Annotated in this window: 55 protein-coding genes (2 of these 55 running past the window's edge); 31 read left to right on the top strand and 24 right to left on the bottom strand. The window is 66.1% G+C overall.

Features of this window, described 5'->3' with window-relative positions; genetic code table 11:
• The 5 genes in view from AC5Y47_RS00510 to AC5Y47_RS00490 are tightly spaced (at most 35 nt apart) and all read right to left on the bottom strand, a layout consistent with a single transcriptional unit that may run on beyond the window.
• Nucleotides 1–1,003 carry the 5' portion of a class I adenylate-forming enzyme family protein gene (locus AC5Y47_RS00510; RefSeq protein WP_499940996.1) on the bottom strand. It extends 500 nt beyond the left edge of the window, so 1,003 of the gene's 1,503 nt are visible here — the first part of the coding sequence; the start codon lies at nucleotides 1,001–1,003; its stop codon lies beyond the left edge, outside the window.
• The gene (locus AC5Y47_RS00505) at nucleotides 993–2,435 is read right to left on the bottom strand and encodes an AMP-binding protein (protein ID WP_499940994.1); all 1,443 of its coding nucleotides are present in this window, start codon (nucleotides 2,433–2,435) and stop codon (nucleotides 993–995) included. The genes AC5Y47_RS00510 and AC5Y47_RS00505 overlap by 11 nt, the downstream gene beginning before the upstream one ends.
• Entirely contained in the window at nucleotides 2,435–3,220 is a 786-nt protein-coding gene (locus tag AC5Y47_RS00500) for an enoyl-CoA hydratase/isomerase family protein (RefSeq protein WP_499940993.1), read from the bottom strand. Before AC5Y47_RS00500 ends, AC5Y47_RS00505 begins: the two co-directional genes overlap by 1 nt.
• On the bottom strand, nucleotides 3,217–4,023 hold the full coding sequence (locus tag AC5Y47_RS00495; protein ID WP_499940991.1) for an enoyl-CoA hydratase/isomerase family protein: 807 nt from the start codon (nucleotides 4,021–4,023) through the stop codon (nucleotides 3,217–3,219). The genes AC5Y47_RS00500 and AC5Y47_RS00495 overlap by 4 nt, the downstream gene beginning before the upstream one ends.
• 35 nt (nucleotides 4,024–4,058) lie before the next feature.
• Nucleotides 4,059–4,880, bottom strand: coding sequence for an enoyl-CoA hydratase/isomerase family protein (locus AC5Y47_RS00490; RefSeq protein ID WP_499940989.1), 822 nt, complete (start codon nucleotides 4,878–4,880; stop codon nucleotides 4,059–4,061).
• Nucleotides 4,881–5,011: 131 nt separating this feature from the next.
• Here AC5Y47_RS00490 and AC5Y47_RS00485 point away from each other — a divergent pair, with 131 nt between their 5' ends.
• Both AC5Y47_RS00485 and AC5Y47_RS00480 read left to right on the top strand, forming a co-directional pair.
• Nucleotides 5,012–5,692 carry a hotdog family protein gene (locus AC5Y47_RS00485; protein ID WP_499940988.1) on the top strand — a complete coding sequence of 227 codons (681 nt, stop codon included), beginning with the start codon at nucleotides 5,012–5,014 and terminating at the stop codon, nucleotides 5,690–5,692.
• On the top strand, nucleotides 5,689–6,579 hold the full coding sequence (locus AC5Y47_RS00480) for an enoyl-CoA hydratase/isomerase family protein (RefSeq protein ID WP_499940986.1): 891 nt from the start codon (nucleotides 5,689–5,691) through the stop codon (nucleotides 6,577–6,579). Before AC5Y47_RS00485 ends, AC5Y47_RS00480 begins: the two co-directional genes overlap by 4 nt.
• On the opposite strand, the gene AC5Y47_RS00475 is transcribed toward AC5Y47_RS00480, so the two are convergent.
• Nucleotides 6,576–7,361, bottom strand: coding sequence for a TetR/AcrR family transcriptional regulator (locus tag AC5Y47_RS00475; protein WP_499940984.1), 786 nt, complete (start codon nucleotides 7,359–7,361; stop codon nucleotides 6,576–6,578). The genes AC5Y47_RS00480 and AC5Y47_RS00475 overlap by 4 nt on opposite strands.
• Before the next feature lie 231 nt (nucleotides 7,362–7,592).
• On the opposite strand from AC5Y47_RS00475, the gene AC5Y47_RS00470 reads away from it, so the two are divergent.
• Nucleotides 7,593–8,600, top strand: a complete 1,008-nt coding sequence (locus AC5Y47_RS00470; protein WP_499940982.1) for a dihydrodipicolinate synthase family protein — start codon at nucleotides 7,593–7,595, stop codon at nucleotides 8,598–8,600.
• A gap of 51 nt (nucleotides 8,601–8,651) precedes the next feature.
• On the opposite strand, the gene AC5Y47_RS00465 is transcribed toward AC5Y47_RS00470, so the two are convergent.
• Entirely contained in the window at nucleotides 8,652–9,866 is a 1,215-nt protein-coding gene (locus tag AC5Y47_RS00465) for a CaiB/BaiF CoA transferase family protein (RefSeq protein ID WP_499940980.1), read from the bottom strand.
• Between the two features lie 210 nt (nucleotides 9,867–10,076).
• Here AC5Y47_RS00465 and AC5Y47_RS00460 point away from each other — a divergent pair, with 210 nt between their 5' ends.
• From AC5Y47_RS00460 to AC5Y47_RS00420, 9 genes are all read left to right on the top strand, one after another.
• The gene (locus AC5Y47_RS00460) at nucleotides 10,077–11,414 is read left to right on the top strand and encodes a flavin-containing monooxygenase (RefSeq protein ID WP_499940978.1); all 1,338 of its coding nucleotides are present in this window, start codon (nucleotides 10,077–10,079) and stop codon (nucleotides 11,412–11,414) included.
• Complete coding sequence (locus AC5Y47_RS00455) at nucleotides 11,411–12,037, top strand: TetR/AcrR family transcriptional regulator (RefSeq protein WP_499940976.1); 627 nt, start codon at nucleotides 11,411–11,413, stop codon at nucleotides 12,035–12,037. The genes AC5Y47_RS00460 and AC5Y47_RS00455 overlap by 4 nt, the downstream gene beginning before the upstream one ends.
• Before the next feature lie 10 nt (nucleotides 12,038–12,047).
• Complete coding sequence (locus tag AC5Y47_RS00450) at nucleotides 12,048–12,983, top strand: alpha/beta hydrolase (RefSeq protein ID WP_499940974.1); 936 nt, start codon at nucleotides 12,048–12,050, stop codon at nucleotides 12,981–12,983.
• A gap of 121 nt (nucleotides 12,984–13,104) precedes the next feature.
• Nucleotides 13,105–13,959, top strand: coding sequence for an enoyl-CoA hydratase (locus AC5Y47_RS00445; RefSeq protein ID WP_499940972.1), 855 nt, complete (start codon nucleotides 13,105–13,107; stop codon nucleotides 13,957–13,959).
• A 13-nt stretch (nucleotides 13,960–13,972) separates the two neighbouring features.
• Nucleotides 13,973–15,184 (top strand): amidohydrolase family protein, encoded by a 1,212-nt coding sequence (locus tag AC5Y47_RS00440; RefSeq protein WP_499940971.1) that lies wholly within the window; start codon nucleotides 13,973–13,975, stop codon nucleotides 15,182–15,184.
• A gap of 8 nt (nucleotides 15,185–15,192) precedes the next feature.
• The gene (locus AC5Y47_RS00435) at nucleotides 15,193–16,818 is read left to right on the top strand and encodes an acyl-CoA synthetase (RefSeq protein ID WP_499940969.1); all 1,626 of its coding nucleotides are present in this window, start codon (nucleotides 15,193–15,195) and stop codon (nucleotides 16,816–16,818) included.
• The gene (locus AC5Y47_RS00430; RefSeq protein WP_499940967.1) at nucleotides 16,815–17,660 is read left to right on the top strand and encodes an amidohydrolase family protein; all 846 of its coding nucleotides are present in this window, start codon (nucleotides 16,815–16,817) and stop codon (nucleotides 17,658–17,660) included. Before AC5Y47_RS00435 ends, AC5Y47_RS00430 begins: the two co-directional genes overlap by 4 nt.
• A complete protein-coding gene (locus AC5Y47_RS00425) occupies nucleotides 17,647–18,684 on the top strand; it encodes an acyl-CoA dehydrogenase family protein (RefSeq protein WP_499940965.1) in 1,038 nt (345 codons plus the stop codon). The genes AC5Y47_RS00430 and AC5Y47_RS00425 overlap by 14 nt, the downstream gene beginning before the upstream one ends.
• Before the next feature lie 4 nt (nucleotides 18,685–18,688).
• A complete protein-coding gene (locus AC5Y47_RS00420; protein WP_499940963.1) occupies nucleotides 18,689–19,882 on the top strand; it encodes an acyl-CoA dehydrogenase family protein in 1,194 nt (397 codons plus the stop codon).
• On the opposite strand, the gene AC5Y47_RS00415 is transcribed toward AC5Y47_RS00420, so the two are convergent.
• Entirely contained in the window at nucleotides 19,879–20,127 is a 249-nt protein-coding gene (locus AC5Y47_RS00415; RefSeq protein ID WP_499940961.1) for a hypothetical protein, read from the bottom strand. The two genes, AC5Y47_RS00420 and AC5Y47_RS00415, sit on opposite strands and share 4 nt — an antisense overlap.
• Before the next feature lie 187 nt (nucleotides 20,128–20,314).
• On the opposite strand from AC5Y47_RS00415, the gene AC5Y47_RS00410 reads away from it, so the two are divergent.
• The gene (locus AC5Y47_RS00410) at nucleotides 20,315–21,067 is read left to right on the top strand and encodes a YoaK family protein (protein WP_499940959.1); all 753 of its coding nucleotides are present in this window, start codon (nucleotides 20,315–20,317) and stop codon (nucleotides 21,065–21,067) included.
• 48 nt (nucleotides 21,068–21,115) lie between these two features.
• Here the strand turns inward: AC5Y47_RS00410 and AC5Y47_RS00405 are convergent, their stop codons facing one another.
• On the bottom strand, nucleotides 21,116–22,261 hold the full coding sequence (locus tag AC5Y47_RS00405; RefSeq protein ID WP_499940957.1) for a thiolase family protein: 1,146 nt from the start codon (nucleotides 22,259–22,261) through the stop codon (nucleotides 21,116–21,118).
• Nucleotides 22,262–22,338: 77 nt separating this feature from the next.
• Here AC5Y47_RS00405 and AC5Y47_RS00400 point away from each other — a divergent pair, with 77 nt between their 5' ends.
• Both AC5Y47_RS00400 and AC5Y47_RS00395 read left to right on the top strand, forming a co-directional pair.
• Nucleotides 22,339–22,476 carry a hypothetical protein gene (locus tag AC5Y47_RS00400; protein ID WP_499940955.1) on the top strand — a complete coding sequence of 46 codons (138 nt, stop codon included), beginning with the start codon at nucleotides 22,339–22,341 and terminating at the stop codon, nucleotides 22,474–22,476.
• Entirely contained in the window at nucleotides 22,473–23,675 is a 1,203-nt protein-coding gene (locus AC5Y47_RS00395) for a cytochrome P450 (RefSeq protein ID WP_499940954.1), read from the top strand. Before AC5Y47_RS00400 ends, AC5Y47_RS00395 begins: the two co-directional genes overlap by 4 nt.
• Here AC5Y47_RS00395 and AC5Y47_RS00390 read toward each other — a convergent pair.
• A complete protein-coding gene (locus AC5Y47_RS00390) occupies nucleotides 23,672–24,061 on the bottom strand; it encodes a lipocalin-like domain-containing protein (protein WP_499940952.1) in 390 nt (129 codons plus the stop codon). The two genes, AC5Y47_RS00395 and AC5Y47_RS00390, sit on opposite strands and share 4 nt — an antisense overlap.
• Nucleotides 24,062–24,126: 65 nt before the next feature.
• Here AC5Y47_RS00390 and AC5Y47_RS00385 point away from each other — a divergent pair, with 65 nt between their 5' ends.
• A complete protein-coding gene (locus AC5Y47_RS00385; RefSeq protein WP_499941385.1) occupies nucleotides 24,127–25,179 on the top strand; it encodes an LLM class F420-dependent oxidoreductase in 1,053 nt (350 codons plus the stop codon).
• A complete protein-coding gene (locus AC5Y47_RS00380; RefSeq protein ID WP_499940950.1) occupies nucleotides 25,167–26,099 on the top strand; it encodes an SDR family oxidoreductase in 933 nt (310 codons plus the stop codon). The genes AC5Y47_RS00385 and AC5Y47_RS00380 overlap by 13 nt, the downstream gene beginning before the upstream one ends.
• On the opposite strand, the gene AC5Y47_RS00375 is transcribed toward AC5Y47_RS00380, so the two are convergent.
• Together AC5Y47_RS00375 and AC5Y47_RS00370 are read right to left on the bottom strand one after the other, a co-directional pair.
• The gene (locus tag AC5Y47_RS00375; protein WP_499940949.1) at nucleotides 26,081–27,727 is read right to left on the bottom strand and encodes an acyl-CoA synthetase; all 1,647 of its coding nucleotides are present in this window, start codon (nucleotides 27,725–27,727) and stop codon (nucleotides 26,081–26,083) included. The genes AC5Y47_RS00380 and AC5Y47_RS00375 overlap by 19 nt on opposite strands.
• A 78-nt stretch (nucleotides 27,728–27,805) precedes the next feature.
• The gene (locus AC5Y47_RS00370; RefSeq protein ID WP_499940947.1) at nucleotides 27,806–28,837 is read right to left on the bottom strand and encodes a Rieske 2Fe-2S domain-containing protein; all 1,032 of its coding nucleotides are present in this window, start codon (nucleotides 28,835–28,837) and stop codon (nucleotides 27,806–27,808) included.
• 93 nt (nucleotides 28,838–28,930) lie between these two features.
• On the opposite strand from AC5Y47_RS00370, the gene AC5Y47_RS00365 reads away from it, so the two are divergent.
• Genes AC5Y47_RS00365 through AC5Y47_RS00355 form a run of 3 tightly spaced genes read left to right on the top strand, consistent with a single transcriptional unit; the run spans nucleotide 28,931 to nucleotide 31,859 of the window.
• On the top strand, nucleotides 28,931–29,149 hold the full coding sequence (locus tag AC5Y47_RS00365) for a nuclear transport factor 2 family protein (RefSeq protein WP_499940945.1): 219 nt from the start codon (nucleotides 28,931–28,933) through the stop codon (nucleotides 29,147–29,149).
• 3 nt (nucleotides 29,150–29,152) lie between these two features.
• Complete coding sequence (locus AC5Y47_RS00360) at nucleotides 29,153–30,760, top strand: flavin-containing monooxygenase (RefSeq protein WP_499940943.1); 1,608 nt, start codon at nucleotides 29,153–29,155, stop codon at nucleotides 30,758–30,760.
• Nucleotides 30,761–30,770: 10 nt separating this feature from the next.
• The gene (locus tag AC5Y47_RS00355; RefSeq protein ID WP_499940941.1) at nucleotides 30,771–31,859 is read left to right on the top strand and encodes a PHB depolymerase family esterase; all 1,089 of its coding nucleotides are present in this window, start codon (nucleotides 30,771–30,773) and stop codon (nucleotides 31,857–31,859) included.
• A 126-nt stretch (nucleotides 31,860–31,985) separates the two neighbouring features.
• Here AC5Y47_RS00355 and AC5Y47_RS00350 read toward each other — a convergent pair whose 3' ends face one another.
• Nucleotides 31,986–33,482, bottom strand: a complete 1,497-nt coding sequence (locus AC5Y47_RS00350; protein WP_499940939.1) for an acyl-CoA carboxylase subunit beta — start codon at nucleotides 33,480–33,482, stop codon at nucleotides 31,986–31,988.
• Between the two features lie 72 nt (nucleotides 33,483–33,554).
• Between AC5Y47_RS00350 and AC5Y47_RS00345 the strand changes: the two genes are divergently transcribed.
• Together AC5Y47_RS00345 and AC5Y47_RS00340 are read left to right on the top strand one after the other, a co-directional pair.
• On the top strand, nucleotides 33,555–34,571 hold the full coding sequence (locus tag AC5Y47_RS00345) for an LLM class F420-dependent oxidoreductase (protein ID WP_499940937.1): 1,017 nt from the start codon (nucleotides 33,555–33,557) through the stop codon (nucleotides 34,569–34,571).
• A gap of 14 nt (nucleotides 34,572–34,585) precedes the next feature.
• The gene (locus tag AC5Y47_RS00340; RefSeq protein WP_499941383.1) at nucleotides 34,586–35,806 is read left to right on the top strand and encodes a cytochrome P450; all 1,221 of its coding nucleotides are present in this window, start codon (nucleotides 34,586–34,588) and stop codon (nucleotides 35,804–35,806) included.
• A gap of 1 nt (nucleotide 35,807) precedes the next feature.
• Here AC5Y47_RS00340 and AC5Y47_RS00335 read toward each other — a convergent pair whose 3' ends face one another.
• Nucleotides 35,808–36,200 (bottom strand): nuclear transport factor 2 family protein, encoded by a 393-nt coding sequence (locus AC5Y47_RS00335; RefSeq protein ID WP_499940935.1) that lies wholly within the window; start codon nucleotides 36,198–36,200, stop codon nucleotides 35,808–35,810.
• Between the two features lie 157 nt (nucleotides 36,201–36,357).
• Between AC5Y47_RS00335 and AC5Y47_RS00330 the strand changes: the two genes are divergently transcribed.
• Together AC5Y47_RS00330 and AC5Y47_RS00325 are read left to right on the top strand one after the other, a co-directional pair.
• Nucleotides 36,358–37,188, top strand: coding sequence for an SDR family NAD(P)-dependent oxidoreductase (locus tag AC5Y47_RS00330; protein ID WP_499940933.1), 831 nt, complete (start codon nucleotides 36,358–36,360; stop codon nucleotides 37,186–37,188).
• Entirely contained in the window at nucleotides 37,188–37,976 is a 789-nt protein-coding gene (locus AC5Y47_RS00325; RefSeq protein WP_499941381.1) for an SDR family NAD(P)-dependent oxidoreductase, read from the top strand. Before AC5Y47_RS00330 ends, AC5Y47_RS00325 begins: the two co-directional genes overlap by 1 nt.
• Nucleotides 37,977–38,051: 75 nt before the next feature.
• Here the strand turns inward: AC5Y47_RS00325 and AC5Y47_RS00320 are convergent, their stop codons facing one another.
• Together AC5Y47_RS00320 and AC5Y47_RS00315 are read right to left on the bottom strand one after the other, a co-directional pair.
• Entirely contained in the window at nucleotides 38,052–39,209 is a 1,158-nt protein-coding gene (locus AC5Y47_RS00320; protein WP_499940931.1) for a Zn-dependent alcohol dehydrogenase, read from the bottom strand.
• Entirely contained in the window at nucleotides 39,206–40,432 is a 1,227-nt protein-coding gene (locus tag AC5Y47_RS00315) for a cytochrome P450 (RefSeq protein WP_499940930.1), read from the bottom strand. Before AC5Y47_RS00315 ends, AC5Y47_RS00320 begins: the two co-directional genes overlap by 4 nt.
• 123 nt (nucleotides 40,433–40,555) lie before the next feature.
• On the opposite strand from AC5Y47_RS00315, the gene AC5Y47_RS00310 reads away from it, so the two are divergent.
• From AC5Y47_RS00310 to AC5Y47_RS00295, 4 genes are all read left to right on the top strand, one after another.
• Complete coding sequence (locus AC5Y47_RS00310; protein ID WP_499940928.1) at nucleotides 40,556–40,912, top strand: Rieske (2Fe-2S) protein; 357 nt, start codon at nucleotides 40,556–40,558, stop codon at nucleotides 40,910–40,912.
• Complete coding sequence (locus AC5Y47_RS00305; protein WP_499940927.1) at nucleotides 40,909–41,961, top strand: amidohydrolase family protein; 1,053 nt, start codon at nucleotides 40,909–40,911, stop codon at nucleotides 41,959–41,961. Before AC5Y47_RS00310 ends, AC5Y47_RS00305 begins: the two co-directional genes overlap by 4 nt.
• Nucleotides 41,958–43,124 (top strand): amidohydrolase family protein, encoded by a 1,167-nt coding sequence (locus AC5Y47_RS00300; RefSeq protein ID WP_499940926.1) that lies wholly within the window; start codon nucleotides 41,958–41,960, stop codon nucleotides 43,122–43,124. Before AC5Y47_RS00305 ends, AC5Y47_RS00300 begins: the two co-directional genes overlap by 4 nt.
• A gap of 105 nt (nucleotides 43,125–43,229) precedes the next feature.
• Complete coding sequence (locus tag AC5Y47_RS00295) at nucleotides 43,230–44,192, top strand: alpha/beta hydrolase (protein WP_499940924.1); 963 nt, start codon at nucleotides 43,230–43,232, stop codon at nucleotides 44,190–44,192.
• Nucleotides 44,193–44,300: 108 nt separating this feature from the next.
• Here AC5Y47_RS00295 and AC5Y47_RS00290 read toward each other — a convergent pair whose 3' ends face one another.
• Both AC5Y47_RS00290 and AC5Y47_RS00285 read right to left on the bottom strand, forming a co-directional pair.
• The gene (locus AC5Y47_RS00290; RefSeq protein ID WP_499941379.1) at nucleotides 44,301–44,885 is read right to left on the bottom strand and encodes an Rv1363c family protein; all 585 of its coding nucleotides are present in this window, start codon (nucleotides 44,883–44,885) and stop codon (nucleotides 44,301–44,303) included.
• Between the two features lie 524 nt (nucleotides 44,886–45,409).
• Entirely contained in the window at nucleotides 45,410–46,261 is an 852-nt protein-coding gene (locus AC5Y47_RS00285) for an Rv1363c family protein (protein ID WP_499940922.1), read from the bottom strand.
• 184 nt (nucleotides 46,262–46,445) lie between these two features.
• On the opposite strand from AC5Y47_RS00285, the gene AC5Y47_RS00280 reads away from it, so the two are divergent.
• Both AC5Y47_RS00280 and AC5Y47_RS00275 read left to right on the top strand, forming a co-directional pair.
• Entirely contained in the window at nucleotides 46,446–47,576 is a 1,131-nt protein-coding gene (locus AC5Y47_RS00280; protein WP_499940920.1) for an acyl-CoA dehydrogenase family protein, read from the top strand.
• On the top strand, nucleotides 47,573–48,808 hold the full coding sequence (locus AC5Y47_RS00275; RefSeq protein WP_499940918.1) for an acyl-CoA dehydrogenase family protein: 1,236 nt from the start codon (nucleotides 47,573–47,575) through the stop codon (nucleotides 48,806–48,808). Before AC5Y47_RS00280 ends, AC5Y47_RS00275 begins: the two co-directional genes overlap by 4 nt.
• A 3-nt stretch (nucleotides 48,809–48,811) precedes the next feature.
• On the opposite strand, the gene AC5Y47_RS00270 is transcribed toward AC5Y47_RS00275, so the two are convergent.
• The 4 genes from AC5Y47_RS00270 to AC5Y47_RS00255 all read right to left on the bottom strand — a co-directional run bounded on the left by AC5Y47_RS00270 (nucleotide 48,812) and on the right by AC5Y47_RS00255 (nucleotide 53,081).
• A complete protein-coding gene (locus AC5Y47_RS00270) occupies nucleotides 48,812–50,776 on the bottom strand; it encodes a SpoIIE family protein phosphatase (RefSeq protein ID WP_499940916.1) in 1,965 nt (654 codons plus the stop codon).
• Between the two features lie 128 nt (nucleotides 50,777–50,904).
• Nucleotides 50,905–51,330: an anti-sigma factor antagonist gene (locus AC5Y47_RS00265; protein ID WP_499940915.1), complete on the bottom strand. Its 426-nt coding sequence runs from the start codon at nucleotides 51,328–51,330 to the stop codon at nucleotides 50,905–50,907.
• 179 nt (nucleotides 51,331–51,509) lie between these two features.
• On the bottom strand, nucleotides 51,510–52,538 hold the full coding sequence (locus AC5Y47_RS00260) for a hotdog fold thioesterase (protein ID WP_499940914.1): 1,029 nt from the start codon (nucleotides 52,536–52,538) through the stop codon (nucleotides 51,510–51,512).
• A 225-nt stretch (nucleotides 52,539–52,763) separates the two neighbouring features.
• Complete coding sequence (locus tag AC5Y47_RS00255; RefSeq protein WP_499940912.1) at nucleotides 52,764–53,081, bottom strand: WhiB family transcriptional regulator; 318 nt, start codon at nucleotides 53,079–53,081, stop codon at nucleotides 52,764–52,766.
• Nucleotides 53,082–53,428: 347 nt separating this feature from the next.
• Here AC5Y47_RS00255 and AC5Y47_RS00250 point away from each other — a divergent pair, with 347 nt between their 5' ends.
• Entirely contained in the window at nucleotides 53,429–54,565 is a 1,137-nt protein-coding gene (locus tag AC5Y47_RS00250) for an FHA domain-containing protein (RefSeq protein WP_499940911.1), read from the top strand.
• 4 nt (nucleotides 54,566–54,569) lie between these two features.
• Here AC5Y47_RS00250 and AC5Y47_RS00245 read toward each other — a convergent pair whose 3' ends face one another.
• Entirely contained in the window at nucleotides 54,570–55,331 is a 762-nt protein-coding gene (locus AC5Y47_RS00245; protein WP_499940910.1) for a DUF5336 domain-containing protein, read from the bottom strand.
• An 89-nt stretch (nucleotides 55,332–55,420) separates the two neighbouring features.
• Nucleotides 55,421–55,578 carry the 3' portion of a type VII secretion protein EccE gene (eccE, locus tag AC5Y47_RS00240; protein WP_499940908.1) on the bottom strand. 1,552 nt of this gene lie beyond the right edge of the window, so only the last 158 of its 1,710 coding nucleotides appear in the window; its start codon lies beyond the right edge, outside the window; it ends in the stop codon at nucleotides 55,421–55,423.

Raw genomic sequence — 55,578 nt, 5'->3', positions numbered from 1 at the left:
GCGCCGGGCGGCCGTAGGAGCCGCGGCGGGCCTCGGGTTGCTCGGATTCGTCTTCGCTGATCAGCAGCACGCTGCCGGCTTCGGTCATCCCCAGCATGTTGTGCCGCAGTTCTGAGTCGGCGGGTCGGACCTCGGGCGCCATGATCGGATACAGGTTGCCCCGCCGCAACGACGACAGGTCACGGTGCGGGTAACTGGGATGCTGCGTCAGATGCATGATTCCGGTGACGAATCCGTTTGTGACGGTGGGCTTCTCGGACTCGAGCAGGTCCAGCGTCACGGCCGCGTCGGTGGCATTGGAGCACACCAGCGTGGACCCGGCCACCAACGTGGCCAGCAACCCGAACGCCAACCCACCTATCCAGAAGAACGGCGAGTTGCAGAACAGTTTGTCCGACCGCTCCAACCTGCGGATCTCGTTGAGGTTGCGCTGGTGTCCCAGCAACGCGGAGTGGGTGTGCACCACACCCTTGGCTGTGCTGGTGGAACCGGACGTGTAGACGATGGCCAGCACGTCGGAGCCCTCGACGTCGTCTTCCAGTGCGGTCAGCAGCGCGGGTTCGACGTTGTCGTCGGGCAGGCTATCCCAGTCGAACACGACGTGGCGCAACTGCGGCGCGGCCGCGGTCGCGCCGGTGAGCCTGTGTGCGTAGTCGTGGGAACGAAAAGAACGTGTACTCAACAGGATTGCGGTGTCGCTGGCAACCAGCTGCTCGAGCAACTCCGGCGCGGTGGCGAAAGTCGAGAAGGGCACGACCACCGCGCCGATTCGCGCGGCGGCCAGCATCGCGACGACGAACTCGGTGCCATTCGGATACAGCAGTCCGACATGGGTTCCCTTCCCGGCACCCAGGCCGATCAGCCCGCGCGCCAGGCCAGCCGAGCGAGCGTCGGCTTCGGCGTAACTGATCCGGTCGTCGTCGCACACCAGCAGCGGATGCTGTGCTCGCGCGCCGGCCTGTTCCCGCAATAGCGCAGGGACGGTGCGGCAGTCACCGGGCATGTTCGGCACTGAAGAAGGAGCGAACCGCGCCCAGATCGGCCTTACCGGACGGTGTGCGCGGTATCGCCTCGACGATCACGATCCGGGTGGGAATCTCGTAGCCCGCCAGCTGAGTTCGCAGATGGTCCACCAGTTGGTCGACGGTCACCGCTTCGCGCAACTCGACCATGGCCACCGGCGTCTCCCCGAGACGTTCCTCGACATGCCCGACCACGACGGCGCCCTCGACCGCCGGGTGCGCCTCCAGGGCGGTACGCACGTCGTCGGGCATGATCTTGAATCCGCCGCGGATGATCGCCTGGTCGGCGCGACCGAGGATCCAGACGAAGCCGTCGTCGTCGATGCGCGCCAGGTCGTTGGTCTGCATCCAGTCGGCCGCGGGCCCCAGCTGGGCTGGTTTGACCTCGAGCCGGCCGACTTGATCGGGTCCGAGCGGCGCGCCACCGTCGCCGGTCACCCGCAGTTGCGCACCGGGATTGGCCCGCCCGACGCTGCCCCGTTTGGCGGCCCAGAAGCGTTGGTGGTCGGCCAGCGTCCACCCCGCCACCCCGCCGCCGAATTCGGTTGCAGCATAAGAAGTCAGCACGGGGATGCCGAACTTCACGGTGAATGCGTCGGCATCGTCGGCCGATAACGGCGCGGTGCCGCAGGTGACGGCGCGGATGCCGTCGAGGTCGGTTCGCGTCAGATCCGAGTGCAGCACCGTGCGCAGCGCAGCGGGCACCAGCGACACCGCGCGGGGGCGGTGTCTGCGGACCGCGTCGGACCAGGTGTTCAACTCGAATCGTTCCAGCAGCACAAAGGGTCTCGCCTCGGCGACGCATTGCAGCACCCGGAACACCCCGCCGATGTGCACCAGCGGCGAGTTCACGATCGCCACCCCGCGCCGCAGCTCGGTGGGCGCGGGCGCCTGCCGGTACCCCGAACCCATCACACTGTGCGCCAGCATGTCGTAGCTGAGGTCGATGCGCTTAGGCGGCCCGGTGGTGCCACTGGTCAGCATCACCACCGCGACGTCGGCGCCGGCTTCATCGACGGCGGACCCGGATGGTTGCGCGCCGTCGTCGAGCGTGCCCGAGATCGCCACCGTGGCCGTCTCGGGCGCGACGAACGTCGCCAGGTCCTCGGGTTCACCGATCACCAACGGCAGTCGCAGCCCGGCGATGTCGGCCCTGGTGCGCTCGTCGCCGCGTGACGGGTTGATGGTGACGACGGTTCCCCCGCCCAGCAGTGCCCCGAGGAACGCCGACACGTGCCCCGGCCGATTGCGCAGCAGCATACCGACTTTGGAGTGGTGCGCGGCCAGCGGAGCGGTGCGTCGCGCGGCGTCGGCGATCTGTGCCCACGAGAACCATTGGCCGGCGTACTCGACGGCGTGCGCCCCCGGCTGCAGATCCAGTACGTCACCGATGCGCCGACTCAGAGCATGCATTACCGGACCTTGGGTTCCCCGGGCCTGGACGACTTCGGTTGTGCGGCAAGCTCGGCGGTGCCCAGCGGATTGCCCAGCCGGGTGTAGATGAGTCCCTGCTCCATCGCGGCCCGGTACGGTTTGTCCAGGGACTCCCAGATCGCCTTCACCGTACCCTGGGTCGCCGACGGCGGTTTGGCCGCTATCGTGGCCGCAATTTCGTGGGCGCGGTCCCACAGCCGTTCCGGGGCAACCACTTCCGACACCAGTCCGATGCGCAGCGCGGTGTCGGCACTGACCCGTTCGTCGTTGCCCATCAACGCGATCCGCAATGTCTCACCCAACCCGATGCGACGCATCAGTCCGATCGGCTCCAGCGCACAGACCAACCCGGCCGAGACGTGCGAGTCGAAGAACGTCGCGTCCGCCGCGCAGATCACCACGTCGGCCTCGTTCAGGAAGTAGTAGGCACCGGCGGTGCACATGCCCTGCACCGCACAGACCACCGGCTTCCACATCTTCTGCCATTTGGGGCTCAACAGTTCGCCGGGATCTTCGTGGTTCCAGACATTGTCGGGCTGGCCGTAGGGACTCTTGATGTCCAACCCGGCGCTGAACGCCCGCGTGCCGGCGGCGCGCAACACCACCGCGTGCACCGAGTCGTCGACTTTGACCCGGCGCCAGGCCTCGGCCATCTCCGCGCACATCGTCCGGTTGAACGCGTTGAGTTGTTGCGGCCGGTTCAGGGTGATGGTCGCGACGTGGTCGGTGGCGTCCACGTCGAGCAGGATCGTTTCGAAGGTCATCGACATTGCCAATCCGGCTTACGCTTCTCCACGAACGCCCGCGGCCCTTCCTGCGCATCCTCGGTGCGCAGCACCCGCTCGCGGAATGTCTCGGCGAGGATCTCGGCCTCGTGCAGCGGCACGTTGAGCCCCTTCAGAATGGCCAACCGGGTTCCCCGGACCGCAAGCGGCGCATTGGAATTCACGATGTCGGCGATCTCGCGGGCCCGGTCCAGAAGGTGGTCGTGCTCGACGACCTCGCTGACCAATCCGAGTTCGTAGGCGCGCTGGGCACTCATCCTTTCGTGCTTGCCCATCAACGCCATTCGCAGCGCGATCGATCGGGGCAGCACCCGCGACACCCGCACCATCTCCCGGCCGGCCACCAGCCCGATGCTCACATGCGGGTCGAAGAACGTCGCCCGGTCCGAAGCGATCACGATGTCGGACGTGGTGACCCAGTCCATGCCCGCACCGCAACACAGACCGTTGACAGCGGTCACCACCGGCTTGGCCATGGTGCGAAACGGTGGGGTGCCCTCCTGCGGTGCCTCCCACTGGTCATAGGTCGACAGGTAGGGCCGTTCGTAGATCACCTTGCCGTCTTCGGGAATGGCCTTGACGTCGGCTCCCGTGCAGAAGGCCCGTCCGGTGCCGGTGACGACGGTCAGCCACACCTTGTCGTCGTTCTCGGCCTCGTCGTAGGCGGCCCGCAGCTCGGTGATCATGTGCGGGCTGAGCGCATTGAGAGCCTCTGGGCGGTTCAGCGTGATGGTGGCGGTATGCCCGTCGACGTCGTAGCCGATGGTGTCGAATGCGGGCATCGAAGTTCCTTTGTCTCGGTGGATGATGTCGGTGCTCAGCGACCGTCGAAGTCCGGCGCACGCCGATCCCGGAAAGCCTGCAGGCCCTCCTTGAAATCTCTGGTGCGGCAGGCCAATTCGAGGTTATACAATTCCTGCGTCATGGACTCGGCCAGGGTCGCGCGCTGGCCGTGGTGCAATGCCTGTTTGGCCAAACCCATCGCCACCGTCGGACCTTTGGCGAGACGCGCCAGGAGTTGCGCGGCGGTGTCGTCGAGCTCGGCCGGGCTGACCGCCTGGTGGATCAAACCCCAGTCCGCCGCCTGGGCGCCGCTCACCTTTTCGTCCAGCAGCAACATCCGTTTCGCGCGTGCCAGGCCGACCAGGCGGGGCACCAGCCAGCTGGACCCCGAATCCGGGCTGAACCCGCGGTCCACGAACGGTTCCCAGAACGTGGCTCCGTGGGCGGCCACGGTGAAGTCTGCGGCCAGCGCGAGGTTGCACCCCATCCCAACCGCCCACCCGCGCACGCTGCAGACGACCGGCAACTGGATGGTGTGGATCAGTTCGATCACCCGGTGCGCCGCGTGCGGCACTCGTCGCACCAGGTCCCCGCTGCGCGGCCGTTGCCCGTCGGGCCGGTTGGCCGCCACCCAGTCCGAGCCGGCGCAGAAGTCGTCGCCGGCCCCGCGCAGGTGCACCGCACGTAACGAGTCGTCGGAGGCGGCATCGGTCAATGCATCGACGAGAGTCTCGATCATCAACGGGGTCAACGAATTACGCCGAGCCGGCCGGTCCAGGGTGATCTGCAGCGTCGCATCGGCACGGGAAAGCGCCACCGTACCTTGGGCGTCGGCCGCCTCGGCCTGGTGACTCACGCTGGAATCCGACCCTTCCCGTCCATACGGTTACCCATACAGTATGCAATACGATTGCTAACGTGTATAAGTTAGCAAGAAACCCTACCGGCCAAAACGGGGCCGGTGGAACCGGCGACAAAAGAGGAAACATGGCCGAGGGCACCAGCCCTGCGAGCACCGGAAACGCTAGATTCGGCGAGGCCCCCCTTGCCCAGACGATCGCCGCGGCCGCTGCCATGCGTCGGCTCAGTTCCCTGCTGCTCTCGTTGGAGAGCCCCCATCCGACCGTCGAGGCGATGTTGGCCAGATTCGCCGAATGGGAAACCGAGCTAGCCGCTGCCGCGCCCGCCGACAGCGCTCCGCGCATCGGTGTCGTCGAGAACGACCCGAGGCGGGTGTACCTGAACCACGCGACCGACATCGGTTCCTACAACCCGTGCTTCCCCGAGTACCGATTCGACGAACTGGATCCCGACGCCGCTGCCGGCCGGGTCACCTTCCCGTTGCTCTACGAAGGGCCGCCGGGGCTGGTGCACGGCGGCTTTCTGGGAGTGTTCTTCGACTGCGTGATACAGCACCACAACTGTGTCACCGGGCTGTCCGGCAAGACGCGATCGTTGGGCGTGACGTTCCGCCGTCCGACGCCGCTCTTGACGGAGCTGAGGTTCGAGATCGTTCGGTCGCAGGTGGAGCGGGGCATCACGTCGACGGCGCGGCTACTGCTCGACGAGGAAGTGCTGTGCATCGGTGAGGTGAACACGTTGGCTTCGCGCCCCGATCAACTTGCCACGACCCAATTCGGCAGGCGGAGAACGGAGACCGGCGCATGACCGACCCGAACGCATCCGACGACCGCGTGCTCTTCGAGGTCGACCCCGACCGCAGGATCGCCACGATCACGCTGAACAATCCGCGACAACGCAACTCCTATGACGCAGCGATGCGAAACGCGGTGTCGCGCTGTCTGGATCGTGTTGCCGACGACGACGACATCACGGTGGTCCTGCTGCGCGGGGCGGGTGGAGTGTTCAGCACCGGCGCGGACATGAACAACGCCTACGGCTGGTACGGCGAGTCCGGCGGGCAGCCCAATGCGAAGCGGCGCCCCAGTCAGCGTCGCCGACTCACGGTGGACCGCAAGTCATTCGGCTTCTACCACAACCTGATGGGTTTCCCGAAGGTGACGGTGGGGGAGATCGCGGGCTACGCCCTGGGCGGCGGTTTTGAGATGGCACTGATGACCGACATCTCAGTGATCGCCCGCGACACCAGAATCGGGATGCCGGCGACGCGATTCCTGGGACCCGCGTTGGGCAGCTTGCACCTGTTCTTCCATCGTCTGGGGCCGGTGCTGGCCCGACGGCTCCTGCTGACCGGTGACATCATCGATGCCGGCCAGCTGGAGCATCTCGGAATCTTCACCGACACATGCGATTCCGAGTCGGTGACGGCACGTGCGCGCTATTGGGCCGAGAAGGTCGCCAAGATGCCCGCCGACGGAGTGGTGATCGCCAAGGAAGCATTCCGTCTCGTCGAGCAGACCCAGGCGTATAACGGCGAGGAAGTCGCCAGCTATCTCTTTCACGCGTACGGCACCAACCTGCAGTTCGGGCCCGACGAATTCAATTTCGTCAAGACCCGCGCACAGCACGGCACCAAGGAAGCTTTCCGATTGCGCGACGAGCACTTTCACGTGCCCGAACCTGACGGGTCTTAACGGCTGGGGGTCGACTTGGTCCGTCGGGGGGCCGTCGACTTGGCGGCCTTGCGCGGCCTCGTCTTCCCGCTTTTCTCGATCAGCCGGCCGGCGTGGTCGAGGATGCAGTCGAGACCGTATTCGAAATTGGTCTCGTCCGGAGCCCCGATGCGGTGACCCTGCCCGGTGACCTGTGCGATCAGCGGGGTGGTTTGCGGATCGATACCCACGGCGTCCTCGATGGTGCGTGGCCCGCTGTCGGCCGACTGGTTCTTCTCGAAGAGGCGCTGTAGCACCACCGAACCTCGGACATGCAGGGAAATCGCGGAATAGGTGTCGAAGGCGTCTTCGGGTGACAACCCCGCCTCTACCAGATTGGAGATGGCGCGCTCCATTTCCTGGGCACCCATGCGCGCCGCCTTCGGGCTGAGCGCCGCCCGGATGAGAATCAGGTCGCACAGAATCGGGTTGCCCATGAACGTCTTACGCATCGAGCGGGCGTGATTGCGCAATGTCTCGCGCCAGTCGCTGGCTTCGACGTAGGGGGTGGAGAACACGTACTTGCCCAGGGCGCGGTCGGTCATCGCGTTGAGCAGATCGTCCTTCTTTCGGAAGTACCAGTAAATGCTGGTCACACCGACGCCCAAGTGTTTGCCCAGCAGCGGCATGCTCAGATTGTCGATCGACACCTGCTCGGCGAGTTCGAATGCACCGCTGATGATGTCGTCGGGATTGATGGAACCGCGTTCGCGTCGCTGACGCTTTTCAGCGGTTGCCTGCTTTGCCACCGCGGGCACCTCCATGACGATCTGTCCTGCGTGATCTACCAGCAGCTCTACCCTGAACTGCGACCCACAACCTTACCGGTAACCGTCGATTGAGCTCGTTTCAAGCGTCGTTACTTCTGTTACTGTAACCGCTATCGTAGGCATTTTGGTAGGGTGCGCGAGCAGACGCAAAAGCCCCCCGAAATGTGCCATTTCGGGGGCTTTTGCGTCTGCTCGCCACAAAAACTCGCCACGAAGGAGTGGGTCATGGCGACGGCTGCTGAAGCACGCACCTGGGCGCCCGAAGTTTTGCGGGGGATCGGCAACTCGCTGTACACCCCGTTCTGCGGCGAGGACGGCGACGACATCGACTGGGATGCCTATCGGACGCTGGTGCGTTACTGCGTCGCGGATCTCGGACACCCGATGTTGTGGTGTACCAGCGGAATCGCCGAGTTCTGGGCGTTGACCCTCACCGAACGCAAACGTTTGCTCGAGGTGGCCATCGAGGAGGCGCGGAATTTCAACCCGGACGTCGTCGTACAGGCCTGCACGGCGGCGATCACGGCCAAGGACTGTCTGGAGCTCACGCTGCACGCGCAGCAGGTGGGAGCCGACATCGCCTACATCCAGACGCCCATGATGGAAGTGCACGGCGGTGCGGGCGTACTCAAATTCTTCAAATACATCGCGGCGCGCACCGATATCGCGTTGGGCATGTTCAACTCTCCGTCCTCGGGATATGTGCTGACTCCGGCCGAAAGTGCGCGGATCTACGACGAAGTGCCGGCGGTCTGCGCCACCAAAGAAGGCGCGTTCCGGCCGGCGGCCAGCCGGCGACTGCATGACTTGGCCCCCGGTCTGGTGCTGTGGGAATGCGACAAGACCGTGTACCGCGCCGGCTGGTTGCGCGAGGGGATCGTGTGCCCGGCGCAGTTGGGTACTGCGGGCTATCTGTACGAAACTCCCTCGCGGCGAATATTTTCCGAGTACTGGGATCTGATCCAGAGTGGCAAACTGCTGGAAGCGATGGACTACGCTCGCGATTCCGGGTTGGACCAGTTTGAGCTGGACATAGCGTCCTGGTTTACCTGCTACCCGGGCCGCCCCGACTATTTCACCCACTGGGGTGGCGGGTTCAAGTACGCCGCCTTTCTGCTCGGGCTGCCGATCGGCGCCTACCCGCATTCCCGGCCGCCACAGGTCGAACTGCCGGAGGAAGCCAAGACCCAGATGCGGGCCGCCTACCGTCGCCTCGGACTCGTCGACCCATAGCCGTCGAAGTCGGACCTTTACCCGGGTTGCGCGGTCGCGGTGACCGCGAACTCAGGCTATGGCGCCCGAGTCCTTGAGTTCAGCGATGCGGTCCCAGTCCATGCCCAGCTCCATCAGGACGATCTCGGTGTGCTCGGAGGCTTGCGGTGCCCGCGTCGTCACCAATGGTTCGTGGTTGAACTGGATGGGTCCGCGGACCACCCTGAACGGTGCACCGCCGCCGGCGAGTTCGACTTCGGCGATCATGTCGTTGGCCAGGGCCTGCTCGTCACCGGCCAGATCGATGAAGCTCTGAAACGGTGCCCATTGTCCCTTCATCGTCTTGAGGTGCCGGCGCCAGTAGTCAAAAGGCTTGCCCGCGAACGCCTCCGCGATCAATTCCGCTGCCGCGTTGGCGTTCTGGATCAGCGGAAGCACCTCGGAGAAGCGCGGATCGTCGGCGGCCTCGGGAATGCCCAGATGTTCGAAGGTGTCACGGATCAAACCAGTCGGACTGATGATGCACAAGTTGATGGTGCCGCCGTCGGACGTCTGATAGTTGCCCATGAACGGATTCACCAGGAACGCCTCGGTGCCCGGCATGGGTGTGCGCATCGTCTCGCCGGCTTCCATGCCCTGCGTCATGCTTGCGCCCGCGGCCCACCACGCGGTGCTCAACAACGACACGTCGAGCTCCACCGCCTCACCGGTGCGCTCCCGATGCAGCAGCGCTGCCGAAATGCCGCCCGCGATGAACATGCCGCCGATCGAATCCCCGAACGCGGGAATCCCTTGCGACAGAGGCGCTCCCAACTCCTCTGGCGTCAACGCGTGACCGATGCCGCTGCGTGTCCAGAACACCGTCCCGTCGAATCCGCCGACGTCACGTTCGGGTCCTTTGTCGCCGTACGCCGTGCCGCGGGCGTAGACGATGTCCGGGTTCACCGCGCGGATGTGTTCCACGTCGAACTTGTTCTTCTGCCGCACCCTGGGCATGTAGTTGGTGAGGAAGACGTCGGAGGTCTTGGCCAGTTCGTAGATCACCTCCTGGCCACCGGGCGTCGACACGTCGATCCCGACACTGCGTTTACCCCGGTTGGGGTGCTCCATCAGTGGATGCCGTTCCGGGTCGACCTGAATGCCGCCCATGTTGATGAAGCCGCGTTGGGTGTCCCCGCGCAACGGGTGTTCGACCTTGATGACGTCCGCGCCCCAGTCGGCCAGGATGGCGCCCGCCGCCGGGACGAACGTGAACTGCGCGACCTCCAAGACCCGAAAGCCCTGCATCACTTTGATCATTGGCGACCAATCGGTGCTCGATGGTGGGTGAGTGGCGTCGAGAATCGCCCGGGGTCACCGGGCGTGCCACGTGAAAAAGCGTACTGCAATCCGGCACTGTTGAGACAACAGTAAACAGAACGGCGCCCGCCCGGTGAGCGGTTTGACGGTTGTCAGAATTCATTGACTCACGTCAAAAACCAGTGTTAGCCTCCGGCAATGCGCGCTTCGGCCAAGCGGCCCCGTACCGCGGTCATCGGTGCCGGTATCAGCGGCCTGACGGCCGGCAAGATGCTCAAGGACTACGGGGTGCCCTACACCACCTTCGAGATGTCCGACCGGATCGGCGGCAATTGGGCGTTCGGCAACCCCAACGGTCACAGCAGCGCCTACCGGTCGCTGCATATCGACACCTCGAAACATCGGTTGTCTTTCAAGGACTTTCCGGTACCGGAAGACTTCCCGGCGTTCCCGCACCACACCGACATCAAGAACTATCTCGACTCCTACGCCCAGGCGTTCGGTCTGCTCGAGCACATCGAATTCGGCAACGGCGTCGTGCACGCCCGTCCGGCCGGATCGGGCTGGGAGATCGAGGATCAGTCCGGCGCCAGGCGTGAGTTCGATCTGCTGGTGGTGGGTAACGGTCACCATTGGGATCCGCGGATGGCCGATTTCCCGGGCGAGTTCACCGGCGAGACGATCCATTCGCACCATTACATCGACCCGCACACTCCACTGGAGTTGACGGGCAAGCGGATCCTGGTCGTCGGCATCGGCAACAGCGCCGCCGACATCGCCGTCGAGTTGTCTTCGCGGACACTGCAGAACACCGTCACCTTGTCGACGCGGTCCAGCGCGTGGATCGTGCCGAAGTACCTCGCCGGTCAGCCGGGCGACAAGTTCTTCCGCACCACGCCCTATCTGCCGCTGGCCTGGCAGCGCAAAGCGGCGCAGCTGATGGCTCCGATGCTCGGCATAAATCCCACGCTGTACGGGCTCCCGCCGGCTAATCACAAACTGTTCGAGGCGCACCCCACCCAGTCGGTGGAACTGCCGTTGCGCCTCGGGTCCGGGGACATCACGCCCAAACCCAACGTCGCTCGACTCGACGGCGACACAGTACATTTCGACGACGACACCAGCGACGTCTTCGACGCGATCGTCTACGCCACGGGCTACAACATCACTTTCCCGTTCTTCGACCGCGACTTCGTCAGCGCGCCGGACAACGCGATCCGGCTCTACAAGCGGATGTTCAAACCAGGCGTGGAGAACCTGGTCTTCATCGGTTTCGCCCAGGCGATTCCGACGTTGTTCCCGTTCGTCGAGTGCCAGTCGCGGCTGCTGGCCGCGTATGCCGTCGGACGCTACGCGCTGCCCTCGGTCGCCGAGATGGAACGGGTGATCGACGCCGACCAGCGGCTCTACACCGGGCACTGCGTCGACCGGCCGCGGCACACCCAGCAGGTGGACTACTTCTACTACGAGCACGATCTGCGTGCGCGCGAGATCCCGGCGGGCATGAAGCGCGCGGCGGCAGGAGTCGGGCGGTGACCAGGGCGCGCACCGATCGCAGGTCGGTGCAGCGCGGTGACCAGCGGCGCGACGCCATCCTGGATGCGCTCGAAACCACTTTGCAGGACCATGATTTCGACGACGTCAACATCGCGGAGGTGACCGCGCGGGCCGGCGTCACCCGGCCGGCCTTCTACTTCTACTTCGAGAACAAGGCGACCGCCGTCGCCGCTTTGATGGAACGCATGGTCGACGACACCATGTTCGTCAACGACGTCTTCACCATGAGTGACCGCTCTCCGCAGGAACGGGTCCGCGGGATGCTCGAGGGGTTGTTCGACACCTGGGAGCGGCACCGGTACATGTTCAAAGCCGCCCTGCAGGCTCGTGGCCGCAGCGCCGCGGGACGCGAGATCTGGGACGAGGCCCGTGCGTCGTTCGTCGGCCCGGTGGCCGACATGATCCGCGGCCAGCGCGCTGCCGGTGTCGCACCGGACGGGATCGACGCGACCGTGTTGGCGACCGTCCTGCTCGAGGTCAACGATCGGCTGCTGGAACGGATGACCTTCGGTTGCGCACTGTCCCGGTCCGAATTGCTCGACGGCGCCGCCGCGGTGTGGCTGGGCGCGGTGTACGGGATCGTCGGAAACACCGACCGATGAGGAGAATCAGATGCCATACCAGGAGCTGACGTTCCAGTCGCACGGGGTGACGTGCAGTGCGTGGCACTTCCCCGGCCGGACAGACGGCACCGCCGGACGGCCGGTGGTGGTGATGGCCCACGGGTTCGGTGGCACAAAGGATTCCGGTCTGCAGTCGTTCGCGGAGGAGTTCAGTGCCGCCGGCTTCGACGTGTTGGCCTTCGACTACCGGGGCTTCGGTGCTTCCGAAGGTCTTCCTCGGCAGTCGATCTCGATCACACGGCAGGAACAGGATTTCCGATCGGCGATTGAGCTGGCCAAGACGCTTCCCGGGGTGGACCCGAAACGGGTTGTGCTCTGGGGTGTTTCGATGTCGGGCGGCCAGGTCATCAGGGTGGCTGCGGGTCGTGAGGACGTCGCGGCGGTGATCGCGATGACTCCGCTCACCGATCCGTTGGCCACCAGCGTGGCGGTGCTCAAGCAGTACACCATCGGGACCGCGCTGCGCGCGACCGTCGACGGCGTCAGAAGCCGATGGGCGGTGCGACGCGGGCGCACCCCGATGCTGATGAAGCTGACGTCCCGGCCGAGGGAGCATGGCGCGCTGTCCCTGGACGGCGCGTACGAAAACTACCTGTCGATCGCGGGACCGTCCTGGCGCAACGAAGTTGACTCCGCGGTCGGATTCGAACTGGCCAAGATCAGGACCAGGACCGCCGCCAAGCAGTTGCGGATCCCGCTGTTGATCCAGATCGCCGATTTCGACCGCTTCGTGCCCGCGGCCTCGGTCGCCCGCACCGCCGTGCACTGCAGGGCGCAGGTGCATCACTACCCGTGCGACCACTTCGACGTATGGCCGGGCCACGAGTGGTTCCAGCAGGCCTGCGACGACCAGATCCGCTTCTTGGCGCGGTTGCCGGGAACGGCGGCGTCGGGGTCGGCGAACATCGGCGGACTAGCCCGCTGATCAGGCAGTTGATGAGCCGACGAGGCCTCCGAGGCACTTTGCAGAAAGATGTACCGATAGGTATACAGTATGTACTGCGCGGGCGTGCGCCGATGGCCCGTCGAAGGAAGGGGCGGCTCCGATGAGCACCGATGGCAACGTGGTCGCCGAGCGGCCGACCGCGTCCAGCGAAGCCGTGCTCTACGAAGTCTCCGACACCGGCGTCGCGGTGATCACGCTCAACCAGCCGAAGCGGTTGAACGCCTGGGGTCAGCCGATGATGTCGATGTTCTACCGCTACTTCGAGGAGGCGGAGGTCGACCCCGCCGTCCGCGTCATCGTGCTGACCGGCAACGGACGGGCGTTCTGCGCCGGTGCGGACATGGGTGGCCTCAACTCGATCTCGGCGACGACGGTCGAGTCGGCGAGCAAGACGGACGTCAGTTCGTTGGTCGCCGAGAAGCACCCGTACTTTTTGACCCAACTGCGCAAACCGGTGATCGCGGCGATCAACGGATCCGTCGCGGGCATCGGACTCTCGCTGGCGTTGATGGCCGATGTCCGGTTCGCCGCCGCCGGTGCCAAGTTCACCACCGCGTTCGCGCGACGAGGGTTGGTCGCCGAGTACGGCATCTCCTGGATCCTGCCGCGCCTCGTGGGGTGGGGCGCCGCCACGGATCTGTTGCTGTCCGGCCGGACCTTCCTGGCCGAGGAGGCCGCTGAACTGGGTCTGGTCAAGGAGGTGGTGGCCGGCGACGAGCTGCTGGAGCGCGCCACGGCTTACGCCGACGACATGGCCCGCAACTGCGCGCCGAGTTCGCTTGCCGCGATGAAACAACAGCTCTACGCCGACGCCGGCTTGCCGATCGTGGAGACCAGCAACAAGGCCGAGCGGCTGATGCACGAATCCATGACGCGCCCCGACTTCATCGAAGGCATTACCGCGTTCTTCGAGAAGCGCGCCCCGAATTTCCCACCTCTTGCAGCCCGAGACTGAGAGGACGTCCGCGATGAGCACGTTGGACTACCAGGCGATCGACGTCGACAACCACTACTACGAACCCATCGATTCGTTCACCCGGCACCTGCCCAAGGAGTTCAAACGCCGCGGTGTGCAGATGTTGCAAGACGGGAAGCGTACCTGGGCGGTGATCGGCGAACGGATCAACCAGTTCATCCCGAACCCGACCTTCGACCCGATCATCGAGCCGGGTTGTCTGGACCTGTTGTTCCGCGGCGAAATTCCCGAAGGTGTCGACCCCGCTTCGCTGATGAAGGTCGACCGGATGGCGAACCATCCCGAGTACCAGAATCGTGACGCCCGGGTGAAGGTGATGGACACCCAGAACCTCGAAACGGTGTTCATGCTGCCAACTTTCGCCTGCGGCGTAGAGGAGGCCCTCAAGCACGACATCGACGCCACCATGGCCTCGGTGCGGGCGTTCAACCTCTGGCTGGACGAGGACTGGGGCTTCGATCGTCCCGATCACCGCATCATCTCGGCGCCGATCATCTCGTTGGCCGACCCCGAAAAGGCAGTCGAGGAAGTCGATTTCGTGCTGAGCAAGGGTGCCCGCATGGTGCTGGTCCGTCCCGCGCCGGTGCCGGGAAGGGTCAAGCCGCGCTCACTGGGCGATCCGGTGCACGATCCGGTCTGGGCGCGGTTGGCCGAGGCCGGCGTCCCGGTCGGGTTCCACCTCAGCGACAGCGGCTACCTGGCGATCAACGCGCTGTGGGGCGGCAAGGCCACCTTCGAGGGATTCGGCAAGAAGGATCCGTTGGACCAGGTACTCCTGGACGACCGGGCAATCCACGACACCATGGCTTCGATGATCGTGCACCAGGTCTTCACCCGTCATCCGAAGTTGAAGGTCGCCAGCATCGAGAACGGCTCGTATTTCGTGTACCGGTTGATCAAGCGGCTCAAGAAGGCCGCCAACACCGCCCCGTACCACTTCAAGGAAGACCCGGTGGAGCAGCTGCGCAACAACGTCTGGATCGCGCCGTACTACGAGGACGACGTGAAGCTGCTGGCCGAGACGATCGGCGTGGACAAGATCCTGTTCGGTTCGGACTGGCCGCACGGGGAGGGGCTCGCCGACCCGATGGCGTTCACCGCCGACATCCCGCAGTTCCCGGAGTTCAGCGCCGAGGACACCCGAAAAGTGATGCGGGACAACGCGCTCGAGCTGCTCAACGCGAACGTCCCGGCGTCGGTGTAGCGCATCCGATGGGCGAGTGGACGATCGGATCGGTGCTCGACGCGGTCGCCGATGCCGTGCCCGATCGGCTGATGACGATCTGCGGCGACCGCCGCAGTACCTTCGCCGAGTCCACGGAACGTACCCGCCGACTGGCGAACTATCTGGCGGACAACGGTTTCGGCGCGCATACCGAACGGGACGCGCTGGGCAATTGGGAGTGCGGGCAGGACCGCGTCGCGCTGATCATGCACAACGACCTGTATCCCGACATGGTCATCGCGTGCCTGAAGGCCCGGGTGGTGCCGGTCAACGTGAACCACTACTACACGCCGCGGGAAGTCGCCGACCTGCTGGCCTACGTCAAGCCCCGCGGCGTCATCTACCACCGCGCGCTGGGCGCAAAGTTCGCCGATGTGCTGCCCGGTGACGATGTCGAGTTGCTGATCTCGATCGACGACGGGAGCGACCTACCCGACTTGCCGGGTGCCGTCGCGCTGGAAGACGCTCTGGCACAAGGCGGTTCCGATCACGAGAATGCGCCGCGACCGGACGACGTGCTGATGATCTGCACCGGCGGGACGACCGGACGGCCCAAGGGTGTGATGTGGCGGCAGTCCGACATGTATGTCGCGTCGATGAACGGCGACGACCATTCGGGCGTCGAGGAGATCTATCAGCGGGTGCAGAACGCCGGCGCGCCGTGGTTCGCGGTGTCCCCGCTGATGCATGCGGCGGGGCTGTGGACGGCCTTCTCGGCGATCCTGAACGGGCAGACCGTCGTTCTGTACGACACCCGACGCAACTTCGACCCCGTCACGGTGCTCGAGACCGCCGAGCGCGAGAAGGTCGGCCTGATGACCATGGTCGGCGACGCGTACGCCGCGCCACTGGTGGACGAACTCGGCCGGCGCGAGTACGACCTGTCCAGCATGTTCGCCATCGGTACCGGCGGGGCGGCTACCAATGTCAAACATCAGCAGGCATTGCTGCGTTACCTGCCGCACATCACGTTGATCAACGGCTACGGGTCCTCTGAGACCGGCAACATGGGTTACGGCCACAGCCGGCAGGGCACTCAGGTCGACACCTTCACGATCAGGCCGGGCGGACTCGTGCTGGCCGAGGACTACAGCCGATTCCTCGACCCGGGTGAAGCGCAGATCGGCTGGGTGGCCCGGGCCGGGCGAATTCCGTTGGGCTACTTCGACGACGAGGCCGCCACCACCAAGACGTTCCCGGTGGTGGACGGGCAACGAGTGGTGATATCGGGTGACCGTGCTTCGGTGGACGACGATGGCACGCTTCGGCTGTTCGGCCGAGACTCCCTGGTGGTCAACACCGGTGGGGAGAAGGTGTTCGTCGAGGAGGTCGAAGAGGTGCTGCGCGCGAACCCCGCCGTCGCCGACGCGCTGGTGGTCGGCCGGGACAGCGAGCGTTGGGGCCAGGAGCTGGTGGCTCTGGTCGAGTTGCGCGACGGGGCCGAGCATGACGAGCAGGCGCTGCGCGCGCACTGTAGCGCCGCGCTGGCCCGATTCAAGACGCCCAAGGCGTTCATCGTGGTCGACCGGGTGCGCCGGCTGGGCAACGGCAAGGCGGACTATCGATGGGCCAAACAGCACGCCACCGAACCCGCGAGGACGGCCCGGCAATGACACCACCACGCAAGGTCATCGACTGCCTGGTCAACGTCCACTTCGGGGAAACCGAGACACAACCGGAGTTCATGAAGAGGGTCCGCGACGATTACTTCAAGGGACCCAAGTCGATGTTCGACCCGGTGGACCTCACCGAACTCCTCGACGAGATGGACGAACACGGGGTGCAGAAGGCCATCCTGATGGACAATCTGGTCAAGCCCTCGGTCACCGCACGCAAGTTCGCCGAAGCCCGTCCGGACCGCTTCGCCCTGGCGATCGGCGGTGTCAACCTATTGCGTCCGGTGGCGTCGCTGCGGGAGCTGACCGCGACGGTCGCCGACCTTCCGGTCGCCTACACCGCTGTGGGACCGAGTTTTTGGGCCGACGGGATGTATCCGCCGAGCGACGCCGTGTATTACCCCCTGTACGCCAAATGCGCCGAGATCGAGCTGCCGCTCTGCGTCAACACCGGCCTCCCCGGACCGCCGATTCCCGGCGAGGTGCAGAACCCGATCCACCTGGACCGGGTCTGTGTGCGGTTCCCGGAGTTGAAGCTGTGCATGATCCACGGTGCGGATCCGTGGTGGGACGTCGCGATCAGGATGCTGATCAAGTACCGCAACCTGCGCCTGATGACATCAGCGTGGTCGCCGAAACGGTTGCCGGACAGCTTGATCCACTACATGCGTACGCGTGGGCCGAACAAGGTGATCTTCGCCTCCGACTGGCCGGTGCTGCGCCAGCATCGGGTGGTGCCGGAAGCCAACGCCCTCGACCTGCCCGCGGACGTCCTGGACAACTACCTTTACAACAACGCCGACGAATTCTTCTTCAGGAGCACCGATGGATCGCTATGAACTGCGCCGGATCGACTACAGCTTGACCGACGACCATAAAGCGCTGCAGGCCGCCTACCGGCAACTCTTGGAAACCCACTGTCCCATCGAGACGGTTTGGGCCGCACAAGAATCCGGGTTCGACAAGAGCCTGTGGGAGCGACTGTGCGCGACGGGTGCCACCTCGATGGCGGTTGGTGAAGACGTCGGCGGTGACGGCGCGACGCTGGTGGATCTCGCGTTGGTCGCCGAAGAGCTGGGCCGCGCGCTTGCCCCGGTGCCGTGGATCGAGCATGTCTGTGCCGCGCGGCTCGCGGAACGGCTGGGCGGCGTCGAGACGGACGTCGTCGAGGGCAACCGTATCCTCGGGCTCGACATCGCACCGGAACCCGTTGCGGGCTCCCGCCTTATCGCTTCGGCGGCCATCGCCGACGCCTTGATCGTCGCCGACGGTGACGACGTGGTGCTGCTCAGGTTCGCCACCCGGCCGGCGCGGGTGCCCAACCTGGGGCAGCTGCCGATGGCCTGGGTGGACCCCGGCACCGCGGATTCGCGGACGGTGCTGGGTTCCGGCCCGGAGGCGGTCACGGCCTACCGCCGGGCGGTCGACGAGTGGCGGGTGCTGACCGCGGCGGCGCTGACCGGCCTGATCGAGCAGACCATGACGATCGCCGCCGAGTTCGCGAAATCGCGCTACACACTTGGCGTCCCGATCTCGACCCTGCAGGCGATCTCACATCCGTTGGCCAACATGGCGATCGTGGTGCAGGGCGGTCGCAACCTGGCCCGCCGTGCCGCCTGGTACCTGGACAACGAGCCCGACGTGCGTCCCGAACTGCCCGGGTGCGCGTTCGTGTTCATGGCCGAAGAAGCGCCCAAAGCGGCCACCATGGCAACGCACATCCAGGGCGGGCTCGGGGTCTCCGTGGAGGCCGCCGCGACCGCGTACCTGGTGCGGGCCCGCGGCTGGGCGCTGGCCGGCGGCGATCCGGGCATCACCGCCAAACAGATCGGACAGCTCGTAGCCGAGCGGGAAAGCGCCTGACACAATGGATTTCACACTTGTAGACCTGGAAGACGACGACCAGGCCTTCCTGGCCGAGGTGCGTGCCTTTCTGGCCGAACACGTCACCGACGATGTGCGCCGGCGTGACCGCGACACCGGGGACAACTTCGACGAAGCCGTGCATCTGGCGATCGGCGCGGCCGGCTACCTGCAGAAGGAGTGGACGCCGTCCAGCGAGGGCGGTTTCAGCCGGGTCCGGCGTCGCATCTGGGAGCTGGAAAAGCGCCGCGTGCACACGCCATGGGTGACCTGGGGTACCACCGCGATGGTGGCCCGGGCCGTGGCCGCGTTCGGCAAGCCCGAACTCGTCGAGGAGGTCATGCCCAAAGTCTTCACCGGTGAAGTGCGAATGTGCCTGGGCTACACCGAACCTGAAGGCGGGTCCGACGTCGCGACGTGCAAGACGCGGGCGATACGCGACGGCGACCAATGGGTGATTAACGGATCCAAGATGTTCACCACCGGCGCGCACAACTGCCAGTACGTGTTCCTGATCACCAACACCGATCCAGACGCCCGGAAACACAAGAGCCTCACCATGTTTCTGGTTCCCCTCGACCTGCCCGGCATCGAGATCCAGGGCATCCGTACCGTCGACGGCGACCGGACCAACATCGTGTACTACAGCGACGTCCGGGTCGACGACAAGTACCTACTCGGTGAGGTCAACGGCGGCTGGACCGTGCTGCGCGGGCCGCTGGACGCCGAGCACGGCGCGGTCTCCGCGGCGCCCGACGGCCTGCAGGACGTCGCGATCATGGCGCATCAGACCGGTTTCATGTCCGCCGCGGTCGACGCCGTCGCGGCCAACGTCGGCGCCCCGGGTCCGGATGGGAAGCGCCGGATCGACGACGGGTCGGTGGCCTACCGGCTCGGGCGCAGCGCGGCCCGGTTGGAGGCGGCGCTGTCCACGCCCAGCATCTTCGGTCGGGTCGCGCAGGCGCAGACCATGCGTGACATCGGACCCGACCTGATGGACATCTCCGGACCCGCCTCGGTGCTGCCGATCGAGACCGACGGTGCGGCCGACGACGGGACGTCGGAGTATCTCTACCGATTCGCCCCGCTGGCCGGCATCTACGGCGGCACCCTGGAGGTGTTCCGCAATATGATCGCCCAGCATGTGCTGGGGCTGGGCAAGCCGGCTTACGCGCCGCCCGCCACGAAGGTGTCCTAGACCTGCGGGGTGGGACTCTGCCCCGATTCCCATTTCGCTGCCAGCGACCTCTTGACAGTGCTGCCCGCCGCAAAATCGACCTGGAACGTTTCCCCTTCGTCGCCTTCGAACGTGACGAGGTATCCGGTGTCGGTGGCGTCCTTGAACACCACTTTGTGGGACTCTTCGCCCGAGCCGCGGTCGACGGCGATGATATCGCCGGGGGCGACGTCGTCGATGCGATCGTTTCCGGAGATTTCAGCCATGCCGTCGACGGTAGCCGACTGACCGATAGTGACCTGTCACACGGTCCGTAACGGGTCGTCGCCGGGACATGGCCTGGGGCCCCAAGTCGTCGACCGCCAAGAATCCTTTGAGAATCCTCCAAAGCGGGGCGTCCAGCATTGCTGTCAGCGCACGAGATCACGGCCGACAGACCTGGAGATTCCACGAATGACTACGGACGCCATTCCGAACGTTCAACAGCCTGACCCCGACGCATCCCATTCCCGCGGACGCCTGCTCGGTTATTGCGCGGCACTCGCGCTGACCGCCGGCTTCGTCAACGCGGTCGCGCTGCTCGTCTTCGCCGTGCCGGTCGGCAACCTCACCGGGGTCACCACCCAGCTGGGGATGGACACCGCCCATCCCTGGCTCTACGAAACCCACGTGCTGGCCGGGATCCTGCTGGGGTTCCTGCTGGGGGCGGCCGTCGCCGGGACATTGCTCGGCCACACCCACGCCGCCAAAACCAAAGGACATGCCCTCGTGCTGATCATCGAGGCGGCGTTGCTGCTACTTGCCGCCGGGGGAGTGGAACTGGCCGCGGTGCGGGCGCAGATCTCCGCGCTGGGCATCGAGGAGACCGCGGTACAGGCGTTGCTGGCCGCGGCGGCCCTCGGTCTGCAGAACGGCCTCACGTCGAGCTACCGCGGCATGTCGGTCCGCACCACTCATTTCACCGGCACCGTCACCGATCTGGGACTCATGCTCGGCCGCAGCCGCAAACACGGGGTCGACAAGTGGAAGGTCGCGATCCTCACGGTGACTCTGCTGCTGTTTCTCACCGGCGCGGTAGCCGGGTTGTTGGCCGGCTCTTGGCTCGGCGGACACGCACTGCTGGTGCCGGCGTCGATGTGCGTGGCTGTCGCAGCGACCAAGGTGCTGCACGGCGCCGAGCCCATGCCGGCGCGAGCAGTCGCATAATCGCATCGAATCGCTTGTGTCCGTGCGATTCTGCGTCTGCTGGGATCGCTAGGTGGTCAGGACGCTGGCGGCAGCGGTGCCCGGCGCCCCGTACAACTGGGTGAAGCCGACCTTGGGTTCGCCCGGAACCTGACGGTCACCGGCCTGGCCGCGCAGTTGCCGGACGATCTCGTGGATCTGGCGCAGACCCGAAGCGCCGATCGGCTCGCCGTTGGCGATCAATCCGCCGTCGGTGTTGACCGGCATCGAGCCGCCGATCTCGGTGGCGCCGTCGGCCAGCAGCTTCTCCTGATCTCCGTCGGCGCAGAAGCCGCATTCGGCCATGTGGATGATCTCCGCGCCGGCGTCGGTGTCCTGCAACTGGATCACGTCGACGTCGTCGGGGCTGACCCCGGCCTTCTCGAACGCGGCACGGGCGGCATAGACGGTGGGTGAGACGTCCTCCTCGACCGGTGCGAATGTGGTGTTCACCTCGTAAGCCCCGTATTTGCGGGTCCGCACCTCGACCGACCTCAGGTAGACCGGCTTGTCGCAGTAGCGGTGTGCGAGGTCGGCCCGGCACATCACCACCGCCGCCGCGCCCTCGTCCGGCGCGCAGAACATGTACTGGGTGAGCGGATAATTCAGCATCGTCGAGTTGAGGATGTCGTCCTCCTCAATCGGCTTGCGGCGGAATGCGTTCGGGTTGAGCACGCCGTTGCGGAAGTTCTTGGCGGCCACCCTGGCCAGGGTGCGCTGGGAGATGGCATGGTCGTGCAGGTACCGGTTGGCCTTCATGCCGAAAAATTGCGTGGTGAGGTACTGGCCGTTCTCGGCGTACCAGCGGGGCATGCCCACCAGCGCCGGATCCTCGGTGAACGCGCCCCGCGGGTGCTTGTCCAGGCCGACGGCAATGCCGATGTCGTAGTCCCCCAGGCGAATTCCGTCGGCGCAGGCCTTGGCGGCACTGGCCGCGGTGGCGCACGCATTGAAGACGTTGGTGAACGGAATGCCGGACAGCCCCACCATCCCGACGATCGCGTCCGGGTTGGCCACCGTCCAGCTGCCACCGGTGGCGGCCTGGATGTCGCGCCACTGCACGCCGGCGTCGGCGACCGCGGCGACGATGGCGTCCACACCCATCTGCATCGCGGACTTGCCCTCGAACCGGCCGAAGGGGTGGAGACCTACCCCGATGATGGCAACCTCGTTCACTTCGCAACACCCTTCCTGCCCCGAAAGGAGGGAAACCTATGCCCGACGACTTGTCTATACTACTGTAACCATTACCGTTGATCGTTCCGAATGTGTGGACCGGGGAGAGGTTGCGCCACGTGGGCAAGTTGGACGCGTTGCCTGTCGGCAATGCCGAAACCGTCCTCGACGACGGGATGCGGGTCCTGCTGACACGGCAGGGACCGAAGCCATGACTACGGCGACGGTGGTATTCGACCCGTTCTCCGAGGATTTCTTCAACAGTCCCTACGAGATCTACCGCCGCATGCGCGAGGAAGCTCCGGTCTATTACAGCCAGGAGTACGACTTCTATGCACTGACCCGCCACCAGGATGTGGCGGCCGCCTTCAAGGACTACACGACGTACTCGTCGGCCTACGGGGTGGACCTCGCCCAGGTTCGCAAAGGGCACGTGACCGAACACGGGTCGATCATCGCCATGGACCCGCCCGCGCACCGCCGCATGCGGGGTCTGCTCAACAAGGTGTTCACCCCGCGCGCGATCCAGGCACTGCGGCCTCTGGTGGCGGAGTTGGTGGACAAGCACCTGTCCGCCGTCGACCCAACGGGTTTCGACTTCGTGCAGGACTTCTCCGCACTGTTCCCGGTCGACGTGATGACGACACTGCAAGGCGTTCCGGAGCAGGACCGCCAGCAGATCCGGCTGTGGATCGACGATCTGCTGCACCGCGGCCCCGGCGAGGTCGAGATGGGTGAGGTGGGACAGAAGTCGGCCGTTGACATGGCCATCTACTACTACCGGCTGACCAAGAAACGTCGCGACAACCTCGGTGAGGATCTGCTGAGCCGGCTGATCGAGGCCGAGATCGAACGCGACGACGGCGAGATGGCACCGCTGACCAACATCGAGATCACCGAATTCGCAACGCTTTTGGGCGGCGCCGGCGCCGAGACCGTGACCAAGCTGCTGGGCAACGCCGCGGTGGTGTTCGCCAGGTTTCCGGGCCAGTGGCAGAAACTGTTGGACGACCGCAGCAAGATCCCGCTGGCCGTGGAAGAACTGCTGCGCTACGAGGCGCCCGCACAGTACAACGTGCGGCGCTCCACCCGCGATGTCACGTTGCACGGCGTGACTATTCCGGCCGGCAAACCGGTTTTCCTGGTGGGTGCGTCGGCCAACCGCGACGAGCAGGCCTGGACCGACCCGGACACCTTCGACATGGAGCGCGACCGCACCCAGGCGCAGAATCTGGGATTGGGCTACGGCATCCACAGCTGCCTGGGGGCCGCCCTCGCGCGGTTGGAGAGCGTGATCGCATTGGAGCGCATGCTGGACTTCATGCCGCGCTACGAAGTGAACTGGGCCGGTTGTAAGCGGGTCAACATGCAGAACGTGGCGGGCTGGAGCAACGTGCCGGTGCGGGTGCTCTAAACCGCCGGGTCCCGTCGCCAAACCAGCGTGCTGTGAACGGCTTTGCCGCGGGCGGAGGTCTGGGACGCCGACAGCGTCAACCGGTCGCCGTCGATGCGTGCCTGCCGGATCTGCGGCTGCTGCAACAACTCTGGCATCGTCGACACCAGCACCAGATGACGCACCGTCGCCGCGGCATCGTCGACGTCGAACCTGCCGCCGTAGGAGACGAATTCGCCGTCCGGCCCCGAGGTCAGCTGTGCGGACATGTGACCGTCGGCGGTGTAGAGGATCAGCCCCGAGGGATGCTCACCGAACGGGTGCCGCAGTTCATCGCTGTCCGGGTAGCGCGAGACGAACGACTCCAACAGCCAACCGCCCAACAGTGCCTGCCGTAACTCACTCACCCGGTTGACCCTACCGAATCGATTACAGTAACGTCCACGCTCATGAGCTGTGGGTGTCTGCGGCGATGATCGCCGGATCCGGCTCCCGGATCAAGATCGACGGCGGCATCCCCATGGAGCTGACCCGGGTGCCCCCCGCGGCGGCCGAACTGGAAGGCCGTGGCTACGACGGCGGCTGGACCGGGGAGATCAACCACGACCCGTTCCTGCCCATGCTGTTGGCTGCCGAACACACCTCGACTCTCGAACTGGGCACCAGCATCGCGGTGGCGTTCGCGCGTAACCCGATGACGGTCGCCAACGTGGCGTGGGATCTGCAGTCCTACTCCGGCGGCCGGTTCATCCTCGGCCTGGGCACTCAGATCCGGCCGCACATCGAGAAGCGGTTCGGCATGCCGTGGAGCCGGCCGGTGGCCAGGATGCGGGAGTTCGTCGCGGCGCTGCGGGCCATCTGGGATTGCTGGCAGCACGGCAGCCGGTTGAGCTTCGAAGGCGACTTCTACACGCACCAGCTGATGACGCCGATGTTCATCCCCGAGCCCTTGACCTGCGCGCTGCCAAAGGTTTTCGTGGCCGCGGTCGGGGCGGTGATGACCGAGATGTGCGGTGAGGTCGCCGACGGCCTAATCGCTCACGCGTTCACCACCCGGCGCTTCCTGGACGAGGTGACCCTGCCGGCGTTGCAGCGCGGGATCCGGCGTGCCGGACGTGAATGTGCCGACGTCGCGGTGTCCTGCCCGGTCTTCGTCGTGACAGGCCGCACCGAAGCCGAGATGGCCGGTGCCGCAGCGGGAATCCGAAAGCAGATCGCCTTCTACGGCTCGACGCCGGCGTATCTGAAAGTGCTCGAGCTGCACGGCTGGGCGGAGCTGCACACCGAACTGCACCGTCTGTCCCGACAAGGCGAATGGGATGCCATGGGCACTTTGATCGACGACGACGTGCTGGACGCGTTCGCCGTCGTCGCGCCCGTCGACGAGTTGGCCGCCGCGCTGCGCACCCGCTGCGCAGGTGCGGTCGATCGCGTGCTGCCGGCCTTCCCCGCCTGCCTGCCGCGGGGCACAATCGTGTCGATCCTCGATCAGTTGCGCCAGGAGGTTCAGCCATGGACAGGGTGAGAGGCAGAACGGTGGTCGTCACCGGCGGCGCCCGCGGCATCGGATTCGCCACTGCGACAGCGTTATTGGCGCGCGGTGCGCAGGTGGTGATCGGCGACCGGGACGGTGCGGCGCTGGACGCGGCCGTCGCGGCGACGGGGGGTGCGGTTTGCGGTCACCTGCTCGACGTCTCCGACCGCGACTCCTTCGCCGGGTTTCTCGACCGGGCCAGGGCCGACGGCGGCGGACGCATCGACGTGCTGATCAACAATGCCGGAGTGATGCCGGTGGGCTCGTTCGTCGACCAGACGCCGCAAGCCATCCGGTCCTCCATCGAGGTCAACCTCTACGGAGTGCTCAACGGGTGCCAGCTGGTGTTGCCCGAGATGGCGGCGCGCCGGCGCGGCCACATCGTCAACATCGCGTCGATGGCCGGCGTGATGGCCATCCCGGGACAGGTCGTCTACGCCGCGACCAAATTCGGTGTGGTCGGACTCAGCGTGGCGCTGGCCGACGAATTCGCCTCCCGCGGTGTGGATGTCACCGTGGTGATGCCGCCCTTCGCCCAGACCGACTTGATCGCCGGGACGAAGGCGTCGGGCATCGGCAAACCGGTCAAGCCCGACGTGGTGGCCGCGGCGATCGTTGGCGCGCTGGACAAACCCCGGACCCACGTGGCGCTCCCGCAGCCGACCCGGTTCGTCGGTCCGGTGGTGGCGATGCTGGGTGCGCGGGGGAGGCGCTGGTTCAACAAGAGGATCGGCGCGGACAGACTGTTCCTCGACGACATCGACCATGCCGCACGGGCGTCCTACGAACGGCGGGCACAGTCGGCGGTCGGCGTGGTGGATGAGGCCGTCGAGCGTCACGCCAGCGTGGCATCGGGCGACGAGCGTCGCGCCAGCGTGACGCTCGATGCGGGCTACGAATCCTCGGCCTGAGCCCGCGCCCATCGGTAGTCCGCCTTGCCCGAGGGGCTGCGCTGGATGACATCGCGGAAGACGATCGCTTTGGGAAGTTTGTAGCGCGCCAACGAGTTTGCGGCGTGCGCGATCAACTCGTCAGCGTCGGTCACGGCTCCCTCGGCCAATGCCACCACCGCCACCACTTCCTGACCCCACCGTTCGCTGGGACGTCCGGCGACCACCACGTCGGCGACGGCCGGATGGGAAGCCACCGCGGTTTCCACTTCCTCGGCGAAGATCTTCTCGCCGCCGGAATTGATGGTCACCGAGTCGCGGCCCAGCAGTTCGATGTGGCCGTCCTCGCGATGCCGGGCCCGGTCACCGGGGATCGCATAGCGGACGTCGTCGATGACCGGGAAGGTCGCCGCGGTCTTGGTGGCATCGCCCTTGTAGCCCAACGGAACATACCCGCGTTGCGCCAGCCACCCGAGTCCGTCGTGACCCTTCGGCAGGATCGAGCTCAGATCCTCGGCCGCCACGAACGTGTCCGGCCCGGCGTTGAAGGTGCCCGTCGACACCGCACCGGACATGGACATGTGGTGCATCTGCGCGCCGGTTTCGGAGGACCCGACGCCGTCGATGATGATCGCGTTGGGCAGCACCTCGATCAGTTTTTGCTTGACGTACGGCGTCAACAGCGCTCCGCCGTTGGCGACCACGGCCAGCGACGATACGTCGGCGATCCCCTTCTCGATGGCGGCGACCAGCGGCCTTGCAATCGCATCACCGACAACCGTCACCACCAGGACCTTCTCGCGTTCGACGGTGCGCACCACCTCCTCGGTGTCCAGGCGCTCGACCGTCGAGGGGAACACCACCGACTGCCCGGTGGTCAACGCCGTCATCACACTCCACTGCGCCGCCCCGTGCATCAACGGCGGCAATACCATCAGCTTGGTGCCCGGCCCGGCCGTCACCCGGGCCACCACGTCGTCGACGGAACCGACCGGCTGACCGGTGACCAGGTCGCGGCCGCCGAAGGAGGTCATGAAGATGTCGGCCTGGCGCCACAGCACGCCTTTCGGCATGCCCGTCGTGCCGCCGGTGTAGAGCACGTACAGATCGTCGGGGGAGTGCTGCACCGGTGGCGCGTCCGGACTGGCCGATGCCAGCGCTTCCTCGTAATCGACTGCGCCGTCGAGCAATTCGTTGCCCGAGTCGTCAGCGATCTGAATCAGCACCTTCAGGTCAGGCAGGTCCGGCAGGATTTCGGCCACCCGGGGCGCGAACGCGGCGTGGTAGACCAGCGCGGTGGCACCGGCGTCGGCCAGCAGATACTGCAGCTCTTGCTTGACATAGCGGAAGTTGACGTTGAACGGGGCGACCCGGGCCGCGAACGAGCCGAGCAACGTCTCGACGAACTCGTTGCCGTTGTAGGCATAGATCCCGAGTAGGTCCTGCCCGGCTTCGTGGCCGGCCAGCGCGGAGCGTTCGGTGTGGCAGCCCAGCCCGCGGGAATGCAGATAGTCGGCAAGGCGGTTGGACCGCTCGAGGATTTGCGCGTAGCTGAACCGGCGGTCCCCCTGAATGACCAGGTCGCGGTCGGGAATCGCGGCCGCGACGGCGGCCACTACATCGGGAACGGTGAATTCGGTGCCGGGCACGAGAGTCCTTTCCGCCGAGCAGACAGAGAATCGCACGAATGAGTGTGCCGCAGTGCGATTCTGTGTCTGCTCGCGGCCTCAGGGTTGGTGGGGTAGCAGGCCGGCTGCGGCATCGACGCGCGGCGGCACGTCATAGAACTGAGTCGCCCATTTCCGGAGCGCCATATACCCTTTCGCGTCGGTCTTGGACAGCGCCGGACGCTCCACGTACTTCTGATAGCGCCAGATCTGCAGGTCGTCGAAAACGGTGGACAGGAACTGCTTTTCGATCAGGTCACGCAGCTTGCCCTCCGGTACGGGGGACTCGTCGCCCGGGACGCGGGGCCACCAGATCGAGTAGAACAGATCCGAAGTCTCGTCGTCGACCGGCGTGCAGGTGAAGATCAGCCGATGGTTCTGCGCGCCCTCGAAAACGCTGATCGCACCGCCGAGCCCGAACAGGTGGCTGTGAAACACCAACGCCAGGTCGTCGGGGTCGTCGCTGCGCGCGTCCGGCCAGCCCGCGGTGAACTGCCATTCGTGCTCGACGATCTTGTAGTCCAGCACCCGCGGCGTGACGGTGGCGTGGTGCACATACTCGAAATGCGCACTGTCCGGGGCATTTTCGGCGACGATCTGCGGGTGCACCGGTTCGCGCTCGGCGCGCCGGGAGAACTCCGGGTAGGCGCGGTAATAGGCCGACGGGTCGGTCTCGAACTGCGGGAATTTGCGGAAAATGTCGGGCATCTCCCACTGCGGCTCCTTGCCGTCCGGATGATGCCAGACGAACACGCAGTCGTACTGCTCCTGCACCGGATACACCTTCAGCGTCAGCGCACGGTTCGGCCGGTCCGGCTGATACGGGATGTAGCGGTTGGTGCCGTCGGGTCCCCAACGCCACCCGTGAAACGGGCACTGGACGCAGTCGCCCACCACCGTGCCGCCGTGGCCCAGATGGGCGCCCAGGTGTTTGCAGTGGGCTTCCAGCACATGCAGGGCGCCGGACTCGTCACGATAGGCGACCAGGTCCTCGCCGAAGTACCGCAGCGGGCGAACCTCACCCACCGGGAATTCGGGGGACCACCCGATCATGAACCACCCGGTGACCTTCCAGGTGAACGGGACCTTCACGTCAGTGCCTTTCGACAACGGCTGATACTTAATGCTTTACAGTATAGATTTCAGCAGACCGGCGATACATCGTCCAGCGCGGCAAGGAGCTCTATGGCCGAGGATGGCTTGCGGGGAGCTGACGAATTCGGGGCGATTCGGCAGCTCAAGGCACGCTATTGCCGGTTTCTGGGCACCACGGACCTGGATTCCTGGCGCGGCGTGTTCACCGACGACGTGACGCTCGACATGGCTGTGGGCACCGGCGCAGCCGATCCGCAGACGGCGCCGCCCCTGGTCGGTCTGGACAATTTCGCTGTGCTGGGCGGGTGACCGGTGGATCTTGAAGTTCTGGTGATCGGCGCCGGGTTCTCCGGGCTGTACATGTTGCATCGACTGCGTGAGTTGGGGCTGCGGGCCCGGGTGCTCGAGATGGCTGACGGAGTCGGCGGCACCTGGCTGGTCAACCGGTATCCCGGCGCGCGGTGTGACATCGAGAGCATCGAATACTCCTACAGCTTCTCCGAAGAGATTCAGCAGGAATGGGTTTGGACGGAGTCGATGCCGGCCCAGCCCGAGATCGAGGCCTACCTGAACTTCGTCGCCGACCGGTTGGACCTGCGTCGCGACATCGCGTTCAACACCAAGGTCATCGCGATGGACTTCGACGAGGAAGCCGCGGTGTGGATGGTACGGACTGAAGCGGGGGAGACGCTCACGGCGCCGTTCGTGGTGGCGGCATCGGGCATTCTCTCGGTCCCACTGGAGCCCGATATCGCAGGGATGGCGTCTTTCGCCGGAACCTCGCTGTATACCAGCCGCTGGCCGCGCGAGGGTTTCGATCTGACCGGAAAGCGGGTCGGCGTCATCGGCACCGGGTCCACCGGAGTCCAACTCATTCCGGTGGTGGCTCGGGAAGCTCAGCAGCTGACCGTATTTCAGCGTTCGGCACCCTACACACTGCCGTGGCGCGTGCACCGGTTCGAACCCGGTGAGCTGGACGAGATGAAAGCGCGTTACGGCGAGATCCGCGCCGCCCAGCGCGCGCACCCGATCGGTGCGGCACGGTTGAGCGCGTTCTCGGTGCTGCTGGAGATGCTGACCAGCCCGGCGCTGAAATCGGCAACCCGCGAGCAGCGGCTGCAGGCCATTGAGGAGAACGGCGTGCTGGGCGCACTGAATTGGAGCGACGTCTTCTTCGACATCGAGGCCAACCGGACGGCCGCCCAGCTCTACGGCGAAGCCGTGGCCCGCATCGTTGAAGATCCCCGGACCGCCGCCGCCCTCGTGCCCCGACATCCGTTCGCCTGCAAGCGCCCGATCATCGACCAGGGCTATTACGAAACGTTCAATCGGGACAACGTCACACTGGTCGACCTGCGCGACGACCCGATCCGGGAAGTGACGTCGGCTGGCATCCGGACCGTGGATGCGGACCACGAACTGGACGTGATCATCTACGCCACCGGATTCGACGCGATGACAGGTGCGTTGAGCCGCATCGACATTCGCGGTCGCGACGGGGTGTCGCTGCGTGATTTCTGGGCGGAGCAGGGCCCACTGTCCTATCTCGGGCTGGCGGTCGCCGGCTTTCCCAACCTGTTCACCGTGCAGGGCCCCGGCAGCCCCAGCGCGGCAACCAATTTCGTGGCGGCGCTGGAGCAGCACGTGGAGTGGATCGGCGACTGCATAGCCCACCTGCGGGCCAATGGAATCCGCGCCATCGAGGCGCTGGACAGCGCGCAGCAGGAGTGGATAGACCATGCCACGTCACTCGTGGCGCCGACGGTGCTGGTTCACCCGTCCTGCAACTCCTGGTACAACGGCGGCAATGTTCCCGGTAAGAAGCGGATGTACATGGGGTATACCGGCGGCATCCCCGAATACCGCCGTCGGTGCGACGAGATCGCGGCCGCCGGGTACACCGGGTTCGAACTGAGGTAGGTGATTGGTCGTGTCTTTGGCAACGCGCGGACTGGGCATAACCCGGGAGTTGAGCCTGATGCTGCCGCGTACGGTGGCCGGCGTCCGGGGTGGTCCGCTCGGGGTACGTCAGTTCGGCGAGGTGTTCCTGGACGAGTTTGTGCTGACCAGCTTTTCGATTCTCAACAACGGTGTGTTCAAGACGGTGCGATCACCGCAGACGTGCGCCGCGGCGGCCGAGGAGTTGTCGGCGCTGGGCATCGACGGGGCGCACGGCGACCCGGCGCCGTTGCGGGTGCACGGCATCAGGCGCCGGCGTATCGCCGGGTTGAACTATGAGCGGATGACATTCGAGCACGAACCCGCGCTGCCGCGGACCCTGGTCGAGCAGAACTTCGGCGGCCCGTCACGAGCCGCGGTACACCTGGTGCGGCACCGAGACGGTCCGCGTCCCTGGCTGATCTGGATCCACGGCGCCGGCCAGGGCGGTGCGGAAGACATGCTCCTGTCGCGCATCAACCGGATCCACCGCGGATTGGGATACAACGTCGCGATGCCGGTGCAACCCGGCCACGGCAGCCGGCGCGGGCATTGGCCGGCGTATCCGGACATGGATCCGCTGGGCAACGTCGCGGGCATGATGCGCTCGGTGTCGGAGATCCGTGCCATAGTGCGCTGGGCGCGCAGGCAGGCGACCGCCGTCGTGGTAGCCGGGGTGTCGATGGGCAGCCCGGTGGCAGCGCTGGTTTCCCACCTCGAGCGGGACGTCGACGCGGTCGCGCTCTACACGCCGATCCTGGGGCTCAACTCGATGATCGCCCGCCACCTGGGCAGGTCGGGTGCGTCGCGCAGCGACTACCGGAGATTGCTGCGGTCCGACGCGGTTTCACAGCTGACCTCGGTGATCGATCCACTGCAGGCCGACCCGGCGCCACCACCGAACCGGCGGTTGATCGTTGCCGCGCGGCACGACCGAATGGCGATGCTAGAGCCCGCGCTGGTGTTGCAGGAGAAGTGGGGTGGCCAGCTGTACTGGTATGCCGGGGGCCATGTCAGTCACATCTTCTCGCGTCGCGTGCAGGCGGTCTCCGAGCGGTTCCTGCGCGAAGTGCTTGTGTAGCCCTCGTAACGGCTTGCGCTCTGCGCGAGGGTCCCCAAAATGCCGGTGAAAGCGCCGTATTGCCGTGCATTTGAGGACACTCGCGCCACAAGCGGCTCGCGCCACAAGCGGCTCGCGTCAGCAGGCCTACGGCAGGATCACGGTGCGAAGCACGGGCTCGGCGACCGCCTGCCGCGTGGACAGCCCCCGCCGCAACGCATCGAGCAGCGCGTCGCGCGTCTCGCGCGGATCGATGAGCTCGTCGAACCCCATGTTCGCGGCCGAGCGATAGGACGCCTGCAGTTCGGCGTTGCGCAGCTTGGTGGACAGGTCCTCACCGGCGTGCGAGGCGCGGGTCAGCGCAGCCGCGCTCATCGCCCCCATGGTGGCACCGGGATAGGCGAAAGTGGCTGTCTGCTGGTCGAATCCGAGCAACGACATCACCATTGAGCCGAAGCCGTACGCCTTGCGCAGCGTCACGTGCAGCTTGATGGTCGTCGCCGCGGTCTGCGCGGCGAACATCCGCGCCCCGCTGCGCAGTACCCCCTGGCTCTCCGAACGGCTGCCCGGCAGCATCCCCGGATTGTCGGCCAGGAACACGATCGGCAGGTGGAACGAATCGGCCACCAGGATGAAATGTGCCGCCTTGTCGGCTGCGTCGGCATCGATAGACCCGGCCAACACCTGCGGCTGATTGGCGACGACGGCGACCGGGTGCCCGCCGAGGTGCGCCAACGCGCAGATGATCGCCTTGCCGAACGCCGGTTGAATCTCGAACCAGTCCGGGCGGTCGAACACCACGTCGAGCACCGCCCGCATGTCGTAGACCCGGCGGTTGTCGCGGGACACGATGCTCAGCAACTCCGGCGTCGGCCGGGGTTCGGAGTTTTCGTCGGGTTCCAGGGACGGCGGGTACGACCACGCGCTGGACGGGAAATACGACAGATAGCGCCGGATGTCGTCGAGCACGGCCTCGTCGTCCTCGCCGACGTTGTGGATCACCCCGCTGGGCAGCGCGACCGAGGGGCCGCCCAGGTCTTCTTTCGAAATGTCTTCGCCCGTCGACTCTTTGACGACCGGCGGACCCGCGGTGAAGATGGTGCCGTTTCGGCTCATGATCCGGAAGTCGCACACCGGGGCGACCAGGGCACCGTGTCCGGCGGACGGCCCGAGCACCGCGGCCACCGTGGGAACCCGCCCCGAACACTGCGTCTGGGCGAGCAGGTCGGTGGGACTGCGCCCGTAGTGCCCGCCGGTCGGGCGGAAGCCGGCGCCGTCGAGCAACATCACCATGGGCACCTTGTTGCGCAGCGCCAGTTCGGCGATCCGGTGGCGTTTGGAGTTTCCGCCCGGCCCGATGCTGCCGGCCAGGGTGGTGAAGTCCTCGGCGCCCACCATCACCGGTGCGCCGTCGATCAGGCCGGAGCCGGTGACGATGGCGTCGGCGGCTGTGTCACCTCCGACCAGGGTGCCGATTTCCCGGAACGTGCCGGGGTCCAGCAGCCGCTCGATTCGGGCGCGTGCGTCCAATTTGCCCTTGCCGCGGTGCTTGTCGAGACGCTCCGGTCCGCCCATCGCCCACGCGTGCTGTCGACGTCGGTCGAGGTCCGCGAGGGTCTCGTCCCAATCCTCGGGCTTGCCCATCCTGGTTACTGTAGTGGGTGCTGCCGGGCGTGACGTTGACCCTACCGAATTGCTTACTGTAACTTTTCCCTCATGTCGCGTGGGGGCCTCAAGATCGACGGAGGCATCCCAGCCAGACTGGACCGGACGGTCGAGGCCGCCGTCGCTCTGGAACGTAACGGCTATGCCGGAGGCTGGACGGCGGAAACCAGCCACGACCCGTTCCTGCCGTTGCTGCTGGCCGCCGAGCACACGTCGCGCATCGAACTCGGCACCAACATCGCGGTGGCGTTCGCGCGCAGTCCGATGACCGTCGCCAACGTGGGCTGGGATCTGCAGGCGTACTCCCAGGGACGATTCATCCTGGGCCTCGGCACTCAGATCCGACCGCATATCGAGAAGCGGTTCGGCATGCCGTGGAGTCATCCCGCCCGCCGGATGCGTGAGTTCGTCGCGGCGCTGCAAGCGATCTGGTCGACCTGGAAGGGTGGCGAGCGGCTGCAGTTCGAAGGCGAGTTCTACACGCACAAGCTGATGACGCCGATGTTCACCCCGGAGCCGATGCCGCACCCGCCGCCGAGGATTTTCCTGGCGGCGGTCGGGGAGGCGATGACCGAAATGTGCGGCGAGGTCGCAGACGGTCACGTCGGTCACCCGATGGTGTCGAAGCGGTACCTCGCGGAGGTGACGTTGCCGGTGCTGCAGCGCGGTCTGCAGCGCTCGGGCCGAGACCGCGCCGACATCGAGGTCGCCGCCGAAGTGATGGTGGCGACCGGCACAAACGAAGAGGAGTTGGCCACCGCAATCTCGGCCGCCCGCAAGCAGATTGCGTTCTACGGGTCCACACCGGCGTATCGCCCGGTTCTGGACCTGCACGGCTGGGGCGACCTGCACACCGAGCTACACCGGATGTCCAAGCAGGGCGAATGGGACGCGATGGCCTCGCTGGTCGACGACGAGATCCTCAACACTCTGGCAGTGGTGGGGCCGGTCGACGAGATCGCCGCCGCCCTGCGCAGCCGCTGCGATGGCCTCGCCGATCGGGTGTGGCCGATCTTCTATGCCGCTTCCCAGGACTGTATCAACGCCGCACTGAAGGAATTTCGCTGATGAGCACACCGGTAATGGACGAGGCCGCCAAGCTGCTGGCCGATCCGCAAACCTACACCGACGAGCGCCGTCTGCATGCCGCGCTGACGCACCTGCGTGCCGACGCCCCGGTCTCGTGGGTGGACGTCGAGAACTACCGGCCGTTCTGGGCTATCACCAAACACACCGACATCATGGACATCGAACGCGACAACACGCTGTTCACCAACTGGCCGCGGCCGGTCCTGACCACCGCCGCCGGTGACGACCAGCAGGCCGCCATCGGCGTCAAGACGCTGATCCACCTCGACGACCCGCAGCACCGTGACGTGCGGGCGATCGGCGCGAACTGGTTCCGTCCAAAAGCCATGCGGGCGTTGAAGGTTCGTGTCGATGAGCTGGCCAAGATCTACGTCGACAAGATGGCCGAGGTGGGTCCAGAGTGCGATTTCGTCCAAGAGGTCGCGGTCAACTATCCGCTCTACGTCATCATGTCGTTGTTGGGCATCCCGGAGTCCGACTTCCCGCGCATGCTCAAGCTGACCCAGGAACTGTTCGGCAGCGACGACACCGAGTTCAAGCGCGGCACCACCGTGGAAGACCAACTGCCGGTGCTGCTGGACATGTTCGGCTACTTCAACGACGTGACCGCCGCGCGTCGCGAACAGCCGACCGAGGATCTCGCATCGGCGATCGCCAACGCCCGCATCAACGGTGAGCCGCTGTCGGACATCGAGACGGTGTCCTACTACCTGATCGTGGCGACCGCGGGGCACGACACCACCAGCGCCACCATCTCCGGTGGCCTGCACGCGCTGACCGAGCATCCCGACCAGCTGCAGCGGCTACGCGACGACCTGTCCCTGCTGCCGCAGGCGACCGAGGAGATGATCCGCTGGGTCACCCCGGTCAAACAGTTCATGCGCACCGCCGCACGGGACACCGAAGTGCGGGGTGTCCCGATCGCCGCGGGCGAGTCGGTGCTGCTCTCCTACGTCTCGGGCAACCGCGACGAAGAGGTCTTCGACGACCCGTTCCGCTTCGACGTCGGCCGCGAGCCGAACAAGCACGTGGCGTTCGGCTACGGCGTGCACTTCTGCATGGGCGCTGCGCTGGCACGTATGGAAGTCAGCAGCTTTTTCAACGAACTGTTGCCCAGGCTGAAATCGATTGAGCTGACCGGTGATCCGCAATATGTCGCGACCACCTTCGTCGGCGGCCTGAAACACCTGCCGGTGCGTTACTCGCTTCGGTGAGCTATCCGAACAGCACCGTGCTGATCAGGTGAGTGTCGCAGTACTCCCGCCAATGGGCGACCTTGCCGTCGGCGAATCGGAACAGCCAGGAGTAGACATTGGCGTACTTCTTGCCGCTGTGCGCCGTGGCATTCGACTCGCCGAAGACGACTACGGAGTCGCCTTCGCTGACCGCGTGCTCGAAGGCGAAGTGCAGACCGTCCCTGGTGAAACTCGGGATGCTGCCGACGAAGTTGAGGAATTGTTCCCTGTCGAAATCGCTCGGCATCGGATCGCCAGAGGGCAAGTCGATCGGAGCGCGACGCATCGACCTGAAGGTGAAATCGTCGCTGATCATTGTCTCCACTGCGGCAGTATCACCATGCTCGGCTGCCCGCAGGAGATCTTGTGCCATCCGGCTACGCTGCTCGTTCGTCACGCGCTCCCTTTCGGTGCGAGGTGTGGCCTCGTCATTGTCACGCGCCGCACGCCCCGACGCCAGACTCAATACACCCGAGCGGTAAAAAGGTGTGGCCCAAGTCATAGACTCCCCACGGGAGGACAGCAGCCTAATGACCCCGAGGACGATCATCATCACCGGTGCCAGCGACGGCATCGGCGCCGCTGCTGCGCGCCGGTTGCGCCAACTCGGCGACAACATCGTCGTGGTCGGCCGGTCGCAGAGCAAGACCCAGGCCGTGGCCGCCGAGCTGGACGCAGACCATTTCGTCGTCGACTTCGCCGACCTGGCGCAAGCGCGGGCGCTGGCGGACAAGATCCGCTCCGACTACCCCAGGATCGACGTGCTGATCAACAACGCGGGCTGCATGGGCACCAAGATCCACATCACGCCGGACGGCTACGAACATACCTACCAAGTCAACTATCTGTCCCCGTTCCTGCTGACCACTCAGCTGATGGATGTGCTCGTCGACTCCCGCGCCACCGTCGTCAACACCACCAGCTCGTCGCATCTGCTGATACTGCGCGCCACCGTCGCCGATCTGGAGAACACGGCGCGGCGCCGTCCCAGCACCGCCTACGCACTGTCTAAGCTGGCGATCGTGTTGTTCACCAAGGAATTACACCGCCGGTACCACGGCCGCGGACTATCCGTCGCAACGGTCCACCCCGGCTACGTCAACTCCAACTTCGGTCCGGCCTCGGGATCGAAGACGCTGGCCTTCTCCAAGCGGTACCTGCCGACCGAGCGCTACACCGCCAGCTCGGAAGAAGGCGCCGAACAACTGATCTGGCTGGCCTCGACCCAACCCGGTGTGGCGTGGACGCCGGGGGAATATTATTCGCGGCATAAGGTCGCCAGGACCAACCGGCTGGCGAAGAATCCGCGGCTGGCCGGCGAGCTGTGGGACAGCACGCTGGCCAGGATCGCGACCTCGTGATGCAGGGCGCGAAGACGACCGCCCTGGTGACCGGCGGCGGGTCCGGGATCGGGCGCGAGGCGGCGACACTATTGCGCGAAGCCGGACACGACGTCGTCGTCTGGGACGTGTCCGGTGGTGACATCGCTTGTGACATCAGCGATTACGATGCGGTGCTGGCGGCGATGGAGCAGACCGTGCGCGAGCACGGTGTGCCCACCCGGGTCGTGGCGTCGGCCGGCGTCGGATCGTCGGGTCTGCTGCTGGAGTTGCCGCCCGCGGAATGGCAGAAGGTGCTCTCGGTCAACCTCACCGGCACCTGGTACACGATCCGCGCGGCCGCCCGGGCCATGATCGACGCCGAACTCGAAGGTTCGATCGTCGTGGTCTCCAGCATCAGCGGCACGGTGGCCGACCGGGACATGGGCGCCTACTGCGTGTCGAAGGCCGGCCTGGACATGCTGGTCAAGGTGGCGGCGGTGGAGTGGGGGATCCACGGTATCCGGGTCAACGCCGTCGGGCCCGGTGTCACGCGCACCCCCATGCTGCCCGACGCCGAAAAGTGGCCGGCCTGGGTCGAGGGCATGTCCAAACGAACGGCGTTGCGGCGCTTGGGGGATCCCGGCGACGTGGCCGAGGCTATCGTCGGCACCCTCGAAATGTCCTGGGTGACAGGACAAGTGATCCACGCCGACGGCGGGCTGTCACTGCACAGCCCGATCGACGCCTACGGGCAGGTCGAGAAGCTGATGCGGTTGAAGAAGCTACGCGAGCTGCATGCGGCAAAGCAGCAGGCCCAGGAGTCTTAGCCCCGAGAGTGAATTTCACGACGCACCGCCCGCGTGTCGCGTCGTCAGATTCACGGTCGGCGGTAAGGGTTTGGGTCAGACGATCCCGTAGTCGATGACACCGCGAACGATTTCGCCGTTGAGCAGGTCGGCGTAGGCCTGGTTGATGTCGTCTAAGGCGTACCGGCGGGTGATCATCTCGTCGAGCTGCAGCTGCCCGGTCTGGTAGAGCCGGGCCAACCGTGCGATGTCGGCCTTGGCGTTGCAGGAGCCGAAGATGGTGCCCGCCAACGTTTTGTTCATCAGGATGAAGTCCTGCAGGTTGATCTTGACCGATTGTTGCAGCTGCGAAGTCATGCCGGTCAGCACGCACGTCCCGCCCTTGCGGGTGAGTTGCACCGCGTCGCGGACATCGTCGGCGGTGATCAGTGACGGCGAGACCACTACGGAGTCGGCCATCACCCCGTAGGTGAGATCGCGCACCAGGTCCAGCGCCTCGGCGATCGAGGCGACGCTGTGCGTGGCGCCGAACCGCAACGCCGACTTCTGTTTGAACTCCACCGGATCGACGGCGACGATGTGCGCGGCGCCGTTGATCCCTGCTCCCTGGATTGCGCCGGTGCCGATGCCCCCGGCACCGATCACGACCACCACGTCCCCGCCGCGCACCCCGGCCCGGTTGGCGGCCGACCCGTAGCCGGTCGGAATGGCGCAGGACAGCAGCGCGCTGGGGACCAGCGGCAGCTGCGGCTCCAGCTTGATCAGCGAATTCACCGACACCACAGTGTGTTCGGCGAATGTGCCGACCTTGGCCAGATGGCCGAGCGGCCGGCCGTCGGCGGTGTGGTGACGGAAGGTGCCGTCGGTCGGCATCCCCGGGACCATGGTGCCCATGCCCTGGTCGCAGATGTACTCCATACCCGAGGCGCACCACCGGCATTGTCCGCATACCGCGACGAACGTCGTCACTACATGGTCGCCGACCGCGAAATCGGTTACCCCGGGCCCGATCTCACGCACCACGCCCGAGCCTTCGTGCCCGCCGATCATCGGGAACATGGTGGGCAGGCCCAACGCTTTCAGCACCTCGTTGGGTGCGGACATGTCGCCTTTGAGGATGTGGTCGTCGGAGTGGCACAGCCCGGCGGCCGCCAGCTGGACCAGCACCTCGCCGGCGCGGGGTGCGTCGAGTTCGAACTCCTCGACCGACCACGGCCCGCCGACGTCGTGCAGGATCGCCGCGCGGCTTCTCATGCGACCGGCCGGAATGTGACGGGAAGTTTGTTGGGGGAACGGAAGGTGAGGCCGACGATCTTGGACTCCACCCCGGTGCCGTCGTCTTCGACGAACCTCAGATCCTGGACGCGGTCGAACAGGCTGTTGAGCATGACCCGCGTCTCCAGTCGGGCGAGGTGCATGCCCAGGCACATGTGGATGCCGCCGGCGAAGGCGATGTGTGCCTGCCGGGGGCGCCGGATGTCGAAGGTATTGGGGTCGGTCCAACGCGTTTCGTCGCGGTTGGCCGAGCCCATACACATGTCGATCTGCGCGTCGGCGGGAATTGTCTTGCCGCCCAACTCGACTTCGCGTGTGGTGGTCCGCGTGACCATGGTCAACGGCGTCTCGTAACGCAGGCCCTCTTCCATCGCCATCGGGATCAGCGACCGGTCTTGATAGGCCATCGACAACTGCTCGGGGTGGGTCAGCAGGCAGTACAACAGGTTGCTTGAAGAGCGGTAAGTGGTTTCCAGTCCGGCGGGCAACAGCAGGCGCAGGAACGCGATGACGGCCTCGTCGGTCAGCTTCTCGCCGTCGATCTCGGCGGCGACCAGATCACCGATGATGTCATTGGTGGGCTTGCGGCGCCGCTGTTCGACCTGGTTGAGGAAGTAGCCGTGCAACTCGGCTGCGGCGGTCAGGCCGGCCATGATGTCGGTCGGGATCGAGATCAGATCCAGCGACAGCCGGCGGAACATGTCGAGATCTTCCGGCGGCAACCCGAGCAGCGAGGAGATGATGCGGGTGGGGAACTCGAAGGTCAGCGCCTTGACCAAGTCCGCCTCGCCGTGCTCCTTGATCTCGTCCACCAGCTGGTCGCAGACCGGCCCGATCACCGACGGCTCCCAGCGCTCCAGCGCTGTCGACCGGAACGCCTTGGCCACCAGGTTGCGATGGTCGTGGTGCTCCCGGCCACCCATCGCCAAGATGGTGTGGCCCATCACCAAGCCGATGGTCTCGTCGTACTTGGCTGAGGTGAACGTCTGGTCGTCGCGGAAGGCGTGGAAGACGTCGTCGTAGCCGAACAGGACCCACTCGTCGCTCGGCTTGAGTTCGTCGGGCAGCTGCTCGAGGTCCGAAAGGCCGCCGTGCCAGACGGGGTCGGTGCGCCGCATGTATTCGAAGAACGGGTACGGGCTGGTTTCACCGGTGAGGTCCAAGGCGACGGGCGCGCCGTTTTGGTCGGTGCTGAGCGTCATCAGGCGCTCCTCTCTGAGCAACCGAGTTAGCCCTTGCACATGGGCCGAAAGTGGAATGTCGCTATCATAATATAAATAGCAATCTAATCAACGAGCCGACCGATGACGAGGCGGTGATGCCCGGTGCAACGCCGTTTCGTGTGCTCGCTGGCCGAACTGCCGCCCGGCGCGATGAAACTCGTCGACGCCGGCAAGTTCGGCGTCGGCGTCTACAACGTGGACGGTTCGTTGTACGCGATCGTGAATTACTGCTCGCACGAAGGCGCCCCGCTGTGTCTGGGTCCGGTCGGCGGGACCAACGAACCCGCTCCCGGGGAACCCGACGGCCTGCGCCGGGTGCGGGAGGGTCAGATTGTCCGATGCCCTTGGCACAATTGGGAATTCGACATCACCACCGGCCGCAACGTCGCCGACCCGAGTCGCCGTGTGCGCACCTATCAGGTCGATGTCACCGACGGGGAAGTGTATTTGACCGCATGACGAACCCGATCATCGATGCGAACGTCCAGCCGCATTTCCGCTACAACGCCGAGATCCGGCGTTATCTCCCGGCCGCCCACAAATTGCGCTCCATCCCCGACGTCGAGCAGCAGTGGTATCAGGCGCCCGGCGGCGACTACCGCGCCGACCTGTACGGCGACGGGTATCCGGGATCGGATCCCGACACCGTCGCGCGGCATCTGTTCGACGAAGCCGGCGCGAGCTACGCGATCCTGAACCCGCTGACCCGGGGCAACATTGCCGACTACCTGCTCAACAGTCGGATCTGCGCCGCGGTCAACGACTGGCTGCTGGATCGGTGGCTGGGGTCCGACACGCGTTTTCGCGGCACCATCCGGGTCAATCCGGAGGACCCCCGCGGCGCGGTCGCCGAGATCGAACGGTTGGCCGATCACCCGAAGCTGGTTCAGGTCGGCGTGCCGATGCAGTCACGCGAGCCGTACGGCAAGCCGATGTTCGAACCGATCTGGGAGGCCGCGGCGGCGCATGGGCTGCCGGTGGCAGTACACGTCAACGGCGGCAACGGCGTCGACCATCCGCCCACCTTCGCCGGCCACGCGCACACCTATCCCGGTTACGCCGCGTTCATGCCGCTGAACTATTTCGTGCACCTGGCCACGCTGATCGTCGAGGGTGTCTTCGGCCGCCATCCCGGGCTGAAGTTCGTCTTCGCCGACGGTGGATACGACATCCTCACCCCGTTGATGTGGCGGCTGGACACGTTCTGGCTGTCCATGCGCGACCAGACGCCTTGGGTGGACCGCTATCCCAGCGAATACCTTCCCGACCACGTCCGGTTCTGCACGTCGGCGTTCGACGGCGCCCCCGACGTCGGCCAGGCGCAGCGCTGGATGGACTTCTCCGGCAAGGCCGACCTGGTGATGTACGGATCGGGTTATCCGCATTGGTCGACGACACCGGCGGCTCAGACGGTCGACGGACTGGATCCTGAGCAGCGCGCGAAGTTGTTGTGGCGCAACGCCAGTGAGCTCTACGGGTTGGCGGTGAATGATGGAAGCGCATTATGACCGTCGTCGAACCTCTCGATGCCCGCGCGGACCAGCAAGAAATCGCCGTCACCGTCGTCGACACCGACGTGCACCCATTGCCCGTGTCCGCCGACGTGCTCAAGTCCTACGCGCCGACCGAATGGGTGGACAAGATCTGGCCGACGGGCAACGCCGTCAGCCCCGTCCCGCATTTCTACGACACCCCGGACTCCTACAAGACCTTCTCGTTGCGAATGGACGCCGCGCCGCCCACCGGGGGAGTGGCCGGCAGCGACCCGGACTTCGCTGCCCAGCAGCTGCTGGTCGACGCCGGCGTCAGCATCGCCTCGCTGGAGCCGATGTGTGACGCGCAGTTGCCGCAGGCCGAGCACGTGCTGAAGTCGACCTACAACGACTGGCTCGCCGACGTCTGGTTGGACAAGGGCAACGCGCACGGCCGCTGGCGCGGGTCCGTCAGCGTGAGCGCGCAGACACCCGAGCAGGCCGCGCGGGAGGTCGAACGGTGGGCGGGACACCCGTACATGTCCCAGGTGCTGATGACGCCTCAGACCCGCGGAATCCCTTTCGGCACTCCGCATTTCGACCCGTTGTACGAGGCGGCGGCGCGCAATGGGCTGCCGGTGGCCACGCATTTGATGGGGCAGACGCCGTTCGAGTTGATCCCGCTGTACCCGGTCGGGAATCCCGCGCACTGGCACGACTTCTTCGCGTCCTGGCCGCTGCTGTACGTGTCGCACCTGATGAGCCTGGTGTTCGACGGCGCGTTCGACCGTCATCCGGACCTGCGGGTGGTGTTCATCGAGGGCGGCTTCACCTGGGCGATGCCGGTGATGTCGCGGATGGACCGAATCTGGGAGGCCCGTCGTGGCGACTTGCCGCAGGTGCGTCGGCGCCCGTCGGAGTATGTGCGCGAACACGTTCGGTTCACCACACAGCCTCTCGAGGACGCCGACACCGTGCAGTTCCGCGAGTACCTGGAAATGATGGACCTCGGCGACAACCTGATGTTCTCGACGGACTACCCGCATTGGAGCTACGACTCCCCGGCGTATGCGATCAACCGGTTTCCGCGTGATCAGCGGGATCGGATCATGCGCGGCAACGCGACCGCCCTCTACGGGTTGCCGTCAACCGTGAAAGCACTGCCGGGCGAGCAGGTGGGCGTTTCGCCGAGCGTGTAACCACTGTCAAATTCGTGCCGATTTTTCGCAGCAGTTACACGCTGGGCGACGATGTTTCGGTGACCGGCGGCGAGTGCTCGACCGGCGCAGGTCTACCTTGAGGGCATGACGCAGACGAATGTCACGCGCCCGCAGGGACTGGGCCGCATCGACCCGGCACTCCGAGACGCCGCCGAGAGGTTGGGCGTTGTCGAGTTCAGCGCCGACAGCCTGCCGGCCGAGCGTGCGCGGTTCGACCGGGAGGCCGCCGAGCGCGCCGCTGCGGTCGACACCACCGGGGTCAACGTCGAAGCCCGATCCATTCCCGGCCCGGACGGCGGCCAGCTCGACATCCGCCTGTATCGGGGCGCCGACACGTTGTCTGCGCTGCCGCTGGTGATCTACGCCCACGGCGGCGCTTTCGTGACCGGCAATCTGGACACCGACCACGCGCACTGCGTCGAGTTGGCCCGCGACTCCGGCACTTTGGTGGTGTCGGTCGACTACCGGCTGGCGCCGGAGCATCCGGCCCCGGCGGCGGTGCAGGACGTGGAAGCCGCGTTGTACTACGCGGTCGGGCAAGCCGAGGAGTTGAACGCCGACGCCACCCGGCTGGCGGTGATGGGCCGCGACGCGGGTGCTGCCCTGGTGGCCAGCGTGGCCCAACGGACGTTCGATGACGAGGGACCCAAGATCCTGGTGCAGATCCTGCACCAGCCGATGCTCGATTCCGATGCGACGCCGTCGCGGCGGGAGTTCCAGCGCACGCCCGGCCTCAACGGTCAGGCGGTGAGCCGGGCGTGGAGCCACTACCTGGGTCACGCTTCGGCCAACGGTCAGCACGTGCCGTCGCACCGGGCGAACTTGGAGGGACTGCCGCCGACGTTCGTCAGTTGCGCCGACGTCGACCCGTGCCGCGACGAAGCGATCGACTACGCGAACCGGCTGCTGCACGCTTATGTCCCCACCGGGCTGCACGTGATCGCAGCGACGTTCAACGGGTTCGACTCGGCGGTGCCCGATTGGGTTGTCTCGCAAGAGAACCGGGCGTTGCACGCGCAGTCGCTGCGGCGTGCGTTCGCTGTGTGAGAGACCTGACGGTGGCGATCCCTGCGCCGCGCCGGTGCGCGGCTGGCGATCGTCACGGGATCTGACGGTGGCGATCCCTGCGCCGCGCCGGTGCGCGGCTGGCGATCGTCACTCAACCGGAGTGAACTTGGTGATCATCCACTTGCCGTCGATTAGGTTCAGGGTCACCAGGACACTGCGGGGGGCTACCGACGGTTGTTCCGGATTCTCCTTGCTGGTGGTGCTTTGGTCGGCGAAGACGAGCACGATCGCCGAGGTGGGATGCAACTCCTGCACCGCCGCGCGTTTGACCTGAGTGGTCGTTTTGATCGACTTCTGCTTGGCGGCCGGCGTCACGACCTGCGAGGTGAACTGGTCGTAAAAGGACAAGAAATCCCCGGACAGATGCGACCTGGCATTGGCGAAGTCCTTGTCCAGCGAATCGGACGAATATGACAGCACCGCAACCGTTCCCTCCGAGGCGGCGTTGATCGCCGCTCGGGCCACGCTCTGGCTGGTCTGCTGATCTGGGCGGTAGTACTGGAAGTACAGCCACGCCGTCATGGCGGCCGAAGCGAGCAGTAGCAGGACCAAGATCACCGGGATGGGTTTGACGGTGATCTGCCGGCGCCAGATGTCGCGCCACCAGTTCCGCTTGGGCGTGACCTCGCCGTCGGCATCTTCGGCGTCGGTCTCGGATGGTGGCACGACCACCACCTCGGTGGGCTCTTCGAGCCCGCTGTAGACGGTGTCGTCGTCCACGACCGTGAAGGCGTCGTCGTCCGCGACGAAATCGTCGTCCCCGACCGTGCCGTGGTCCCCGACCCTGCCGTCGTCCGCGACCCTGCCCTCGTCCGCGCCAAAGCTGGCGTCCCCGACGAAATCGTCGTCCGCGCCAAAGCCGGCGTCCCCGACGAAACCGTCGTCCCCGACCCTGCCTTCGTCCCCGACGAAACCGTCCCCGCCCAAATCGTCGTCCCCGACCGCGTCATCGTCCGCGACGGTGCCGCCGGATTCAGCGTCGCCCGCCGCCTCGTCGACCTCACGCTGCGCTTCGGCGCTCTTGGCGAGGGCGACCGCGAACGTGGCGTAGTTGGAGCGCGCCGCGTCGGTGTCAGCGGCGTCGAGCCGCGCGGGTTCCTCGTCCGTCGCGGTGTCATCCACCACGGCTTCGGGGTCTGCGACGGATTCCTTTGGCGCGTCTTCGTCGGTCAGATCGACGTCGCGCACATCGTCGCTCACGGTACGAACTCAACTTTCGACACTTTGTACTGGCCGTCCTCCTCGGTCACGGTAACCCGCATGCGCCACGCGCGCGGTTCGTTCTTGCCGCCGCTGGAATTGGTGACCCGCGAGCTCACCGAGATCAGTACCTGCGCGGAGTGACCATCCATCGACTCGATGGCCGCCGCGTTCACGGTTCCCTCGGTGACCACCTTGGACTGTTCGACCACTTTCGTGAAATCGGCTGCGCGCTGCTGGAAGTCGTCCCGGAACTCACCAGTCGAATTGTCGATGACACGCTGCACATCCTGCTTGGCGCGGTTGAAGTCCAGCGAGGTCATGTACACCACACCTTGTTTGGCGCCGGCGATGAAAGCCGCTTCCCGCTGCTGCTTTTCGGTGCTCTCGTGGTGCCGCCACGCGAACACCCCGCTGAGCACCCACAACCCGAGGATCAGCAACACCGCCACGGCGGTGGCGATGGTGGACAGCTTCGGCACTCGCAACGACCTTCGCAGCCGCTCGCGCCGGGACGGCGGGGCAGCTGCGACGGGTTCGGATTCGTCGTAATTCTCCGACTCGTCGTACTCGTCGGGTTCGTATTCCTCGGTTTCGTCGTACTCCTCGGACTCGTCGTAGTCCTCGTAGTAGTCGTCGTCTTCGTCGTCGAACTCGTCGTCCTCGTCGAACTCGTCGGTTTCGTCGTCCATGGCGCCCAGCGCCTTGCGGCGCAACCGCGCCGCGCGGGCCTTCGCGCGTGCCGCGGCGGCCAACAGTTCGGCCTCGGCAGCTTCGGCTTCTGCCTCCTCGGCCAGCGCCAGCGCATCGGCTTTCGCGGTCACCGCAGCGTCGTCTGTCTCAGCCATCTCGGCTACCGCTCGTCATTATCGACTGAACTCCGGTATCTCTTACGGTATTGCCCATTGCTAACATCGGAGTCGCCAGCAAACCCCGACGAGGACCGATCAGGCGGATGACCCACCACTCCGACTTTCCCCCCGACTTCCCTCGCAGCAGCGAAGGAATGCCCGGGAAAGTCCGGCCGGCATCATGACCGCTGTCGACTCTCCCGAAAAGATACTCTTCACCACCACCACCCAAGCATTTCTGTCCAAACAGGCGTCCCTGCGTCACGTCCGCGACCTGCACGGCACCGGTGAATCGTTCCACCCGGAGTGGTGGCGGCGGGCCGCTGAACTGGGGTGGACGGGATTGCTGGTACCCGAGGAGCTGGGCGGCGGCAGCGCCTCGGGGGACGGGTTCACCGATCTGGCCTCGGTCGCCGAGATGCTCGGCAAGACGGTGGCGCCCGGGCCGTTGTACCCGGTCAGCACCGTGCTCGCCGGACTGGTCGGGTCGACCGATCGGGATTCCCACGCGGAGTTGATCGACTCGGTGGTCTCCGGTGAGACGGTGGCGTCCTGGGCGGTGGCCGAGCCGGGCCGCGGTTGGGCGCCGCTGGATCCGACCGTCACCTGCACTGCCGTAGCCGACGGGTACCGGATCGACGGCGTCAAGGACCGAGTCGAAGCGGGCGCCCAGAGCGCGGTGCTGCTGGTGGTGGCGCGAGACGGCTCGGACGAGGTGCGACAGTTCCTGGTCCGGACCGACGCCCCCGGCGTGCGGATCGTCCCGCAGCAGTCCATCGACCTGGTCAAGCAGTACGCGCGGGTGGAGTTCGACGGTGTGGTCGTCAACGGTGCCGCCGTCGTCGGCAGCGCCGCCGAGACTCCCGCGCTGATCGAGCGGCAGAGCCAGATCGCGCAAGTGCTGCAATGCGCCGAAGTGGTCGGAATCCTGCAGACGGTCTTCGATTTCACCGTCCAGTGGGCACTGGACCGGCATTCGTTCGGTCGTCCGCTGGCCTCCTACCAGGCACTCAAACACGGGTTCGCCGACATGAAGATGTGGCTCGAAGCGTGCCGCGCGACCACCGCCGCCGCCGTCGCCGACGTCGCCGCGCAGGCACCCGACGCCGGACTTTCGGCCAGCATCGCCAAGTCCTACGTGGGCGAACTCGCCGGGCAGATCGTGCAGCGTTGTGTGCAGATGCACGGCGGCATCGGCGTCACCTGGGAGCACGACCTGCACCTCTATCTGCGACGAGTTACGTTGTACCGCAACATGTTCGGCACCCCGGAGGAGCACAACATCCGGGTGTATCGGATGGCAAGCCGATGACCAACGCCGAGTCCGTCGCCGAATTCGCAGCCCGCGCCCGGGCGTGGCTGGCCGAGAACATGCCCAGCATCGATCCGGAAGTGCCGCCGGCCGCGCCGCGCGACGACGAGCGGTCCTGGCAGCGCGCCCGGGAATTGCAGAAACGGTTGTGGGACGGCGGATTCGCGGGCATCTGCTTTCCGCGTGAATACGGCGGTCTGGGCCTGGACTACGAATACCAGCGGGCGTTCGACGTGGAGTCCTACGCCTACGAAATGCCGTTGATCCTCAACGTGCCGACGTTCACCATCTGTTGCGCCACCCTGCTCGACACCGGCAGCGAGGAACAGAAGAAACAGCACATTGCCGCCGCGTTGCGCGGCGAGGAGATCCTGGTGCAGCTGTTGTCCGAACCCAGCGGTGGATCGGATCTGGCCGGGGTCATCACCCGCGCCGAACGACACGGCGACCGGTGGGTGATCAACGGCGCCAAGACCTGGAGCACCAGCGCGTTCGCCGCGGACTACGGGCTGTGTCTGGCCCGCACCGATTGGGATGTGCCCAAGCATGACGGTCTGACCATGTTCCTGGTGCCGATCAACCACCCGGGGATCACCCTGCGCCGCATCGTCCAGGTCAACGGTGGTGCGGAATTCTGCGAGGAGTTCCTCGATGGGGTGGACGTCGGCGACGACGCGGTGGTTGGCGAGGTGAACGACGGGTGGGCGGTCGCGTCACGGCAGCTCTACCACGAACGCCGCGCAGTCGGACAGGGCTCGGAGTTCGCCAGCGGCTCCGGGCACGAAGGCGGGCACACCACGCCGGTGGACTACGTCGACCTCGCGGCCCGGACCGGTCAGGCCGACGACGAACGCATCCAGGAGATGGCCGGCCGGGCACTGGTGCACCGCGCCGTGGCCGAGCAACTCATCGAGCACGTGTCCCGCAATGTCCGCGACGGCGGACTACCGCCCGCCGCCGGCAGCCTCATCCGGCTCTTCCACGCCGAGCACGTGATGTTGGAGATGGACATCGCGCTGGCGATCGCCGGCTCGGCCGGTGTGGTGGGGGAGTTCGGCGAAGGGCTGCAGACCGGCATCCGCTACCTGTCGCGGCAGTCGGTCGCCATCGGCGGCGGCACCACCGAGATGGCGCGCAACGTCATCGGCGAGCGGGTGCTCAACTTCCCGCGGGAGTACGCCGCCGACCGTGGGGTGCCCTTCAATCAGGTCCGGCACGGCAGCGCCCGGTAGGGCTCAGTCTTCGACCAGCACGCCTTCGGCGTCGCCCCCGCTGACCGGGATCTGAACCAGCGACAAGACGTGGTGTGCCGGGCTTCCCGGCGGAGCCACCAGCACGCAGTCACCGCCCTGTTTGCGAGCCCGTTCCCGAGCGGCCGCCAGCGCGCTGACCCCCGCCGAGCCGAGGTGGGTGACGGCGCTCAAATCGATGGTCAAAGACGCTATGCCGGAACGGCTTTCGACGGCGATCTGGCGGTCCAGGGTGGAAGCGGTATGCGCATCGACTTCGCCCCGTACGACGATGCGACCACCGTCGGACACCAGCGAGACGAATTCGCTGTCCACCGCACGCTGGTAGGAGACCCGGCTGACCACTGAGTCGCTCACGAAGTTGGCCGGACGGAAAAGGTGGTGGCTGAGCGTGGCGGTGGTGCCGCCGGGCCCATGGGTGACATGTGAATCGGTCACCAGCGCCTCGGCCATCGCCAAGCCGCGCCCGCGGCCGCGTTCGCCTTCGCGGTGATCCTTCCAGATGCCGCGGTCCATCACGACGGCCCGGAGCTGGCCGTCGCCGCCCAGTTCGGCGGTGACGACGATGCCGTCGGGAACCTCGGTGCGGTAACCGTGTTCGACCGCGTTCTCCACGAATTCGGAGATCGCATGCACCACGTCGGAGATGTCGTCGGCTACAGCGCCGATCTCCTTGAGCCACTCCCGCAGTCGGGCTCGGATCCCGCGCGCGGCATGGATGTTGGCATCGGCTGTGATGTGCAGCGGCGGGGTCGCGGCTCGGCGCTGCGCGGCGAGCAACGTGACGTCGTCTTTGTAACCGGTGGAGCGAAGGAGCAATTCGAGTGTCTCCGAACAAAGCCGGTCGATGGGCCGCGCGGGCGCATCGATCACGAAGCCGCCGGTGCCCGCCGCGATGCTGGCCGTCAGGTCGGCGAATTCCGTGGTGCTGGCTCCCAGTGGCCGCCCCGGACGTTCGATCAGGCCGTCGCTGTACAGCAGCACCGCGTGGCCGACGTCCAACGACTCGATGCGCGTCGGGAATCCGGTGCCGCTGCCCAACGGGGCACCCCCGGAAGGTTCCAGATACCGCGAGCCCCCCTCGGCCGTCACCACCAGCGGGGGCGGATGGCCGGCGGTGCAGTACTGGAATTCACCGGTACCGAGATCCAGCGAACCGATGCAGACGGTGGCCGACTTCGAACCCGGGACCTGCTCGTGGAACCGGTCCACCGCCTCGAGTGACTCGGTGATCGGTAGCCCCGCGGTGAGTTGCATCCGCAGTGCGGTGCGCAGTTGGGACATCACCGCCGCGGCCTCGACGCCATGGCCGACCACGTCGCCGACCACCAGTACCAGGCGATCGCCGAGCGCCAACGCGTCGAACCAGTCGCCGCCGGCGGCGGTGTCCTCGGCGGCCACCAGATATTCGGCGGCGACGTCGGCGCCGGGGATTATCGGCACCGACCGCGCCAACAGTGCCTGCTGCATGACGGTCGCCGAGTCGCGGACGTTGCGGTAGCGCTCCGACAGTTCCTCGACCTTCGCCTCGGCCGCCTGGCGCGCCTCGACCCGGGCGGTGACATCGTCGAAGAGCAGCTGGACGCCTTCGATCTGACCGGACAGGTCCCGGCGCGGTGTGACGACGAAGTCGAAGAAGCGCTCCTCGACCCCGGAGCCCTGCAGGTCGACCTGCAATCGCCACTCGGCGCCGGACTGCGGCACGCCCGAGTGGTACACCCGGTCGAACATGCCGAAGATCTGCTGGCCCTCCAGCTCCGGATAGACCTCTCGCGCAGGCTTGCCCACGAAGCTCATTGCCGGATTGAAGGCGCGAAAGGCCGCATTGGCTGCGATGAAACGGTGGTCAGGACCCTCCAAGCCGACCACCATCGCGGGAATGTTCTCGAAGATGCGTCGCACGTCCGCAGCCGTGCCCACCGTGTTGTCCCAGTCCTTATCGGCCGACATATTGGCCGTACCTCCCGCGGACCGATGTAGCAGATCCTGACGATGGCGTCAGGCAACAACAATCAGATTAGCAATCACGGGCTTTGTTCCAGGCACCAAATTTCTCGCCGCACCAACGGCCTGGCGTGTCACGCCACCGTCATCGCGGCTTCCGTCGTGGGGTGGACCGGCAACACACTGCCGAACGAGCACGCGTCGACGATGCGGGCGACGCCGGGGTTGCTGCTGACCATGCGCAGCGTGATGCCGCGGTGACGCAGACGTTCGGCTTCGTCGGCCAAGACGGTGAACGCGCAACAGCCCATGAACTCGAGGCTGGTGACGTCGACGACCAGCAACCCGGCGTGGCTGGCGACGGCGGATGCCTCGGTGACCAGACCGCGCCAGGTGTGTTCGTTGGAGGCGTCGACTTCGCCCCCGGCGCGGATCAGCACCGCCGAACCCGTGCGCACGGTCGTCGCCTTCAGCGCACTGTTGGGCTCGCCGAGTTCAGAAGCCAACCGGTTGCTGAGTGGCACCGGGATGGAAGACGATTCGGACGGACCCACGTTCATAGCACACCCCCAAGAGTGGTGGACCGCGCCGGTGAAACCCCCCGAATGGAATGTCCGCTGCGCGCCGGAAAAATAGCGATGCCTTTTGTATAGCAAAAGGCTCCGCCGGGGGAGGCGAAATGCCCAAATCCGGTTGAGGTCTTCGGGATTACCCTGGCTCGGCTGAATTCAAACCTGACTCAGGCCGTGGTCTCCTCGGCGTCGGTGGGACGGCCGATGATGGCGAAGTTCACGGTTGCGGTTGCGGCGAGGTCGCTGTCGCTGTCACCGAAGATGTCGATCTGCATCACCATCGAGCGACGGCCGGCGCGCAGCACCGTGGGCACGGCGCGTGCCGAGCCGTGCCGGATCGGGCGCAGATAGCGGATGACCAGGTCAGAGGTCGTCATCGCGGTGCCGGGCTGCAGGTACTCCATCCCCAGCTGTCCGCCGGCCACGTCGGCCAGCGTGGCGATCAAGCCGCCCTGCAGCGCGCCGTTGGTGTTGACCACCTGCGGACTCACCGGCATCGACATGGCGAACTCGCCGCCGGGGCCGGCCGTCGGGCGCAGGCCGATTCGGGCGAACAGTTCGCCGAGCGTGGGCGCGACCGCGTCGCCAGCGGTGTCCCGGATCCCCAGCGCTCGGCTGCAGAAGTCGTAGAGCTGTCCGGCGTCGATGGGAGTGCCGTTGAGTTCGGTACCGAGCCAGCGCAATCGCAGGGCGCCGATGATCGTCTGCATGACGATCGCCGACGCCGCACCGACGTCGATTGCGGCGTCGAACAGCCCTTCGGTGATGCCTTGGCCGACGATGTCGCGGATCAGCCGGTGCAGCGGGGACAGTACCCGGGCATATTCGCGCGGCCGGGTCTCGGCCAAGTGCTGGTTGTAGAGACTCAGCGCCCTATTGAGACTGTCCTGGGTGCTGGATTCCGGCTGCGCGGTGACCCGGTCGATGACCAGCTTGAGTGCCGCGGTGCTGTCGAGTCCGGCGGTCTCGGCGCGCCACATTTGCGCGGCCTGAGCCATGGTTCGGTCGAACAGCGCCAGCAGCAGTTCGTCCTTGCTGGCGAAGTGTTGATAGAACGCGCGCAGTGAGGTCTTCGACCGGGCAACGACTTCCTGGACGGTGAAGTCGGTGCGTCCGGTTTCCCCCAGGATCTCGACCGCGGTCTTGATGAAGCGGTCGGCGCGGGTGACGTCAGCTTGCTCGCCGGGGCCGGCCATCGGCGGTCTCCTCTTCGAAGGCGTTGCAACAACGTTCTGGCAATTCCGAGAATGACATTACCGCGTGTTGCTCCGCGAGCCGCCATCAGAGCTGCCCCGCGTCATCGCCGCGGTGTGCGCAGCACCGCCGCTGAAGCACAGCGGTGGGCGTGTCTTATTTTCGTTCCGAAGACCGTTGTCGCACAACAAATTACGCCGAAGCAGTGCTGTGCGGCCCAAATCACCTCAGTTGCGGGAGCCGCGCGGCCGACCGCGTCGACGTGGGCGAACGTGGTAGCCGCCTTGTTCGGCCAACGCACGCAGCCGGCGCAGGGCGAAGTCCCGCGGACGTCCAGACTCCGGGATCGCCACGCCCGCCCATAGCCCTTCGACGTTCGGGTCCTGGCAGGCTTCGCGCGCGCACAGAAACCGGCGTGGGCAGGCCAGGCAGAGCGCTTTTGCCTCCTCGTCCGGTTCGCAGGTCGTCCACCGATCCGGATCGACGCTGCACACCGGCACGTATTCATCCAACGGCGTGGACGACGGCATCACTGCTGCGGTCATCGCTTTCCTCCCGACTTCTGTCGCAAACCCACCGATGCGACGACTTTAACCACAAGTCGCGCGGGACTGCAACAAATAAAACGTAGCAGCTACATTTTTTGCTGAAATCGGCCTAGTATTTTACGTGTGTACTACAAGACATCTGTGGCAGTCGCTCGTGCGGAAGCGTAACCGGAAGCCGGAGATCGCGCGCGCAAACCGCATAGGAAGAGTGAAATGCCGCCTTTCTGAGGGTCGGACACGGGTGTGTAGCAGGAAAGATGTAGCATCTAGCCACGCAGTGCTGGAGGAAGGCTGTAGCGACGATGCCCGTTGATGCGGGAGGTCCGAGCCGGGGGAGTGGCGCAGTGATACCTGACCGGACCGCGCCCGCATCGGCGCTGGTGGTCCGCCTCGGCGACGACGAGCACGTGTTGGACCCGGCGGACGGCGTGGCCGTCATCGGCCGGGACCCTTCGGCCACCATCCGACTCCCCGACGACCGGGTATCCCGCTGGCACGTGCGGCTGGAGCCGCACCAGGACGGCTGGCAGGCCATCGACACCAGCACCAACGGCATGTACGTCGACGGCGTGCGCCGCAGTTCCGTGCTGGTCACCGATGCCGTCACCGTTCACCTGGCCAACCCCGAGGGCTTTCCGGTGACGCTGAGGCCAGGCCCGGCGCCGGACCTCTCCGCGGCTGTCACCGGGGTGATCGACCTGCCCGAGGCCGACGAGGACGAGTGGTGGGGAACCGATGCCGATCCAGGGGTTGCGCGGGCGGGGCAGGCGGTCGCCGCGCGCCGCAACGAACTGGAGATCACCCAGCGCGGTCTGGCCAAAGACAAGGTCATCAACGCCGGGACGCTGATCGCCTTCGAGAAAGGCCGCAGTTGGCCGCGGCGCGCGACCCTGGCCAAGTTGGAAAAAGCTCTGCAGTGGAGTCCGGGCACCATCGCCCGTATCCGCAGCGGGTCTGCCGTGCTGCCGATCCCGGCTGCCGTCACCGCCCCCGACAGGATTCCATCGGTCGGCGAGCAGACCACCGAGGCGCTCAGCGACACCGTCCGGGCGCCGCTGATGGCCGAAGCCGTCGAACTGGCCATGCACGCCATCAGCACCGCCACATCCGAGCTGCCTGACCCCGGCGACCCCGCGTTCACCCCCAAGGTCACCAAGATCCTCGCCGACCTGCGCAAACTCGAGAAAGTCGCCGCCAACGCGGCGCGCAACGCCAAAGGCACCCCGTCGGTGGTGCTGGCACTGAGCACCGTGCGCCGGGCCTACAACGACGTGATGGCCCGCGCCGCCCGCTCGCCGAACGCCACGCTGGGTCAGCGGTTGTACGGCGCCCGGCACGGCGCGGAACTCAGTCTGGATGAAGCGGCCGCCGCTGCCGGGCTACCGGCATCGGTCCTGGCCGACGCCGAGGCGGAACGGCCCGTCCCCGAGGACGTCGCCGCGGCGTTGAACACGCTGATCGGCCAGCTTTCGATCAGCTGACCGGTTACTGCTGGGTGCCTCGGTATCCGGTCTCGAAGGCGACGGTCTGCTGTTGAGCGGGAGTCGGGGAGTGCCCGACGTTCGGCATGCCCGACGGCGGCGCGCTGGAACCCCGAGACGACGCATCGGCCGGCGCGGATGACGGTTCGCCGACGAACTCCGCATAGCTGGCGCTTTGCGCGGCGCGTCGCGGTTCCCTCGCGGAGACCTGCGCTGCCGCCTGGGCGTGCGCGGTCCCCTGCTCGTACTGGGTCTCGCTCGGCTCGTCCTGCGCGTACTGGTTGTAATACTGGGCTGCGGCCTGCGCGTACTGCTCGGCGTAAGCCGCATACCAAGCATGTTGCGCGTCCGTTTGCGTGGGCGCGTGCCGCAACGCGGCCACCGCGACGGCGGTCTGCGCGGCGTTGAGCACCACCAGAATCCACAGCGCCCAACCCGGCTCGACCCCGTCGGGGAGGACGATCCCGCGCGACAGGGCGTCCAAGAACCCGACCGCGGCCAGCGCGGCGACGAGCTTGGCGGCCGGAGTCTGCCGCGGGAAAAGGCCGAATGCCGCCAGCAGACCCGCCAGCACCGGGAACCGGACATCCCAGTCGATCCCCGCGACACCGAGCATCGGCCCGAAACTGACCAGGTAGGAGCACAGACCCAGCAGCGCGACCGCCAGCATCAGATGGCGGTGCGAGACCTTTTCGCCGGAGTCCGGCTCGGCAACCCACTGCGAATAGTCGCCGTAGGCGCTCGATTGCTCCGATGGGTAACCCATGATCACTCCTTTGCACCGCCCCGGTCGGGGTGACCGGGATTCACGCTAGCGCACCGCCGGACCGCAAATCGGAACCGTCGTGCGCGGTTTCAGTCCGAAACGGCGAAAGATCCCTTCAGATAACGCATCTCCTCGTCGGTGGCGACCATGGTGACCACCGACGAGCCCGCCCGGGTGCTCACCTTGACTGTGTCGGTGTCGAGGTCGAGCAGTTGCAACGCCACGTCGGCGTTGGCCGTGACCGCGG

This window comes from Mycobacterium sp. NGS22 (assembly GCF_059813095.1).
This window is presented reverse-complemented; position numbering and strand designations above follow the sequence as displayed.

Bases quoted from the DNA above. Each gene is read 5' to 3' on its own strand.
- AC5Y47_RS00505 (WP_499940994.1), bottom strand. From the start codon at position 2,435: ATGCATGCTCTGAGTCGGCGCATCGGTGACGTACTGGATCTGCAGCCG.
- AC5Y47_RS00500 (WP_499940993.1), bottom strand. From the start codon at position 3,220: ATGACCTTCGAAACGATCCTGCTCGACGTGGACGCCACCGACCACGTC.
- AC5Y47_RS00495 (WP_499940991.1), bottom strand. From the start codon at position 4,023: ATGCCCGCATTCGACACCATCGGCTACGACGTCGACGGGCATACCGCC.
- AC5Y47_RS00485 (WP_499940988.1), top strand. From the start codon at position 5,012: ATGGCCGAGGGCACCAGCCCTGCGAGCACCGGAAACGCTAGATTCGGC.
- AC5Y47_RS00480 (WP_499940986.1), top strand. From the start codon at position 5,689: ATGACCGACCCGAACGCATCCGACGACCGCGTGCTCTTCGAGGTCGAC.
- AC5Y47_RS00475 (WP_499940984.1), bottom strand. From the start codon at position 7,361: ATGGAGGTGCCCGCGGTGGCAAAGCAGGCAACCGCTGAAAAGCGTCAG.
- AC5Y47_RS00470 (WP_499940982.1), top strand. From the start codon at position 7,593: ATGGCGACGGCTGCTGAAGCACGCACCTGGGCGCCCGAAGTTTTGCGG.
- AC5Y47_RS00465 (WP_499940980.1), bottom strand. From the start codon at position 9,866: ATGCAGGGCTTTCGGGTCTTGGAGGTCGCGCAGTTCACGTTCGTCCCG.
- AC5Y47_RS00460 (WP_499940978.1), top strand. From the start codon at position 10,077: ATGCGCGCTTCGGCCAAGCGGCCCCGTACCGCGGTCATCGGTGCCGGT.
- AC5Y47_RS00450 (WP_499940974.1), top strand. From the start codon at position 12,048: ATGCCATACCAGGAGCTGACGTTCCAGTCGCACGGGGTGACGTGCAGT.
- AC5Y47_RS00445 (WP_499940972.1), top strand. From the start codon at position 13,105: ATGAGCACCGATGGCAACGTGGTCGCCGAGCGGCCGACCGCGTCCAGC.
- AC5Y47_RS00440 (WP_499940971.1), top strand. From the start codon at position 13,973: ATGAGCACGTTGGACTACCAGGCGATCGACGTCGACAACCACTACTAC.
- AC5Y47_RS00435 (WP_499940969.1), top strand. From the start codon at position 15,193: ATGGGCGAGTGGACGATCGGATCGGTGCTCGACGCGGTCGCCGATGCC.
- AC5Y47_RS00430 (WP_499940967.1), top strand. From the start codon at position 16,815: ATGACACCACCACGCAAGGTCATCGACTGCCTGGTCAACGTCCACTTC.
- AC5Y47_RS00425 (WP_499940965.1), top strand. From the start codon at position 17,647: ATGGATCGCTATGAACTGCGCCGGATCGACTACAGCTTGACCGACGAC.
- AC5Y47_RS00420 (WP_499940963.1), top strand. From the start codon at position 18,689: ATGGATTTCACACTTGTAGACCTGGAAGACGACGACCAGGCCTTCCTG.
- AC5Y47_RS00415 (WP_499940961.1), bottom strand. From the start codon at position 20,127: ATGGCTGAAATCTCCGGAAACGATCGCATCGACGACGTCGCCCCCGGC.
- AC5Y47_RS00410 (WP_499940959.1), top strand. From the start codon at position 20,315: ATGACTACGGACGCCATTCCGAACGTTCAACAGCCTGACCCCGACGCA.
- AC5Y47_RS00395 (WP_499940954.1), top strand. From the start codon at position 22,473: ATGACTACGGCGACGGTGGTATTCGACCCGTTCTCCGAGGATTTCTTC.
- AC5Y47_RS00385 (WP_499941385.1), top strand. From the start codon at position 24,127: ATGATCGCCGGATCCGGCTCCCGGATCAAGATCGACGGCGGCATCCCC.
- AC5Y47_RS00380 (WP_499940950.1), top strand. From the start codon at position 25,167: ATGGACAGGGTGAGAGGCAGAACGGTGGTCGTCACCGGCGGCGCCCGC.
- AC5Y47_RS00365 (WP_499940945.1), top strand. From the start codon at position 28,931: ATGGCCGAGGATGGCTTGCGGGGAGCTGACGAATTCGGGGCGATTCGG.
- AC5Y47_RS00350 (WP_499940939.1), bottom strand. From the start codon at position 33,482: ATGGGCAAGCCCGAGGATTGGGACGAGACCCTCGCGGACCTCGACCGA.
- AC5Y47_RS00345 (WP_499940937.1), top strand. From the start codon at position 33,555: ATGTCGCGTGGGGGCCTCAAGATCGACGGAGGCATCCCAGCCAGACTG.
- AC5Y47_RS00340 (WP_499941383.1), top strand. From the start codon at position 34,586: ATGGACGAGGCCGCCAAGCTGCTGGCCGATCCGCAAACCTACACCGAC.
- AC5Y47_RS00335 (WP_499940935.1), bottom strand. From the start codon at position 36,200: ATGGCACAAGATCTCCTGCGGGCAGCCGAGCATGGTGATACTGCCGCA.
- AC5Y47_RS00330 (WP_499940933.1), top strand. From the start codon at position 36,358: ATGACCCCGAGGACGATCATCATCACCGGTGCCAGCGACGGCATCGGC.
- AC5Y47_RS00325 (WP_499941381.1), top strand. From the start codon at position 37,188: ATGCAGGGCGCGAAGACGACCGCCCTGGTGACCGGCGGCGGGTCCGGG.
- AC5Y47_RS00320 (WP_499940931.1), bottom strand. From the start codon at position 39,209: ATGAGAAGCCGCGCGGCGATCCTGCACGACGTCGGCGGGCCGTGGTCG.
- AC5Y47_RS00315 (WP_499940930.1), bottom strand. From the start codon at position 40,432: ATGACGCTCAGCACCGACCAAAACGGCGCGCCCGTCGCCTTGGACCTC.
- AC5Y47_RS00305 (WP_499940927.1), top strand. From the start codon at position 40,909: ATGACGAACCCGATCATCGATGCGAACGTCCAGCCGCATTTCCGCTAC.
- AC5Y47_RS00300 (WP_499940926.1), top strand. From the start codon at position 41,958: ATGACCGTCGTCGAACCTCTCGATGCCCGCGCGGACCAGCAAGAAATC.
- AC5Y47_RS00295 (WP_499940924.1), top strand. From the start codon at position 43,230: ATGACGCAGACGAATGTCACGCGCCCGCAGGGACTGGGCCGCATCGAC.
- AC5Y47_RS00285 (WP_499940922.1), bottom strand. From the start codon at position 46,261: ATGGCTGAGACAGACGACGCTGCGGTGACCGCGAAAGCCGATGCGCTG.
- AC5Y47_RS00280 (WP_499940920.1), top strand. From the start codon at position 46,446: ATGACCGCTGTCGACTCTCCCGAAAAGATACTCTTCACCACCACCACC.
- AC5Y47_RS00275 (WP_499940918.1), top strand. From the start codon at position 47,573: ATGACCAACGCCGAGTCCGTCGCCGAATTCGCAGCCCGCGCCCGGGCG.
- AC5Y47_RS00270 (WP_499940916.1), bottom strand. From the start codon at position 50,776: ATGTCGGCCGATAAGGACTGGGACAACACGGTGGGCACGGCTGCGGAC.
- AC5Y47_RS00265 (WP_499940915.1), bottom strand. From the start codon at position 51,330: ATGAACGTGGGTCCGTCCGAATCGTCTTCCATCCCGGTGCCACTCAGC.
- AC5Y47_RS00260 (WP_499940914.1), bottom strand. From the start codon at position 52,538: ATGGCCGGCCCCGGCGAGCAAGCTGACGTCACCCGCGCCGACCGCTTC.
- AC5Y47_RS00255 (WP_499940912.1), bottom strand. From the start codon at position 53,081: ATGACCGCAGCAGTGATGCCGTCGTCCACGCCGTTGGATGAATACGTG.
- AC5Y47_RS00245 (WP_499940910.1), bottom strand. From the start codon at position 55,331: ATGGGTTACCCATCGGAGCAATCGAGCGCCTACGGCGACTATTCGCAG.